Origin of the sequence: Flavobacterium sp. ZE23DGlu08, from assembly GCF_030505335.1 — a bacterium.
GTDB classification, from domain to species: Bacteria; Bacteroidota; Bacteroidia; order Flavobacteriales; family Flavobacteriaceae; genus Flavobacterium; species Flavobacterium algoritolerans.
Map to the genome: position 1 here is coordinate 3,805,410 of NZ_CP130045.1, position 57,671 is coordinate 3,863,080.

Annotated in this window: 51 protein-coding genes (3 of these 51 running past the window's edge); 26 read left to right on the forward strand and 25 right to left on the reverse strand. The window is 34.3% G+C overall.

The features are described 5' to 3' along the window. Positions 1-156 carry the 3' end of a 30S ribosomal protein S1 gene (gene rpsA, locus Q1W72_RS16640; protein WP_099715437.1) on the forward strand. 1,620 nt of this gene lie to the left of the window's left edge, so 156 of the gene's 1,776 nt are visible here — the last part of the coding sequence; its start codon lies off the left edge, out of view; its stop codon occupies positions 154-156. A 327-nt stretch (positions 157-483) separates the two neighbouring features. Further along, a complete protein-coding gene (locus Q1W72_RS16645) occupies positions 484-1,038 on the forward strand; it encodes a fasciclin domain-containing protein (RefSeq protein ID WP_099715439.1) in 555 nt (184 codons plus the stop codon). 126 nt (positions 1,039-1,164) lie between these two features. On the opposite strand, the gene pheT is transcribed toward Q1W72_RS16645, so the two are convergent. After that, positions 1,165-3,585, reverse strand: coding sequence for a phenylalanine--tRNA ligase subunit beta (gene pheT / locus Q1W72_RS16650; RefSeq protein WP_302136556.1), 2,421 nt, complete (start codon positions 3,583-3,585; stop codon positions 1,165-1,167). Between the two features lie 265 nt (positions 3,586-3,850). On the opposite strand from pheT, the gene Q1W72_RS16655 reads away from it, so the two are divergent. Together Q1W72_RS16655 and Q1W72_RS16660 are read left to right on the forward strand one after the other, a co-directional pair. Further along, complete coding sequence (locus Q1W72_RS16655; RefSeq protein WP_099715441.1) at positions 3,851-5,356, forward strand: aldehyde dehydrogenase family protein; 1,506 nt, start codon at positions 3,851-3,853, stop codon at positions 5,354-5,356. Between the two features lie 76 nt (positions 5,357-5,432). Continuing rightward, positions 5,433-5,807: a DUF779 domain-containing protein gene (locus Q1W72_RS16660; protein ID WP_302136558.1), complete on the forward strand. Its 375-nt coding sequence runs from the start codon at positions 5,433-5,435 to the stop codon at positions 5,805-5,807. Between the two features lies 1 nt (position 5,808). Here Q1W72_RS16660 and Q1W72_RS16665 read toward each other — a convergent pair whose 3' ends face one another. The 6 genes from Q1W72_RS16665 to recG form a co-directional block, all read right to left on the reverse strand. Beyond that, positions 5,809-6,732, reverse strand: a complete 924-nt coding sequence (locus Q1W72_RS16665; protein ID WP_282712903.1) for an AraC family transcriptional regulator — start codon at positions 6,730-6,732, stop codon at positions 5,809-5,811. A gap of 73 nt (positions 6,733-6,805) precedes the next feature. Beyond that, positions 6,806-7,669 carry a bestrophin family protein gene (locus Q1W72_RS16670; RefSeq protein ID WP_282712904.1) on the reverse strand — a complete coding sequence of 288 codons (864 nt, stop codon included), beginning with the start codon at positions 7,667-7,669 and terminating at the stop codon, positions 6,806-6,808. Between the two features lie 28 nt (positions 7,670-7,697). Next, on the reverse strand, positions 7,698-9,011 hold the full coding sequence (locus Q1W72_RS16675) for a TolC family protein (RefSeq protein WP_302136561.1): 1,314 nt from the start codon (positions 9,009-9,011) through the stop codon (positions 7,698-7,700). A gap of 87 nt (positions 9,012-9,098) precedes the next feature. After that, on the reverse strand, positions 9,099-12,194 hold the full coding sequence (locus Q1W72_RS16680; RefSeq protein WP_099715445.1) for an efflux RND transporter permease subunit: 3,096 nt from the start codon (positions 12,192-12,194) through the stop codon (positions 9,099-9,101). A gap of 68 nt (positions 12,195-12,262) precedes the next feature. Continuing rightward, positions 12,263-13,321 (reverse strand): efflux RND transporter periplasmic adaptor subunit, encoded by a 1,059-nt coding sequence (locus Q1W72_RS16685; protein ID WP_099715446.1) that lies wholly within the window; start codon positions 13,319-13,321, stop codon positions 12,263-12,265. 294 nt (positions 13,322-13,615) lie between these two features. Then, positions 13,616-15,721 carry an ATP-dependent DNA helicase RecG gene (recG, locus tag Q1W72_RS16690; RefSeq protein WP_099715447.1) on the reverse strand — a complete coding sequence of 702 codons (2,106 nt, stop codon included), beginning with the start codon at positions 15,719-15,721 and terminating at the stop codon, positions 13,616-13,618. A 206-nt stretch (positions 15,722-15,927) separates the two neighbouring features. Between recG and Q1W72_RS16695 the strand changes: the two genes are divergently transcribed. The 5 genes from Q1W72_RS16695 to Q1W72_RS16715 all read left to right on the forward strand — a co-directional run bounded on the left by Q1W72_RS16695 (position 15,928) and on the right by Q1W72_RS16715 (position 21,358). Further along, positions 15,928-16,875, forward strand: a complete 948-nt coding sequence (locus Q1W72_RS16695) for a hypothetical protein (protein ID WP_099715448.1) — start codon at positions 15,928-15,930, stop codon at positions 16,873-16,875. Positions 16,876-16,917: 42 nt separating this feature from the next. Continuing rightward, entirely contained in the window at positions 16,918-17,463 is a 546-nt protein-coding gene (locus Q1W72_RS16700; RefSeq protein WP_099715449.1) for a DUF1697 domain-containing protein, read from the forward strand. A 206-nt stretch (positions 17,464-17,669) separates the two neighbouring features. Beyond that, positions 17,670-18,095, forward strand: a complete 426-nt coding sequence (locus Q1W72_RS16705) for a hypothetical protein (protein ID WP_099715450.1) — start codon at positions 17,670-17,672, stop codon at positions 18,093-18,095. A 253-nt stretch (positions 18,096-18,348) separates the two neighbouring features. After that, positions 18,349-19,833: an aminopeptidase P N-terminal domain-containing protein gene (locus Q1W72_RS16710; RefSeq protein WP_099715451.1), complete on the forward strand. Its 1,485-nt coding sequence runs from the start codon at positions 18,349-18,351 to the stop codon at positions 19,831-19,833. Between the two features lie 304 nt (positions 19,834-20,137). Further along, entirely contained in the window at positions 20,138-21,358 is a 1,221-nt protein-coding gene (locus Q1W72_RS16715) for an ATP-binding protein (RefSeq protein ID WP_302136567.1), read from the forward strand. Positions 21,359-21,377: 19 nt separating this feature from the next. On the opposite strand, the gene Q1W72_RS16720 is transcribed toward Q1W72_RS16715, so the two are convergent. Further along, the gene (locus Q1W72_RS16720; protein WP_302136569.1) at positions 21,378-22,115 is read right to left on the reverse strand and encodes a diphthine--ammonia ligase; all 738 of its coding nucleotides are present in this window, start codon (positions 22,113-22,115) and stop codon (positions 21,378-21,380) included. Between the two features lie 99 nt (positions 22,116-22,214). On the opposite strand from Q1W72_RS16720, the gene Q1W72_RS16725 reads away from it, so the two are divergent. Continuing rightward, on the forward strand, positions 22,215-22,802 hold the full coding sequence (locus Q1W72_RS16725) for a transposase (protein WP_302136571.1): 588 nt from the start codon (positions 22,215-22,217) through the stop codon (positions 22,800-22,802). After that, a complete protein-coding gene (locus tag Q1W72_RS16730) occupies positions 22,799-24,862 on the forward strand; it encodes a M1 family metallopeptidase (protein WP_302136573.1) in 2,064 nt (687 codons plus the stop codon). Before Q1W72_RS16725 ends, Q1W72_RS16730 begins: the two co-directional genes overlap by 4 nt. An 8-nt stretch (positions 24,863-24,870) precedes the next feature. Here Q1W72_RS16730 and Q1W72_RS16735 read toward each other — a convergent pair whose 3' ends face one another. After that, the gene (locus tag Q1W72_RS16735; protein WP_302136575.1) at positions 24,871-25,392 is read right to left on the reverse strand and encodes a hypothetical protein; all 522 of its coding nucleotides are present in this window, start codon (positions 25,390-25,392) and stop codon (positions 24,871-24,873) included. A gap of 129 nt (positions 25,393-25,521) precedes the next feature. Between Q1W72_RS16735 and Q1W72_RS16740 the strand changes: the two genes are divergently transcribed. From Q1W72_RS16740 to Q1W72_RS16750, 3 genes are all read left to right on the forward strand, one after another. Next, positions 25,522-26,292, forward strand: a complete 771-nt coding sequence (locus Q1W72_RS16740; RefSeq protein ID WP_121342087.1) for a TSUP family transporter — start codon at positions 25,522-25,524, stop codon at positions 26,290-26,292. A 125-nt stretch (positions 26,293-26,417) separates the two neighbouring features. Beyond that, complete coding sequence (locus Q1W72_RS16745) at positions 26,418-28,757, forward strand: ATP-dependent helicase (protein ID WP_121342086.1); 2,340 nt, start codon at positions 26,418-26,420, stop codon at positions 28,755-28,757. A gap of 113 nt (positions 28,758-28,870) precedes the next feature. Continuing rightward, on the forward strand, positions 28,871-29,491 hold the full coding sequence (locus tag Q1W72_RS16750; protein WP_099715459.1) for an L-threonylcarbamoyladenylate synthase: 621 nt from the start codon (positions 28,871-28,873) through the stop codon (positions 29,489-29,491). 100 nt (positions 29,492-29,591) lie between these two features. On the opposite strand, the gene Q1W72_RS16755 is transcribed toward Q1W72_RS16750, so the two are convergent. The 3 genes from Q1W72_RS16755 to Q1W72_RS16765 are packed head-to-tail and all read right to left on the reverse strand — an operon-like array spanning position 29,592 to position 31,940. Next, positions 29,592-30,425, reverse strand: a complete 834-nt coding sequence (locus Q1W72_RS16755; protein ID WP_099715460.1) for an OmpA family protein — start codon at positions 30,423-30,425, stop codon at positions 29,592-29,594. Between the two features lie 50 nt (positions 30,426-30,475). Next, positions 30,476-31,477, reverse strand: a complete 1,002-nt coding sequence (locus Q1W72_RS16760) for a glycosyltransferase family 2 protein (protein ID WP_302136580.1) — start codon at positions 31,475-31,477, stop codon at positions 30,476-30,478. A gap of 13 nt (positions 31,478-31,490) precedes the next feature. Next, entirely contained in the window at positions 31,491-31,940 is a 450-nt protein-coding gene (locus Q1W72_RS16765; protein ID WP_302136582.1) for a type I restriction enzyme HsdR N-terminal domain-containing protein, read from the reverse strand. 92 nt (positions 31,941-32,032) lie between these two features. Here Q1W72_RS16765 and holA point away from each other — a divergent pair, with 92 nt between their 5' ends. The 3 genes from holA to ettA all read left to right on the forward strand — a co-directional run bounded on the left by holA (position 32,033) and on the right by ettA (position 35,069). After that, positions 32,033-33,037 (forward strand): DNA polymerase III subunit delta, encoded by a 1,005-nt coding sequence (holA, locus tag Q1W72_RS16770; RefSeq protein WP_121342084.1) that lies wholly within the window; start codon positions 32,033-32,035, stop codon positions 33,035-33,037. Between the two features lie 76 nt (positions 33,038-33,113). Further along, a complete protein-coding gene (locus tag Q1W72_RS16775; protein ID WP_091169561.1) occupies positions 33,114-33,296 on the forward strand; it encodes a CAL67264 family membrane protein in 183 nt (60 codons plus the stop codon). A gap of 78 nt (positions 33,297-33,374) precedes the next feature. Continuing rightward, positions 33,375-35,069, forward strand: coding sequence for an energy-dependent translational throttle protein EttA (gene ettA / locus Q1W72_RS16780; RefSeq protein ID WP_099715464.1), 1,695 nt, complete (start codon positions 33,375-33,377; stop codon positions 35,067-35,069). Between the two features lie 61 nt (positions 35,070-35,130). Here ettA and Q1W72_RS16785 read toward each other — a convergent pair whose 3' ends face one another. The 3 genes from Q1W72_RS16785 to Q1W72_RS16795 all read right to left on the reverse strand — a co-directional run bounded on the left by Q1W72_RS16785 (position 35,131) and on the right by Q1W72_RS16795 (position 37,991). After that, a complete protein-coding gene (locus tag Q1W72_RS16785; RefSeq protein WP_255409051.1) occupies positions 35,131-35,262 on the reverse strand; it encodes a hypothetical protein in 132 nt (43 codons plus the stop codon). 76 nt (positions 35,263-35,338) lie between these two features. Continuing rightward, positions 35,339-35,755, reverse strand: a complete 417-nt coding sequence (locus Q1W72_RS16790; protein WP_302136592.1) for a thiol-disulfide oxidoreductase DCC family protein — start codon at positions 35,753-35,755, stop codon at positions 35,339-35,341. A gap of 70 nt (positions 35,756-35,825) precedes the next feature. Next, positions 35,826-37,991, reverse strand: a complete 2,166-nt coding sequence (locus tag Q1W72_RS16795; RefSeq protein ID WP_302136594.1) for a DNA mismatch repair protein MutS — start codon at positions 37,989-37,991, stop codon at positions 35,826-35,828. 113 nt (positions 37,992-38,104) lie between these two features. Here Q1W72_RS16795 and ung point away from each other — a divergent pair, with 113 nt between their 5' ends. Further along, positions 38,105-38,776: a uracil-DNA glycosylase gene (gene ung / locus Q1W72_RS16800; protein WP_302136595.1), complete on the forward strand. Its 672-nt coding sequence runs from the start codon at positions 38,105-38,107 to the stop codon at positions 38,774-38,776. Positions 38,777-38,867: 91 nt separating this feature from the next. On the opposite strand, the gene Q1W72_RS16805 is transcribed toward ung, so the two are convergent. The 6 genes from Q1W72_RS16805 to Q1W72_RS16830 form a co-directional block, all read right to left on the reverse strand. Next, positions 38,868-39,242 carry a DUF4258 domain-containing protein gene (locus Q1W72_RS16805; protein ID WP_302136596.1) on the reverse strand — a complete coding sequence of 125 codons (375 nt, stop codon included), beginning with the start codon at positions 39,240-39,242 and terminating at the stop codon, positions 38,868-38,870. Positions 39,243-39,278: 36 nt separating this feature from the next. After that, positions 39,279-40,478 (reverse strand): alanine dehydrogenase, encoded by a 1,200-nt coding sequence (locus Q1W72_RS16810; protein ID WP_199074797.1) that lies wholly within the window; start codon positions 40,476-40,478, stop codon positions 39,279-39,281. A 94-nt stretch (positions 40,479-40,572) separates the two neighbouring features. After that, positions 40,573-41,046: a GNAT family N-acetyltransferase gene (locus Q1W72_RS16815; protein WP_099715470.1), complete on the reverse strand. Its 474-nt coding sequence runs from the start codon at positions 41,044-41,046 to the stop codon at positions 40,573-40,575. Between the two features lie 8 nt (positions 41,047-41,054). Beyond that, a complete protein-coding gene (gene tsaE, locus Q1W72_RS16820; protein WP_302136597.1) occupies positions 41,055-41,462 on the reverse strand; it encodes a tRNA (adenosine(37)-N6)-threonylcarbamoyltransferase complex ATPase subunit type 1 TsaE in 408 nt (135 codons plus the stop codon). Between the two features lie 72 nt (positions 41,463-41,534). Then, positions 41,535-43,088 (reverse strand): response regulator, encoded by a 1,554-nt coding sequence (locus Q1W72_RS16825; protein ID WP_121342078.1) that lies wholly within the window; start codon positions 43,086-43,088, stop codon positions 41,535-41,537. A gap of 110 nt (positions 43,089-43,198) precedes the next feature. After that, positions 43,199-43,336, reverse strand: a complete 138-nt coding sequence (locus tag Q1W72_RS16830; RefSeq protein ID WP_302136599.1) for a hypothetical protein — start codon at positions 43,334-43,336, stop codon at positions 43,199-43,201. Positions 43,337-43,560: 224 nt separating this feature from the next. Between Q1W72_RS16830 and Q1W72_RS16835 the strand changes: the two genes are divergently transcribed. From Q1W72_RS16835 to Q1W72_RS16850, 4 genes are all read left to right on the forward strand, one after another. Next, positions 43,561-45,489, forward strand: coding sequence for a hypothetical protein (locus Q1W72_RS16835; RefSeq protein WP_302136600.1), 1,929 nt, complete (start codon positions 43,561-43,563; stop codon positions 45,487-45,489). 144 nt (positions 45,490-45,633) lie between these two features. Next, positions 45,634-46,716, forward strand: a complete 1,083-nt coding sequence (locus Q1W72_RS16840) for an acyltransferase (RefSeq protein WP_302136602.1) — start codon at positions 45,634-45,636, stop codon at positions 46,714-46,716. Between the two features lie 91 nt (positions 46,717-46,807). Then, positions 46,808-47,347 (forward strand): GNAT family N-acetyltransferase, encoded by a 540-nt coding sequence (locus Q1W72_RS16845; RefSeq protein WP_302136604.1) that lies wholly within the window; start codon positions 46,808-46,810, stop codon positions 47,345-47,347. Between the two features lie 32 nt (positions 47,348-47,379). Beyond that, complete coding sequence (locus Q1W72_RS16850; protein ID WP_302136606.1) at positions 47,380-47,859, forward strand: GyrI-like domain-containing protein; 480 nt, start codon at positions 47,380-47,382, stop codon at positions 47,857-47,859. Between the two features lie 116 nt (positions 47,860-47,975). Here the strand turns inward: Q1W72_RS16850 and Q1W72_RS16855 are convergent, their stop codons facing one another. Genes Q1W72_RS16855 through Q1W72_RS16870 form a run of 4 tightly spaced genes read right to left on the reverse strand, consistent with a single transcriptional unit; the run spans position 47,976 to position 54,200 of the window. Then, positions 47,976-49,376 carry an efflux transporter outer membrane subunit gene (locus Q1W72_RS16855; RefSeq protein ID WP_302136608.1) on the reverse strand — a complete coding sequence of 467 codons (1,401 nt, stop codon included), beginning with the start codon at positions 49,374-49,376 and terminating at the stop codon, positions 47,976-47,978. Next, on the reverse strand, positions 49,366-52,536 hold the full coding sequence (locus Q1W72_RS16860) for an efflux RND transporter permease subunit (RefSeq protein WP_099715478.1): 3,171 nt from the start codon (positions 52,534-52,536) through the stop codon (positions 49,366-49,368). Before Q1W72_RS16860 ends, Q1W72_RS16855 begins: the two co-directional genes overlap by 11 nt. Before the next feature lie 33 nt (positions 52,537-52,569). Continuing rightward, positions 52,570-53,676: an efflux RND transporter periplasmic adaptor subunit gene (locus tag Q1W72_RS16865; protein WP_099715479.1), complete on the reverse strand. Its 1,107-nt coding sequence runs from the start codon at positions 53,674-53,676 to the stop codon at positions 52,570-52,572. A gap of 35 nt (positions 53,677-53,711) precedes the next feature. Beyond that, positions 53,712-54,200, reverse strand: a complete 489-nt coding sequence (locus Q1W72_RS16870) for a GbsR/MarR family transcriptional regulator (protein ID WP_099715480.1) — start codon at positions 54,198-54,200, stop codon at positions 53,712-53,714. Between the two features lie 242 nt (positions 54,201-54,442). Between Q1W72_RS16870 and Q1W72_RS16875 the strand changes: the two genes are divergently transcribed. Next, positions 54,443-55,237 (forward strand): DUF1080 domain-containing protein, encoded by a 795-nt coding sequence (locus tag Q1W72_RS16875; RefSeq protein WP_099715481.1) that lies wholly within the window; start codon positions 54,443-54,445, stop codon positions 55,235-55,237. A gap of 123 nt (positions 55,238-55,360) precedes the next feature. After that, the gene (locus Q1W72_RS16880; RefSeq protein WP_099716332.1) at positions 55,361-56,590 is read left to right on the forward strand and encodes an HD domain-containing protein; all 1,230 of its coding nucleotides are present in this window, start codon (positions 55,361-55,363) and stop codon (positions 56,588-56,590) included. A gap of 40 nt (positions 56,591-56,630) precedes the next feature. Continuing rightward, positions 56,631-57,671, forward strand: the 5' portion of a protein-coding gene (lpxD, locus tag Q1W72_RS16885; RefSeq protein ID WP_302136612.1) for a UDP-3-O-(3-hydroxymyristoyl)glucosamine N-acyltransferase. Its footprint extends 3 nt past the window's final position; the window shows 1,041 of its 1,044 coding nt (coding positions 1-1,041); its start codon is at positions 56,631-56,633; the stop codon falls past the right edge of the window. Next, positions 57,667-57,671, forward strand: the 5' portion of a protein-coding gene (locus tag Q1W72_RS16890) for a bifunctional UDP-3-O-[3-hydroxymyristoyl] N-acetylglucosamine deacetylase/3-hydroxyacyl-ACP dehydratase (RefSeq protein WP_099716333.1). It continues 1,384 nt past the right edge of the window; 5 of the gene's 1,389 nt are visible here — the first part of the coding sequence; the start codon lies at positions 57,667-57,669; its stop codon lies off the right edge, out of view. Before lpxD ends, Q1W72_RS16890 begins: the two co-directional genes overlap by 8 nt.

Sequence of the window (57,671 nt, forward strand, 5' to 3'; positions counted from 1 at the left end):
ACTGCTATCTTCCGTGAAGAAGAAGAGAAAAATGTGAAAGCAGTTTCTGAAAACACTTCATCTTCATCTACAAATGCACCAGCTGCAACTTTAGGTGATAACAATGATATGTTAGCTGCATTGAAAGCTAAAATGGAAAAATCAGAGAAAAAATAATTTCTTGAAATTTTTTGAATATAGAAAGCCCCGCAATTTGCGGGGCTTTTTTTTGTGCTTTATTTTTTAGGAGCAGTGCAGTTGAATTCGCAATCCACAATCCTCCCGCTGTACGCAGTATCTTTTTATTGTGCAGAAAACCTATTTTTAAAATCAACTTTTGTATAACACAATAAAAAGGATACTTGCTGCCATCGGGGCTAATTAGAACTAATGTCAATTTCATCTCATTCAGAAAAATTAAATTTTTAAAAATAATTTCATTTTTTAAAACCAAACACAATTAAACACCGTAAATGAAATTATATAACTTAAAAAATAGATTTTATGAAAACTAGAAAATTTTTATCCATTGCATTATTTACAGTAGTATTAGGAGCAACTTCATTCGCTCAAAAAACAGTTATGGTTGGTGGAGCTGCCATGTATCCATCTAAAAATATTGTTGAGAATGCTGTTAATTCAAAAGATCATACAACTTTAGTTGCAGCAGTAACAGCAGCCGGATTAGTTGAAACATTACAAAGTAAAGGACCATTCACCGTTTTTGCCCCAACAAATGCCGCGTTTGACAAATTGCCTGCTGGAACTGTAACCACATTATTAAAACCAGAAAACTTAAAAACATTGCAAACAATCCTTACATATCATGTTGTTGCAGGAAAAATGAACGCTTCGGATATAGCAAAAGCTATTAAAATGGGTAATGGAAAAGCTACAATGAAAACAGTAAGTGGTGGAACTTTGACAGCTTGGATGCAAGGAAAAGATTTATACATTACAGATGAGAATATGAATAAAGCTAAGGTAACAATTGCAGATGTTAATCAATCAAATGGTGTGATTCACGTGATTGACGCTGTTGTATTGCCTAAACAATAATTTTTGGATTAGAGGTTGATATTTTGTTAGTCTTAAGAGCCCTGCAACTTGCGGGGCTTTTTTGTATAAAAAAAATCCCAAATCTAAAATTTAGAATTGGGATTTTATAGTATGTAAAAAGAGCTATTATCGTAAGCTGGCTCCAAGTTCAGTTTCAAAATTATTTTGCAGTTTGCTCATAATTTTATCAATTTGCGTATCGGTCAGAGTTTTAGAACTGTCTTGAATAGTAAAACTTAGCGCGTATGATTTTTTGCCTTCAGGAAGATTTTTCCCTTCATACACATCAAATAAATTAATGTCTTTTAAGAGTGCTTTCTCTGTTTGGCGTGCAATATTGTAAATGCTGTCATAGGTTACGTTTTGATCAATTAGCAACGCTAAATCTCTACGAACTTCAGGGTATTTAGGAATCTCAGTATATTTTATCTTAGTTGAAATCAATTTCAAAATCAAAGCCCAGTTAAAATCTGCAAAAAATACTTCTTGTTTGATTCCGAAATGTTTTAATATTGATTTTTTAACTACTCCTAATTCTACCAGTATTTCGGTTCCAACGCTAATAGCAATCCCCTCAGAAAACACATCCGAAGTTACAGGTACATTTTGTGTTTTTTGAATGCCTAATCTGGAAAGGATTCCATTCACATATCCTTTGAATAAAAAGAAATCAGATGGTTTTTGAGCGCTAGTCCAATTTTCTTGATTTCTATTTCCGGAAAGGAATAAAGTCAAATGCTTTTTCTCTTCGTAACCGGCAAGATAGTTATGGTACGTTTTTCCAAATTCAAATAATTTCAAATCAGCATTTTTGCGATTGATATTATATGAGATTGCTTCTAGTCCGGAAAACAACAAAGATTGACGCATGGTAGCTAAATCTGCACTTAACGGATTTAACATTGTCACATTGTTTGCTGGATTCAAAACTTCTGAAAGTTCAACATAAGACGCAGTAGTCAATGAGTTTGCCATCATTTCATTAAATCCTTGAGAATTTAACTGCGTAGCAATCACATTTTGTATTTTGTAGTCTTCATTTCTTGGAGAATTAGAAACCGTGGCATTTAGTTTTTTAGAAAAATCAATGTTGTTGTATCCATATACTCTCAAAATTTCTTCAATAACATCTATTTCTCTCTGAACGTCAACGCGGTAAGAAGGAATAGTCAATCCTAATCCTGCATCTGAAACGCTGTTTACTTTAATGTCCAATGAAACTAATATTTTCTTAATAGTGTCTTTCGGTAATTCCTGTCCAATAATTTTAGCTACTTTACTGAAGTTTAAAAACACAGAAAAGTCTTCAATTTTCTTTGGGTACACATTAACAACATCTGATGTTATTTCTCCGCCGGCAACCTCTTGAATTAATAAAGCTGCACGTTTCAATGCGTATTCAGTAATAGTTGGGTCAATTCCTCTTTCAAAACGGAAAGAAGCATCAGTGTTTAATTGATGTCTTTTGGCAGTTTTACGAATGCTTACCGGATTGAAATAAGCACTTTCTAAAAATATAGAATTGGTGCTTTCTGAAACTCCAGATTTTTTTCCGCCAAAAACTCCTGCAATACACAAAGGTCCTTTCTCGTCACAAATCATTAAATCCTCTTCGTGTAAAGTTCTTTCAATATCGTCAAGTGTAGTAAATTTTGTTCCCGCAGGAAGTGTTTGAACTACTATTTTACCGTTAACTTTTGAAGCGTCAAAGGCGTGAAGCGGCTGACCTAATTCGTGCAAAACGTAATTAGTTACATCGACAATATTGTTTTTTGGATTCAATCCAATAGCTTTCAATCTGTTTTGCAACCAAGCTGGTGAAGGTTTTACTTCAATGCCTGAAATTGTCACTCCGCAATATCTTGGAGCTAGTTTAGGTTCTTTTACGTCAATATCAATTTTCAAAGTTCTTTTATCCACTCTGAAATTGCTCACTGATGGTGTAATCAATTCTACGTTTACACCGCTTTGCAACATTCCTGCTCTCAAATCACGTGCAGTCCCTAAATGACTCATTGCATCGGCACGATTGGGTGTTAAACCAATTTCGAAAACTTCGTCATTTTCAATTTTGAAAACCGTTGCAGCAGGAGTTCCAGGCATTAATGCATCGTCCAATATCATAATTCCATCATGGCTTTCACCAAGACCTAATTCATCTTCGGCACAAATCATTCCGTGGCTTTCCTGTCCGCGAATTTTTCCTTTTTTGATTGAAAAAGCAACACCTTCCTTATCGTATAATGTAGTTCCAATTGTGGCAACTGGTACTTTTTGTCCCGCAGCAACATTACTGGCGCCGCAAACAATCTGTACAGGAACGCCATTTCCTAAATCTACGGTAGTTATTTTTAATCTGTCGGCATCAGGATGTTGGATACAGGTAAGAACATGTCCCACAACAATGCCTTCTAATCCGCCTTTTACCGATTGGTATTTGTCAACAATCTCTACTTCCAGACCTAAATCGGTAAGTAGTGCTGCAGTTTCTTCGGATTTCCAGTCTATTTTAATGAATTGTTTTAACCAGTTGTAAGATATTTTCATCTGTCAATTTTAATGAGAATGCAAATATAAGGATTGCAGTTTGGAGAAAGAAACAATTTTTTTGGTTTTTTATAACTGATTTGGTGTATTAAGTAAGAATTTAAAATAAGAATTCAATACTATTAGTTGTAAATAAATATGAATTAAATAATAAATTTAGGTTAAAAAAACTAATATGAAAATTTAATGCTATTAGTTGAATGAATTGTGCTATTCTAAGAATAAGGATGAGGGTATATTTGATAAAACATAAAAAGATAACGACATGGATAACGTGGTAAAAAGACCTGATTTTAAGGCAACATATGATAATTATATAGGTGGCAAATTTGTTGCTCCAATAGGTGGGCAGTATTTTGACGTGGTTTCTCCGGTTGACGGGAAAGTATTTACAAGAGCTGCGCATTCCACTAAAGTAGATTTAGATTTAGCTGTTGATACTGCGTATGAAGCTTTCCAGACGTGGGGAAAAACATCTGTTACGGAACGCAGTAATTTATTGAATAAAATTGCTCAGGTTATGGAAGATAACCTAGAATATCTTGCAACTGTGGAAACTATTGACAACGGAAAAGCCATTCGTGAAACTTTAGCTGCCGATATGCCTTTGGCAATTGATCACTTCAGATATTTTGCAGGTGTAATTCGTGCTGAGGAAAGTTCCATCGCCGAATTGGATTCGCAAACTGTTTCCATCGCTTTAAGCGAACCTTTGGGCGTAATTGCTCAAATTATTCCTTGGAATTTTCCTATTTTAATGGCTGTTTGGAAACTGGCGCCAGCATTAGCGGCAGGAAATACCGTAGTTTTAAAACCAGCAGAAAGTACGCCAATCTCCATTATGGTTTTGATGGAATTGATTGGTGATATTTTGCCTCCAGGAGTTATAAATATTGTTAATGGTTTTGGTGCTGAACTTGGAAGAGCTTTGGTAACCAATAAAAAAGTGTCAAAGGCAGCTTTTACAGGTTCTACAACAACCGGTCGTTTAGTGATGCAATATGCTACTGAAAATATTATTCCGGTAACTTTAGAACTTGGAGGAAAATCCCCAAATATTTTCATGAAGTCCGTTGGTGATGCTGATGATGATTTCTTTGACAAAGCAATTGAAGGTGCGGTAATGTTTGCTTTGAATCAAGGAGAAATTTGTACTTGTCCGTCCAGATTATTAGTTCACGAAGATATTTATGATAAATTCATCGCGCGAGTAATTGAAAGAACAGCTGCAATCAAATTGGGAAATCCTTTAGACAGAACCACTATGATGGGAGCGCAGGCTTCTTTGGTTCAAAAAGAAAAAATTCTGACTTATATTAAATTAGGAAAAGAAGAAGGTGCGGAAGTTTTAATTGGAGGCGAAGAAAATCATTTGGAAGGAAATTTAGCCGGAGGTTATTATATCAAACCAACGCTTTTCAAAGGACACAATAAAATGCGTATTTTTCAAGAAGAGATTTTTGGACCGGTTTTAGCAGTTACCACTTTCAAAACTACTGAAGAAGCTATTGCTATTGCAAATGATACGATGTATGGTCTGGGAGCCGGACTTTGGACACGTGATGCACACGAAATTTATCAGGTTCCAAGAGCGATTCAAGCAGGTCGTGTTTGGATTAATCAGTATCATTCTTATCCTGCGGGAGCTCCTTTTGGAGGTTATAAACAATCGGGTATTGGTCGTGAAAACCATAAAATGATGCTTGGACACTATCGTCAGACAAAAAACATGCTGATTTCTTATGACAAAAAGAAATTAGGTTTCTTTTAGTTAATTACTGATTATTGGTTAATCATAAACCTGGCAGATTGTATAATTTGTCAGGTTTTATTTTAAATTAAAAAAAATGATAAAAAGAATTGATGCCACAGAAAAAGCAATAGAATTAATCAAGATCCTAAAGGAAAAACACGGTGATTTGATGTTCTATCAAGCAGGAGGATGTTGCGAGGGAACGCAGCCACAATGTTTTGAAAAAGGCGGATTTTATCAGCGAATGGGTGATGTATGTATTGGTACAATTGAAGAAACTGAATTTTGGGTTGATAAAGATTTATTCGAATATTGGAAACATGCTCATTTTACTTTGGATGTAATTGATGCGTTTGGAGTGGGAGGATTTTCCTTAGAAACGCCATTGAAAAAAACATTCAGAATTGAATATAGAATTTTTACTCCGGAAGAAGAATTATCGCTTGAACCAGTGACATTTATTAAATAATCTAGTTTACATACAGTAATTGATATTGTTTTGGTGTAATTCCTTCATGTTTTTTAAACAAACGAATGAAGTAATTACAATCTTCAAATCCTGATAAGTAACAAACCTCATTGATTTGTATCGAAGGATTTTTCAGCAACTGTTTGGCGCATTTCATTTTTTCGCTAATCACAAATTCTATGGGGCTCATGCCTAATTCTCTTTTGAAAAAACGATAGAAAGAAGTTGTACTCATACAGGCTTTCTCGCTCAGATGTTTCATGCTTATATTTTCCTTCAAATTCAATCGGATGAATTCTACGACTTGTGTAATAGGATTTTTTGGATCGGCAAATAAACCGTCATCTATTGCTTTTGCAGTTTGTGTCTGAATAATTCGAATTAATAATTCCTGCAAAGTCAAATCGGCTAAAGCATCTTTAGTAATTGACGTGCTCATGCATTCTTTAATCAATTTATTAATCGTCGTTGCCAATTCCACATTGTTATAAAAGAAATAATTTTGGTAATTCAATTGCCAGAATTGGTCTTTTCCTTCTTTTGGGTAGCGTTCGTTTAAAAACTGTAAGGTATCGGTAATTTTAGTTTGGTCTATCGCCAAAGCCAAACACTGTGTAGGATTGTTTTTTGAAGCTTCCGGAAAATCGATTTTCATTTCCACATTCGAAGGAATCACAACAGTTTCACCCGGTAAATAGACAAAACTTGGATCGTCAAAAAGATGCATTATTTTTTTGCCTCGCAACATACTTGTAACCACCAAATCATTAAATTTCAAAGGAACTAATGCTGAAGATTCATACGTTTCAAAAAGGTTCAGTTCACAATGGTTTAAAGAGTAAACGGTTCTGTTTTCAACTAATGTTTTTAACGATTTCTCGTTTGATAAATGCGGTGGATTTATAAAAGCGCGGTTACTATTCATAGTTTTAAACTTTAAAAAGGCAAAGCTTAAATTTAATGAAAATAATTAGAACCGGAACACTGTTTAACAAAATTTAAATTAATTCTTCCACATGTTTTTTGATGTTCTCCGCAATTTTATGAGTTGGTAAATCATTCTCATCGCTTCCAAAAGGATCTTCAATTTCCTCAGCAATTAGCTCTAAACTTGCCAAAACATAAAAAATAAATACCACAACAGGAACAACATAATAACCCAAACTAAAGGAATATCCAAAAGGCAGTGTCATGACATAAAAGAAGATGAATTTTTTAAGGAAAGCACTGTAGGAGTAGGGAATAGGCGTGTTTTTGATTCGTTCGCAAGCACCACAAATATCAGTAAATGATTTTACTTCTTCGTTTAAAATAATCAGTTGATCACCAGTTATTTTTTTGGAATCGTATAAATCATTAATCTTCTGAAATAACATTTTAGCTACTTGATTGGGTTTGTGCTTGTGATGATCTATTTCTAAATCGACATCTTCAAACAATTGTTTGCTGGTATCATTATCATTCAAATGTTTATGCAAAATGGAAGCATAACCGGGAATCATTTTTCGGAAGTATTTACGATCTTTTTCATCGTGCAATATTGCCGATAATTTAATGGCAAAATTACGACTGTTGTTTACTAAAGCACCCCACATTTTGCGTCCTTCCCACCAACGGTCATAGGCAGTATTGGTTCTGAAAACTAGCAATAATGAAATCACGAAACCAAGCATTCCGTGCATGATTGTGATATTCTTTACATAACTGTTGTCAGCTAATTTCCAATATTCAACCTCTAAATAACCGATAACTCCAGAATAAATTCCAATAGCGAGCATTATTGGCATTAGTGTTCTAAAAGTGTCCGCTTTGTGGAAACGAAAAATAAAAGTAAACCAGTCTTTTGTATTATATGAAACCATTTAAGATACTATTTTTAGCAAAAGTAAATTAAAAATTAAGATTTCCTGCTAATTCTCGAAGCGCAATTTCAGATAATTTTCCTTGAAATTGTGCATTGCTGTAACGCACTTTGGCATTCACATAATTCAATTGAGCGGTTCTGAATTCTAAAGTAGTTATCGTCCCAATTCTGAATTTGTCTAAAGTAATATTTAGATTTTGTTTCGCAATCGATTCATTTTTTTCTTCTAAAGCAATCAATTCTAAATTAGTTAAATACGTTTGATAGGAAGTAGCTAATTGTGAGTTTAAAGCTAAATTTTGCTGATCTATATTTAATTTAGAATTTTCAATTTGAATTTTGGCAATTTTTTCATTTCGGTGCTGTGCAAAACCATCAAATATATTTAAGGAAGCACTAAAACCATAGTTCAAACCTCTGGATTGTGCTTGTGCCACAAACCCAAGACTCGATTGACTTTCTGAAAAATTGTAGGCGGTATTTACTCGAACAGTAGGATAACGTGCCGCTTTAATTTGTTTTAATTCTAATTCAGCTACTCTTTTATTGATGATTTGGGCTTCTAATTGTGGGTTTTGTTTTTCAGCTAAAGCAGTAAGTTCCGGCAGTAATAATAATCCATCTACTTGAAGTTGATCAATTACTTTGAAATCAGTGGCAACATCTCTGGCCAATAGTTGGTTTAATAAAATCTTGCTATTAGCGTACAATTCTTTTTGTCTTAACAATGCAACCTGATCGGTATTCAAATCTACTTGAGCATTCAAAACTTCTAATTTAGAGGCTTTTCCAATGGTAAACCTGTTTTGTGCCAAAGTCAATCGCTGGTTTGAAATAACAATTGTAGAATCCAAAGCGGCCAATTGCTGCTGTTGTTGAACCAAATTATAATATGCAGCATTCACGTCGCTGATTCGTGTGATTACAGTCAGTTTTAGTTGTGCTTCACCTAATTTTTGCAATTCTTTCAACTGATCCAGTCTGGCAAACATTCGCATTCCATCAAAAATAGTCCAATCCAATCCGACACCATACGTTAAACTATTGTTTTTAGCATTGTCTAATTCGGTTTCTGTTCCGTCCTGACGCGTTTGTGAACTATTCTGAATGCTGTTGTTATCCACAACAGTTGCAGTAACTGTGGGCAACATTCCTGCATTTCCAATGGCTACATTTGTTTTTTCAATGGTTAAATTGTTGGTGGCAATTTTTATTTCGTAATTGTTTTCCAATGCAATTTTTACTGCGCTTTCCAATGTCAAAACTTCTTGCGCATTGGTTTTAACTACACAAAATAAGAGTAGTATAAAGCTCTGAAATAGTATTTTAGTATGTGTCATAATTATATTTTTTAGCCACGAATCAATGAGTTTTATATGAAAATTAGATAAATCTATTTAATTCGCGTCATCAGCGTTCCATTCAAATTATTTAACTTCTTTTTCATATTCTTCAATATGATCAAACTCAGGATAATGTTTTCTGGCTTTAGACCACATTAAATACATTGCAGGAATAACGAATAACGTTAAAACCAAAGAGAAAATAGTTCCTCCAACAATTACAACTCCCATCCCAATTCTACTGGTTGAAGCTGCTCCAAGTGACATAGCAATTGGTAATGCTCCTAATGAAATAGCCAAACTTGTCATTAAAATAGGTCGTAATCTCGCTTCCGAAGCTTCTAAAATAGCTTCCATTTTTGGTTTCCCTTGTTCTCGAAGCTGATTCGCAAATTCGACAATTAAGATTCCGTTCTTGGTTACCAAACCAATAAGCATTACAGTTCCAATTTGGCTGAAAATATTCCAAGTCTGGTCAAACAACCATAATGAGAATAGTGCTCCTGCAACTGCCATTGGAACGGTTAAAATAATAATAAAAGGATCAATAAAGCTTTCAAATTGTGCCGCTAAAATCAAAAATATTAATACCAAAGCCAATCCGAATGCAAAAGCAGTATTCGAACTACTTTCAACAAAATCTCTGGATTCTCCACCTAAATCTGTGGTAAAGGTATCGTCAAGAACTTTAGCTTTAATTTCGTTCATCGCATCAATTCCATCGCTGATACTCTTGCCTGGAGCGAGACCTGCAGAAACAGTAGCGGCCATGTAACGATTGTTGTGGTACAATTGTGGCGGATTACTTTTTTCTTCAATAGTTACCACATTGTCCATTTGGATTAATTGTCCCAAATTATTTTTGACATACATTGATGTCAAATCCAATGGTTTCGAACGGTCTTTTTGGTCAAATTGTCCAATAACCTGATACTGTTTTCCATTTCTCATGAAATAACCAAAACGTTGTCCGCTTAAGGAAAGCTGTAAGGTTTGCGCAATATCAATAACTGAAATTCCTAAACTTTCGGCTTTTTCTCTGTCAATGGTTACATTAACTTCTGGTTTGTTGAATTTTAAATTGACATCACTAACCGCAAAAGTTGGGTTCTTAGCTACTTCATCCATAAAAACAGGAATTTTTTCTTCTAGTTTTTTAAAGTTTGGCGCTTGAATGATGTATTGAATCGGCAATCCACCGCGTCTGTTTACGGCAATTGTTGGTTGCTCAATTACGGACGTTTTTGCATCTGGATATTGTTTGGTCCATTTGGTTAATTTCTCTGCAATTTCTTTTTGAGAATCTTTTCTTTCATCAGGTTGAACCAATGATACCCGAATAAAACCACTATTTACGGATGAAGATCCAAAACCAGGAGACGTAATAACTAAGGCTACTTTTTTACCGGGAATCGAGTCATCCACTAATTGAGATACTTCCTGCATAAAGCGATCTGTATATTCATAAGAAGAACCTTCGGGTGTAGACATACGCAATACAAAACCACTACGGTCATCATAAGGTGCGGTTTCTTTTTGCAAAAGGTTGAAAAACAAATAAATTAATCCAAAACAAGCAATCAAAATAGGGAAACTCAACCATTTTTTCTTCATAAAACGGTCTAATGCACTGGCGTAACCACTGTTTAGTTTTTGGAAATAAGGTTCTGTACGAATGTAGAATTTTGATTTTTTTTGTTCGCCGCCTTTCATTAAATAGGCGTTTAACATTGGTGTTAATGTCAACGATACAAAAGCTGAAATTAATACCGCAGCACCTATGACGACGCCAAATTCCCTAAACAATCGCCCGACAAATCCTTCGAGGAAAATCACAGGAAGAAATACCGCTGCTAAGGTTATCGAAATCGAAATTACCGCAAAGAATATTTCGTTAGATCCTTTGATAGCAGCCTCGATAGGCGTCATTCCTTCTTCTACTTTTTTGAAAATATTCTCGGTGACTACAATTCCATCATCGACCACCAATCCTGTTGCCAAAACGATAGCCAATAAAGTCAATACATTAATGGAAAACCCGAAAAGCCACATGATAAAGAAAGTAGCAATCAACGAAACTGGAATATCAATCAATGGTCTAAAGGCAATCGCCCAATCCCTAAAGAATAAATAGATAATCAAAATCACCAGAATTATTGAAATTCCCAATGTTTCAGCAACTTCGATAACTGATTTTTTTACAAAAATAGTATTGTCAATGGCAATATTAAGTTTAATATCTTTTGGTAAATCCTTTTTTAAACGTTCGAATTCTTTGTAGAAAGCAGTAGAAATATCCAAATAATTAGCTCCTGGAAGTGGTACGATAGCAACACCAACTAAGGGCGTACCTGATTGCGTCATTTTGGTTTCCGTATTTTCTGGTCCAAGACTTGCTAATCCCACATCGCTAAAACGAACTACTTTTTCCCCTTCGGTACGAATAATAATATTGTTAAATTCTTCAGCTGTAGAAAGGTTTCCCACTGTTTTTACCGTCAATTCGGTATTGTCTCCAGTTAGTTTTCCAGAAGGCAATTCTACATTTTGTTTGTTCAATGCATCTCTCACTTCAGAAACGGTGCAACCATAAGCAGCTAGTTTTATGGGATCAATCCACAGACGCATTGCGTATCTTTTTTGTCCCCAAATTTGGACACCACTCACACCGGGAATCGTTTCTAGACGTTGTGAAATTACATTTTCGGCGTAATCGCTTAATTCTAATGCGTTTCTCGTATCACTTTGAACTGTCATTGAAATAATTGCCTCACCATTGGCATCAGCCTTAGAAACTACAGGCGGAGAGTCGATATCTTGTGGAAGGTTTCTAACGGCTTGAGAAACTTTATCTCGCACATCATTTGCGGCTTCTTCCAGATCTTTGTCCAGATTAAACTCGATGGTGATGTTACTGCTTCCTTGCGCACTCGAAGAAGTGACATTTCTAATCCCATCAATGGAATTGATTGCTTTTTCTAACGGTTCTGTAATTTGTGACTCAATAATATCAGCATTTGCGCCGGCATATCGAGTACTGATGGAAACTTGTGCAGGATCAATCGATGGAAATTCTCGAACGCCCAGGAAGGTGTAGCCAATGATTCCAAACAATACGATGGATAAATTGATTACTATTGTAAATACGGGTCTTCTAATACTTGTTGTAGATAAACTCATTTAGATTTTAGATTTTTGATTGCTGATTTTAGATTGTAGATGGCTCTGAAGGAATCTAATATCTCAATCTATTTAATTTTAACGGTCACCGGAGTTTCATTTTTTAGAGACATAACACCACTGGTAATAATGGTATCACCTGCTTTCAAACCCGAAAGTACTAAAATAGAAGCATCCGTTCTTGTGGCAGTTTCTATCATCACTTCTTTGGCTTGACCATTGCTGGAGATGAAAACTTTTTTACCGTTTTGCACCGGAATAATAGCTTCTGTAGGTACAACGATGGCATCTTTTATGATGTCCAAAGGCAATTCGACATCAGCAAATGTTCCCGGTAATAATTTTCCGTTTTTATTTTCGGCAATCGCACGAACTTGTAATGTTCTGGTCGCTACGGCAACTTCTGGTTCAATAGCATATACTTTAGCGGTATATTTTTCAGTAGAACCCGAAACGGTAAAAGTGATATAGGTATTCGTTTTTACTTGACTGGCGTATTTTTCAGGGATTGAAAAAGTGATCTTTAATTTTCCTGTATTTACTAGTTTCGCTACCAAAATTGTAGGTGTAATGTAGGTTCCCGGCGAAATAGAACGCAATCCGATTCTTCCTGAGAATGGTGCTCTAACCGATGTTTTTGCAATTTGTGCTTTTATCAACTGACTTTGTGCTTGTGCAGATTTTAAATCGGCTCTGGCCAAATCATATTCTTCCTGACTGATGGCTTCTTTTTGTAATAACAATTTAGCTCTTCTTTCGTTTTCCGAAGCCAATCCTTCTCTGGTTGACGTTTGTCTCAATTGTGCTCTTAATTCTAAATCATTTACTTTAAAAAGTAGCTGTCCTTTGCTTACATTACTTCCTTCCTGAAAATAAATAGCCTCTACAATTCCAGAAACTTCACTGCGAATTTCTACTTGTTCATTGGCTTCAATTGAACCTGAAAGGGATAAGTTATTGTCAAAAGTTTGTGGGATTGCCACAATTCCGTTAACGCTCATGGATTTGCCTTTTCCTTTTTGATCTTTCGAATCGGCATTTTTATTTTTGTTTTCTGTGATTCGGTAGCCAATAAATCCAATGATTCCAATGGTCAACAAGGCATAAACTAGGTATTTGATTTTCATAGGTATAGAGTAATGTAGGATTAGGTTTCAGTAATTTTAGTTAAAAACAAATTTAGGTTTTAGAAATGGCAATTATGATCTTGTTAATTTTTATTTAACGTTTGTACATACAAATATTAACATTTAGAAAATACAAGATTTACAAATGAATGCAAGCAATAACAACCTCTAATTAGTAGAGACTGCTAAAAATGAAAATGGTTTAATCAAGAATTGAAAAAAGAAACCTTTTTTAAGAAAATAAATTTAGTAGCTTAATTTTAAACAGATAAAAAATGCACATCACGTATTGAATTAACTAATATAATTCCAGATGTTTTTCTTTTTGGTCATTTCGATAAAAACAGCTCTCAAAGCAGTATGCTCCGGTTTTTGCATTCCCGCATCTTCCTTAAGTAATTTTAAAGCATAATTTCTGGCTAATGCCAAAGTATCTCTGTCTCGAACCAAATCGGCAATTTGAAGATTAAGTACGCCACTTTGTTGGGTTCCCATTAAATCTCCCGGACCGCGAAGCTTCAAATCAACTTCGGCAATTTCGAAACCATCGTTCGTTTGCACCATTGTTTCCATTCGGGTTTTACTATCGGAACTTAATTTATGGCTCGTCATCAGGATGCAATAACTTTGTTCCGCGCCACGACCCACGCGACCGCGAAGCTGATGCAGTTGCGATAATCCAAAACGTTCCGCACTTTCAATAATCATCACACTGGCGTTCGGAACATTCACGCCAACTTCAATTACGGTTGTAGCTACCATAATATTGGTTTTTCCTTCTGAAAAGCGTTTCATTTCGGCATCTTTATCCGCCGGTTTCATCTTTCCGTGAAGTATGGAAATTGAATATTGCGGCAACGGAAAATCTCTGGAAATACTTTCGTAACCGTCCATCAAATCCTTGAAATCCATTTTCTCCGATTCTTGGATTAACGGATACACAATATAGATTTGGCGTCCCAAAGCGATTTCGTCCCGAAGGAATTTCCAAACCTTTAATCTGTTGCTGTCAAAACGGTGTACGGTCTGAATTGGTTTTCGTCCTGGAGGCAATTCATCAATCACTGAAATGTCTAAATCGCCATACAAACTCATCGCCAAAGTTCTGGGAATAGGCGTTGCAGTCATCACCAAAACGTGTGGCGGAATCACATTTTTCTTCCACAATTTAGAGCGTTGTTCTACGCCAAAACGGTGTTGTTCATCAATTACAGCCAGTCCTAAATTCTTGAATTTTACTTTATCTTCCAGTAAAGCATGCGTTCCGATGAGAATGTGTAACGTTCCGTTTTCCAGTTCTTCATGGATAATTCTGCGTTGTGCTATTTTGGTGGAACCCGTTAGGATTCTGATATTTATATTTAACGTTTCTGCTAATTCGGATAAACCAACAAAATGCTGATTCGCCAAAATTTCCGTTGGTGCCATTAAGCACGCTTGAAAACCATTATCAAGCGCCAAAAGCATGCTCATAAAAGCAACAATTGTTTTTCCGGAACCTACATCGCCTTGCAGCAAACGGTTCATTTGGGCGTTGCTTCCCATGTCGGTTCGTATTTCTTTGATAACTCTTTTTTGGGCATTTGTCAATTGAAAAGGCAAATGATTCTGATAAAAATCATTGAAATATTCGCCCACTGTACTGAACGGATGCCCTTTTATTTTATGTTTCCTAATCAGATTTTTAGTAATTAATTGCAACTGAATAAAGAACAATTCTTCGAATATTAATCGGAATTTGGCTTTCGCCAAAACGTCTGCGCTTTTTGGAAAATGAATGTTGAATAAAGCTGCTTTTTTAGGAATCAGCTTCAATTCGTTGATTAAATAATCCGGTAAGGTTTCCGTAAACAATGCTTGCGTTTCAAGAAACAATTGTTGCATCAGTTTATTAATCACTCGGTTTGAAATCCCACGATTGGTCAAGGTTTCTGTCGAAGGATAAACCGGTTGCATCGCCGAACGCAGACTTTGTTCATGTTCGCTCATCAATTCAATTTCCGGATGCGCCATATTGAACGCATTCCCAAAAGACGTACATTTTCCGAAAATCACACAGATTTCATTCAGCTTCAAACTCTCTCGAATCCATTTGTGACCCTGAAACCAAACGAGTTCCATTTGACCTGTATCATCCACAAAAGTAGCGACTAATCGTTTTTGGTTTCGTCCAAATTCTACTGTTTTTATGTTGATGATTTTACCGATAATCTGAACTTCGGCAATGTTGTTTTGCAGTTCGTTAATCTTGTAATACCGTGTTCTGTCAATGTATCTGTTTGGAAAAAAATTAACCAAATCCACGTACTTATAAATCCCCAATTCCTTACGCAGCAATTCGCCCCGATTGGGACCAACGCCTTTGAGGTATTCAATGGGAGTGAGTAGGAGGTTGCTCATTTAGTTTTTTTTGGACACGGATGAAACGGATTTGCTTCTCTCGACTTCGCTCGAGATGGCAAAACGCAGATTAAAACGGATTTTAATTCGATGGAGCGAAGATAGTTTTTTGTTTGGAAATTTGGAAATGGGAATGTTTGGAAATATCGTAGGAAAATATGTATATTTGAAAAAAAAAAGAATAAAAATAAAAATTCTAAAATCATATGAAATATAAAATTCAATACTTGTTACTACTTTTAACTATTGTAGGAATAAATTTCAATTTAAATGCCCAATCGCCAAAAATAACTATTGAAAGAACTGTTAATTCTGATAATAGTATTGTTTTGAGTTATAAAAAGGAAGAACCGGGTAGTTATTTTATTTATTTAAATTTTTCAAATGTTACAAATAGCTACGTTTCGAATTATAAAACCGTTATCGATGGTCATTCAGGCAATTTACTTACACTTAAGCCATCAAATAACAAGCAATCAGTAGGTTATGCATTACAGTATTATGTAATATTTGGTAAACCTAATCCAAAAGTCGACAGCTTGTTTCATTATGTTTTACCTTTTAAGAAAGGGAAAAAACATAATATTATTGAAGCTTCAAATTTAGGTGAAAAATATTTTGACCAAGTAAAACCTAAAAATTGGAAATCTTATGTAATCAATTCTACAACGCCAGATACAATTTGTAGTATGAGAAAAGGAATTGTCGTTAAAATTGATAATCAATATCAAAATTCTTCACGAGATATGATTTATACGAGCAAAAGAAATTCTATAACTGTAGAACATTCAGATGGAACAATAGCGATGTACAATGGATTTAAAAAAAATCTAATATTTGTAAAATTAGGTCAAACTGTCTATCCACAAACTGAATTAGGAGTAATAGATGAGTTTAATTCAAATGTTTACAGAGCAGATATTTCTATAGCTTTTTTATCTGATAAAAGTTTCAACTCTATTACTATGCAATCTTTGCAGAATTACAAAAGCAAGTATGAATTTGTAACTCCATATTTTGTAACTGAAAAGGGTGTAGAAAAATTAGTTTCCAATACAGAATATACGTCTGTTTGTAATGAAATAGTATTTTCAGAGGAATTAAGTCGATCCGAAAAGAAAAAATATCTTAAAAATCCAGCTTTATTTAAATAAAAACAAAAACATACTACCTTCGCAAAATAAAAAGCTTAAAAAATGACAACTCATCTCGCATTGCTTCGTGGTATTAATGTTTCCGGTCACAACATGATAAAAATGGAGGCGCTAAAAACGACTTTGGAAGCCATTGGTTTTCAAAATGTGCTAACATATATTCAATCGGGAAATGTTTTTGTGGAAACGGAGGAAGAAAGCCCTGCGAAGGTTGGTTTTCTAATCAAGCAGGAAATTTTCAAGGTTTTTGGTCATGAAGTGCCTATTGTGGTAATTGCCAAAGAAGACTTGGAAGCGTGTTTCAAGAACAATCCTTTTTTGAAGGAAAAAGATATTGATATTAAAAAGTTATACGTGGCTTTTATTTCTACGACCTTGCAAAGTACCAGTATCAATGATTTGAAAATTAGCCAATTCAAACCGGATGAAGCCAGTATTGACGGTAGCAGAATTTTTATTAAATATGCTGTTGGAGCCGGAAAGACTCGATTTGATCAAAAATACATTGAAAAAAAATTAAATGTTACCGCAACAATCCGCAATTGGAATACGGTGACGCAGCTACTGAAACTCTACGAGGGGAGATAAATAAGGACTTCACAAGTAATAAAATAAGCCACAGATTCTCCGATTTTTTTAAATCAGTTAATCTGTGGCTATTTATTTATAGGCAACCGAGAACCTATAAATAGTATCGTTTTATGCATTTTTTTTACTTTAGAAAAAAATAATTATAATTTGACGCAACCTTTTGCGAGAAGTAGCATCTAAAGAATATCTGTAAAATCTGATACATGAAAAAACAAATCATTCTTGTTGCTTTCCTTGCTATTTTCAGCTCCTGTTCAAAGGACGAAGCTGAAGCAATTGTTACTACGGATTTTTACGGAAAATGGACTTTGGTTGCGATGACAGGTTCTTTCCAAAATTCTGGAACTACAGGTGCAGCAATGGAATGGCAAGAATATTATTTGTTCAACACCAACGGAACTTTTACAAAATCCAGAGAAAGAAATGGGGTAACAACAACACTTTCCGGAACCTACACGACTACCAATCAATCAGACGGAATATTTTTTGAATTAACATATCCCAATGACAGCGAAATTATAGGAAGCTGTTACGGAAATCAAAAAGAAGGATTGTATTTAACGGACAATAATTCCTTATCCAGCACTTGGAGTTATTGCGATGGTCCCAGATTAAAGTATAAAAAGTAAATTATAAGTGCTTATTAAAAAACATTTTTCATAAAATTTAGTTTTGGTTAATTTTAGAATGATGAAGCACTTTTGCTAAAGAGTACTCAGAAGTTGAAAAACTTTTGGTGCTCTTTTTCTATTTTTAAACGAATAAAAGAAAGGGACTTTCAATAAAAATAGTAATTGGTACGCACAAAAAAATTATATTTACCTATTAATTCATTCATCCAAAACCTCGCTTTATTTTGCAAAACTCTAATATTTTAATGCTATGAATTTAAAACTTTCTTTTGTTTTTTCAGTTCTTTTTGTTTGTGCAGCAATAGCACAAAATGGAAATCCAAACGATTATTTATCGGCTCAATTCCATAAAGAGCGTAGAGAAGCCTTGCGTGCCAAAATGCCTAAGAATAGTGTGGCGGTATTTTTTGGTAATCCTATTAGGAACCGAGCCAATGATGTGGATTTTATCTACCATCAAGATCCTGATTTTTATTATTTAACAGGTTATAAAGAGCCGAATTCAGTTCTGGTAATTTTTTCGAACAATCAAACCAATAAAGATGGAAAGTCATTCAATGAATTGTTGTACGTTCAGGAAAAAAATCCAAGAGCGGAGCAATGGACAGGAGTGCGTTTAGGAACGGAAGGTGCCAAAAAAGAGTTGGGTTTTGAAAATGCTTTCAATGGAGCAGCGTTTTTAAATTCGGGGATTGATTATGCCAGTTTTGACACTGTTTTCTTTAAGGAATTTGAAGAAGATACCCGAAATTCGAAAAATGAAAAAGCCGATTTATACAAGTTAATTGGCGCCTTTAAATCCCAAATTGGCTACAATGAAAAAGTGAAATCTCAAATGGATTCAAATGTGCAAAACGAAATTAATACTAAAAAAAGCATCACTTCAAAAAAGGCCACTATAAATACCAAATCGATTTTGACGTATATGGCGAGTTTGCGTGAGAAAAAATCCAAAGAAGAGTTGGTTTTGTTGACAAAAGCCGTTCGAATTTCGGCTATGGGACAACGCGAAATTATGAAAGCGATGCATCCAGGAATGTCTGAAACTGAAATACAGGGAATTCACGAATTTGTTTATAAAAAGTACGGCAGCGAGTTTGAAGGTTATCCGTCAATCGTAGGCGCTGGAAACAACGGTTGTGTGTTGCATTATATTGAAAACAGCAAAATGAAAGTCGAAAATGATTTGGTTTTGATGGATTTAGGTGCTGAATATCATGGCTATACTGCCGATGTAACCCGAACGATTCCTGCTAACGGAAAATTTTCTACTGAGCAAAAGCTAATTTATGATTTAGTATATGATGCTCAAGAAGCGGGAATTGCTGCTGCTAAAATTGGAAATAATTTTAATGCACCAGATGCTGCGGCACGCAAAATAATCAGTGCCGGTTTAGTGAAACTAGGAATTGTTAAAACGGAACAAGAATCCCGTAAATATTTTCCGCACGGAACTTCGCATCACATTGGGTTAGATGTTCACGATCCGGGCTTGTACAATGCTTTTGAAGCAGATATGGTCGTTACTGTAGAACCGGGAATTTACATTCCTATCGGTAGTGATTGTGATAAAAAATGGTGGGGAATTGCGGTGCGAATTGAAGATGATATTTTGATTACTACAAATGGACCCGTAAATTTATCTGGAGAAGCGCCAAGAAAATCAAATGAAATTGAAGCACTTATGAATGAAAAAAGTGTTTTGGATACCTTCTTTGTACCAAGTTTAGATTAATTAATTTTCAAGTAATTAGATTAATTTCTTGTTGCTTTTTACTATTTAATAGCGATAGATTTGAATACGTAAGGAACCGTTCTAAGTTAATAATCACAAATTAACTTCGAACGGTTCTTTCTTTTTGTATTAAAATTTATATAAAAAGAATGCTTATCGAAAGTAAAGCTTAAGAAAATAAATACTTTTGCAAACGTTTTACTATTTGTATATTAATGATGAGCGAATAAGTGCTACTAAAAAATATTTAAGATAGTATTACACAAAGCATTCCAAAAATAAAGCATAAAAAAATACCACAAAAATGATTGTACCAGAAAAGTATATCCAAGAAGAAGAAAGAATTAAATTATTGGAATCCTATTCTATTCTAGATACCCTTCCAGAAGCAGACTATGATAATTTGACCTTGATAGCATCGCAAATATGTGGAACTCCAATAGCTCTTATCACTTTTGTTGATGAAGAACGCCAATGGTTTAAATCGCATGCAGGATTAGATATTTCAGAAACTCCAAGAGATTATTCTTTTTGTGCGTATGCAATCAATGACCCCAAAAATGTTTTCATTATTCCGGATGCAAGAAATGATATTCGTTTTCATGATAATCCAATAGTTGCCGGCCAACCCAACGTGATTTTTTATGCCGGTGTACCTTTGACAAATGAAGATGGATTGCCACTTGGAACCATATGTGTAATTGATCACAAGCCAAAAATTTTGACTCCTGCTCAAATTGGTTCGTTAAAAGCACTTTCTGAACAGACGATGAAATTATTGGAACTGAGGTTGAATAAATTGCAATTAGAAAAAACAATGGAAGCCTTGGGAAAAAAGAATCTGGAACTGGAACGATTTGCTTACATCGCGGCGCATGATTTAAAATCTCCTTTGGCTAATATATCTGGGCTGACTGATTTTTTTATTGATAATTACAACGAAACAATTGATGAGGATGGAAAGGAAATTATTAATTTAATTAAAAGTTCTTCGGCTAAGTTAAGAGAGATGATTGACAGCTTGTTAGCGTACAGCAAGTCAAATGTGATAGAGAAAGAAAACAATAGTGAAGTAGAAATTGCTGTTTTAGAAAAAGAACTTTCGAACCTTTTTATTTTCAAAAACAACTGTTCTATTACTTTCAAATCGAATGTAAGCTCTGTGTACACCAATAAAACTGCGATTGAGCAAATATTGATTAATCTCGTTACAAATGCTATAAAGTATAACGATAAAGAAAATATTGAGATTGAAATTGAAATAATTGAAGAAAATGACTTTTATAAAATTGCCGTTAGCGATAACGGACCGGGAATTTTAAAAGAATATCATAAAGTTATTTTTGAAATATTTGAAGTAGTTTCAACAGTAGATCGATACGGTGTAAAAGGAAACGGAATAGGCTTAGCTACGGTAAAAAAGATAGTGGAAGCTTTAGACGGAACTATCGATATTGAGTCTGAAATGGGAAAAGGATCAAAATTTAAATTCACATTAGGTCGCGAAAAAGAATTAGTAGTCTAGGTTTTTCTATTTAGAGAAACTATTTTGATACTAAATCACAATACCAAAATCCAAAATCAAATGCATCAGGAGCACTGGTATCACAAGCGGTATCAGAGGAATCTTCCTTTTCTGGTTTTTCATATTTTCGGTACACGATTTCTCCAATTTCAAAATCAATTGGTTTCGAAAAAATAGGACCATCAAATGTGAAGGTATGGAATTCGCCGTTTTCACCACAAACATCAACATTTTTAGGCAAATCGTTTATGAAATCCTGGTCAATCACACGACCAACAAAGCTTTTATCCAAGAATCGTTCGTTGACACAAACCACAATTGTTTTAAATCCTAAACTGATAAATTCTTGAATGAGTTCGTGAGTTGGGATTTTCCAAAGCGGAAAAACACCTTGAAAACCTATTTCGGCTAATTTGTCTTCGCGGTATTTACGCAAATCTTCGAGAAAAATATCCCCAAAAATAGAATGGGTTACGCCTTGTTTTTTTAGTGTAGCCAATGTTTCGCGCATCGCATTTTCGTAAACTTCCATGGTGGGCATTTCGGGAATTTGCATGATTTCAAGCGGTAATCCAATGCTTTCAGCTTGTTGTTGCAATAATTCAACTCTAACACCATGCATAGAAATACGTTGGTATTGTTGGTTTACGCTGGTCAGCAAACAGGCAATTTCAATTTCAGGATTTTGTAGTGTTTTATATAAGGCCAGCGCAGAATCTTTTCCGCTGCTCCAATTAAATAAGGCTTTCGTTTTCAATGTAATTTTCTTGTAATTTTCTGGAGGTAAACTTACAAAATTAGTCGGATTAGTTTGGTAAACCTTTGTAACTTTGGGAATCTTAGCTAATCATTTTAAATGCCATTATTTAAAAATAGATATCAAACCGAATCAAATCGATTAAAAAATTGGGACTATTCCAGTGAAGCTATCTATTTCATTACGTTAGTTGCCCAAAACAGAGAATGTATTTTTGGTGCGATTGATGACAATAAAATGATATTAAACGACAACGGGAAAATAATTGAAACGGAATTATTGAAATCAATTACAATTAGGGAACGTTGGTTTTTCCATAATTGGGTTATTATGCCCAATCATATTCATTTGTTAGTTGAAATTATTTCATCATCCGAAGTAGAGACGCACTGCAGTGCGTCTCTACCTTGTGCTTCTCTACAATTGGAATCGGAATCCCATTCGGAATCAAAACCACAAAAATTATCACGAAAGCCCAATTCCATTTCATCGTTTGTTGCGATTTTTAAATCGGTTACAACCAAACAAATAAATGTAATTATGAATTACGATGCCAATACCATTTGGCAATCAAATTATCATGATCATATTGTCCGAAATTATAATTCATTCGATACCATATATCATTACATAAAAAATAATCCAAAAAATTGGAATACAGATTCCATAAATTCAAGTTCAGAATGAAATACTTATTCTTTTTTATTTCCACGTTCTCATTTGCCCAACAAACCCAATTTGTTGATTTTAAATCGGTTTTGGGAAAAATTACCATAAATCCGATTGAAAAAATAGTTTCAGGAGATGTCGATTATGATTTTGATGTTTTGAAATCCATAGACACGATTAAAATTGATGCTCAAAATATGGAATTTTCGGATTTAAAACTCAACGGAAAATCCATTAAATTTCTCAATACACAAAAACAATTACAAATCATTTTTCCGTTTAAAAAAGGGAAAAATAACTTGACTTTTCAATATTTGGCAAAGCCAAGGCAGACTATGTATTTCATTGGTTCAGAAGCAAATGACAATATACAAATTTGGACACAGGGACAGGGAAAATATACTAGTCATTGGTTTCCGAGTTTTGATGATGTGAATGAAAAAGTAATTTTCAATTTGAATATTGTATACAATAAAGACTATCAGGTAATTTCAAATGGAGTGTTGAAATTTAAGTCAGGACTTGATGGACTTTCGGTTTGGCAATACCAAATGCAAAAACCGATGAGTTCTTATTTATTGATGCTCGCCATCGGAAAATTTGAAAAAAACATTCAAAAATCAAAGTCCGGAATTCCTTTAGAAATGTACTTGGAAGCAAAAGACGCAACTAAATTTGAATCAACATACCGCGATTCAAAAAGAATGTTTGATTTTTTAGAAAAGGAAATAGGAGTGAAGTTTCCTTGGGGAATTTACAAACAAGCGCCTGTTCGGGATTTCTTGTATGCCGGAATGGAGAATACATCGGCAACGCTTTTCAACACCCGTTATGTGGTCGATTCAACAGGTTTTGAGGACAGAAGTTACACAAATGTCAATGCGCATGAATTAGCACATCAATGGTTTGGAAATTTAGTCACCGCCGAAAGTGGAAAACACCATTGGTTGCAGGAAGGTTTTGCTACGTATTATGCATTGCTAGCCGAAAAGGAAATCTATGGAGAAGATTATTTTTATTCGAAATTATACGAATCCGCGCAACAATTGAAATTTGCTTCCCGAACAGATACGATTCCCGTTTTGAATGCCAAAGCCAGTTCGTTGACTTTCTATCAAAAAGGCGCTTGGGCACTTTTTGTTTTGCACAAAGAAATAGGCGATAAAGCGTTTAAAAAAGCGGTAAAAAACTATTTGAAAAAACATGCGTTTCAGAGTGTAAATACGGAAGATTTCTTTGCAGAAATCAAAAAAGTATCGGATTATGATTTGGATAATTTCAGTAAAGTATGGCTTGAAAAAACTGTTTTTAATACATTGCAAGCCAATAGTTTATTGCTTAAAAATAAATCAATTCAAGTGTTGTTTGAAGTGGATAAATTAAAGAACCAACCGTTATCAGAGAAAAAAGAATTTTTTGAAAAAACACTCCAATCTGATGTGCATTTTTCGGTAAAAGAAGCAATTGTAAACCAATTGAAAAATGAAAAATGGGAAGATGTAACGAGCCTTTTTATTTTAGCTTTAGAAACTAAAAACATACAATTGCGTCAAACGGTTGCAGCATCATTAAATGAAATTCCGGAAAGTTTTAGAGTCCAATATGAAACTTTATTAGAGGACAAATCCTATCAAACACAAGAAATGGCGCTGTATAATTTATGGAATAATTTTCCGGAGCAACGCATTCAATATTTAGATAAATCAAAAACCTGGATGGGTTTTAATGATTACAATTTAAGGACATTGTGGCTGACACTCGCTTTATCAACACCCAATTATGTTGAAGAAAAGATTGCCTTGGTAAATGAATTAATACAGTATTCGTCAATTAATTACGAAGCAAATACCAGACAAAATGCTTTGGAAAAATTGCTTTCTTTCAAAATAATAAATGATGTTGTTTTGGAGAATTTGGTCAACGCAACCACACATCACATGTGGCAATTCTCGAAATTTGGAAGAGATAACATTAGAAAATTATTAAAAAATCCGGAAATGAGAGTTTCATTGGAAAGAATTATTCCGAATTTAAATGAAGCCGAGCAATTTCAGTTGAACCGATTGTTGAAAGAATAATTAAATATCTACCACAATTGACCCACTTCATTTTTGATGTATGCCAATGCTGCATTACTTGGTGATTGCTTTTCCATCAAATCGCTTAAAACTACTTCACGCAATTTATCGGCATTGTCCACACGATCACTCATATTCGCTTTTCGAATCATTTGTATTGTAGTATTTTTTGCAGTGACAATGATAGTCCAACATTCATCTGACATATAGATTTGTTGGGTTAAATTGTGCTCAAATTCTTGTTCGATTTGTGAAATTATCAGATTTTCGTAATCGTTTTTATCGTTAGAGATTGGCGCAATCCGAATCAATAATTTAGTTGGATTGATGCGTTCCATGTATAATGACATGCGCTCATACGCTTGTAAACGCAGGGGTAAAGCATTTTTTTGTGCTTCTTTGTTGAGTAAATAACGCCGTCTTCCTTCTTCATTTTTGGTATGTAAATCAAAAAAATAATAGGCAACAAGACCCGTAACTATTGCCGGTAACGTATAACTTAGTAATTCTATAATTTTTGTAGTATCCATGCTTTGATAAAATTTATAAAAGCAAAAATATACTTTTTTGACTATAAATCAATTCCATTTTAATAGCAATACATCAATACGAATAGTATTTTTGCCAATCACTACGGGAATATTAAAAATAATAGTTAAATGGAAACCTACATATTAGTTTTACTTTGTTTGGCTGCTTTCGCTGCAGGATTTATAGATGCCATTGTTGGTGGCGGCGGTTTGATACAAACACCTATGGGTTTGATTTTATTGCCTAATCTTCCAGTTTCAACCGTAATTGGAACCTTGAAAGTTCCTGCATTCAGTGGAACTTCGTTTGCTGCATATCAGTATCTTAAAAAAGTGGATATGAACTGGAAATTGCTGGCTATCATGATGCTTTTGGCATTTCCTTCGGCATTTTTAGGCTCTACTTTGTTGACATATGTTAGCAATGATTTCATGAAACCATTATTGTTGGTCGTTCTTTCTTTTTTAGTGATTTACACGTACGCCAAGAAAAATTTTGGACAACATATTGAAAAGAATCATTCTTCGAGAACCCAAATATGGAATGCGATTGGAATCAGTTTTGTAGTTGGTTTATATGATGGATTTATTGGCCCGGGAACAGGAAGTTTTTTGGTTGTAGCTTTTATAGCCATTATGGGATTTGATTTTTTGCATGCTTCCGCAAATGCCAAAATGGTGAATCTGTCGACTAACTTTGGTTCTATTTGCCTTTTCATTTTAAAAGGTAAAATAATTTGGGCAGTTGCATTGCCTATGGCTGCAAGTAATGCTCTTGGCGGTTGGATTGGTGCTAAATTAGCCATTAATAAAGGAAACAGTTTTATTCGGATTTTCTTTTTGGTAGTTGTTGTTGGTACTCTAATTCGTTTTGCGTACGATGTGTTTTTTAAAGATTAGCAACTTTGATAATGACTTTATAGCAAGTGAATTTTTGGTTAAATCAGAACTCATTATGATTGTAATTTAAACCTGTTTTCTAAATCTTAAATTCTTATTTTTGCATAATAAATTTAAATTTCTCCATGCATAAATATATCGATCAACTCAACGAAGCCCAACGTGAACCTGTTCTTCAAAAAGACGGGCCAATGATTATCATTGCTGGTGCGGGCTCTGGGAAAACGCGTGTGTTGACTATTAGAATTGCTTATTTGATGAATCAGGGCGTTGATGCCTTTAATATTTTATCGCTTACGTTTACCAACAAAGCGGCACGGGAAATGAAAACCCGAATCTCCCAAATTGTTGGAGCAAGTGAGGCCAAAAATCTTTGGATGGGAACATTTCACTCGGTTTTCGCCAGAATTTTACGTTCCGAAGCCGATCATTTGGGATATCCTTCGAATTTTACGATTTATGATTCCCAAGATTCATTGCGTTGTATTTCCGGGATTATCAAAGAAATGCAATTGGACAGGGATGTGTATAAACCAAAACAGGTTTTAAGCAGAATTTCCAGTTATAAAAACAGCTTGATTACGGTAAAAGCCTATTTCAATAATCCCGAATTACAAGAAGCCGATGCAATGGCTAAAAAGCCAAGATTAGGAGAAATTTATCAAAATTATGTTGATAAATGCTTTAAATCCGGCGCGATGGATTTTGATGATTTATTATTGAAAACCAATGAATTATTGACTCGCTTTCCGGAAGTTTTAGCCAAATATCAAAACCGTTTCCGTTATATATTGGTAGATGAGTACCAAGATACGAATCACTCTCAATATTTGATTGTTCGTGCTTTATCGGATAAATTCCAAAATATTTGTGTGGTGGGTGATGATGCACAAAGTATTTATGCGTTTCGTGGTGCGAATATCAACAACATTTTGAATTTCCAGAAAGATTATGAAGGTGTGAAAACCTTCAGATTGGAGCAAAATTACCGTTCGACAAAAAATATAGTGGAAGCCGCAAATACTATTATCGATAAGAATAAAGTAAAGCTGGATAAAATAGTTTGGACTGCCAATGATTTTGGTCCAAAAATAAAAGTGCACCGCAGCATGACTGATGCAGAAGAAGGGCGTTTTGTTGCCAGTACTATTTTCGAACAAAAGATGCAAAACCAGCTTAGTAACGGCTCTTTTGCAATTTTATATCGTACCAATGCACAATCCCGTGCGATGGAAGATGCCCTTAGAAAAAGAGATATTCCGTATCGAATTTATGGTGGTTTGTCTTTTTATCAAAGGAAAGAAATCAAGGATGTATTGTGTTACTTGCGATTGGTTATCAATCCAAAAGATGAAGAAGCTTTGGTTCGCGTAATCAATTATCCGGCTCGAGGAATTGGAGATACAACTGTTGAAAAGCTTACGATTGCAGCAAATCACTACAAACGTTCCATCTGGGAAGTGATGCAGAATATTGATAAGATTGACTTAAAACTGAATTCGGGAACCAAACAAAAACTGCAGGATTTTGTGACGATGATTCAAAGTTTTCAGGTTATTGATCAAAATCAAGATGCATTTTATATCACCGATCACGTTGCGAAAAAAACGGGATTGGTTCAAGAATTAAAGAAAGATGCCACTCCGGAAGGAATGGCCAAAATTCAAAATATTGAGGAATTATTAAACGGTATCAAGGATTTCACCGAAGGGCAAAAAGAAATTGATGGGGCTCGTGGCGCCTTGTCTGAGTTTATGGAAGATGTGGCTTTGGCAACAGATTTAGATAAAGATACCAGTGATGAAGATCGTGTGGCTTTGATGACGATTCACTTGGCAAAAGGATTGGAATTTCCTCATGTTTTCGTAGTAGGAATGGAAGAAGATTTGTTTCCGAGTGCGATGAGTATGAGTACAAGAAGTGAACTCGAAGAAGAACGTCGTTTGTTCTATGTGGCTTTGACTCGTGCGGAGCATCAAGCCTATTTGACGTATGCACAATCGCGTTATCGTTGGGGAAAATTGACTGATAGCGAACCTTCCCGATTTATTGAGGAAATTGATGCACAGTATTTAGAATATCTAACTCCGGCTGAATCAAATTATAGGTATAAACCAATGATTGACAGTGATATTTTTGGAGATGTGGATAAATCCAAATTACGTCTGGCAAAACCAGCCAACGGAACTCCACCAGTCAAATATAATAATGATAATGAACCCAAATCGGATATAAATATTCGCAAGTTGAAACCTGTATCCAATACTGCAACTTCAAGCGGTAGTGCGAATTTGTTTGATAATAAATTGGTTGCCGGAAATATTGTAATGCACGAACGTTTTGGTAAAGGTGAAGTTTTAAACCTTGAAGGAGTGGGAGCAGATAAAAAAGCCGAAATCAAATTTGAGGTTGGTGGAATAAAGAAATTATTGTTACGCTTTGCAAAACTGGATATTATTGGATAGCACCAAGTGGTCAGTTTTTCAGTGTTCAGTGACAGTTTGAGTAAATCTAAAATCAGATGACTGAAGTTTTAAATCAGGAAATCAAAAATCGTTAATCAAAAATCTTAAATCTGATGGCTCAATTTATAAAAATATACGAAGATAAACCTAACGAAGCGGCAATTGCCAAAGTAGTTAAGGTTTTAAAAGATGGAGGATTGGTAATTTATCCAACGGATACTGTTTATGGTTTGGGTTGTGATATTACCAATACCAAAGCTTTGGAACGCATTGCAAAGATTAAAGGAATAAAGCTGGATAAAGCTAATTTTTCCTTTATCTGTCACGATTTGAGTAATATATCCGATTATGTAAGGCAAATTGACACACCTACTTTTAAACTATTAAAAAGAGCTTTGCCAGGACCTTACACGTTTATTTTACCCGGAAATAATAATTTACCAAAGGAGTTCAAAAAGAAAACTACTGTTGGAATCAGGGTTCCTGATAATGCGATAGCTATAGAAATTGTGAAGCAGTTAGGGAATCCAATTGTTTCTACTTCTATTCACGATGATGATGATGTGATTGAATATACGACTGATCCGGAACTTATTTTTGAGAAATGGCAAAACCTAGTCGATATGGTTGTTGATGGCGGTTATGGTGATAATATGGGATCAACAATTATTGATTTATCGGGAGATGAACCTATTGTAGTGAGAGAAGGTAAAGGAAGTTTGGATATTCTTTAATTAGTATTCAGTCCCTAAGAGTCGGGATTAGTGTTCCGTAAAAACCATAAAAAAACGTCCCGATATTCGGGACGTTTTTTAGTTCAAATATAATCTGAAATTATGGTCTTTGTTTTTTCATCTCTTTTTCAATCATGTCATAAAACTGATCGATTTTAGGTAAAACAACAATACGTGTTCTTCTGTTACGAGCTCTGTTTTCAGCTGAATCATTTGCTACTAAAGGAATGTATGAACTTCTTCCTGCTGCAATCAATTGTTCTGGTTTAACACCTAATTGAGTTGTTAATACACGAATGATAGAAGTAGAACGTTTCACACTTAAATCCCAGTTGTCTAATAAAATACCCGAACCATTATAAGGAACATTATCAGTATGACCTTCAACCATACATTCAAAATCCGGTTTATCATTTACTACTTTAGCCACTTTAGCTAAAACACCTTTTGCTTTATCAGTTACATCGTAGCTTCCTGTTTTAAACAACAATTTGTCAGCAATAGATATAAATACAACTCCTTTTTCAACATTTATTTCGATATCTGGATCAGAGATTCCTACAGCGCTTTTCAAACTAGTAACTACAGCAAGTGTTACACTGTCTTTCTTAGTCAAAGCATCTTGCATTCTGCTGATTTTTAAATCTTTCTCTTTGATAGATTCTAAAGCTTTTTCAATATTTTCAGCTCCTTTTGTAGACAAGATAGTCATGTCTTTAGAAGTGCTTATTAATCCTTGGTTTTGCTCTTTTAAAAGAGATGCAGTAGCTGAAAGTGCTGCTTTTTCTTCTAAACAAGCATTCAATTTTACTGTTGCAGTATTTAATAAGTCTTGAGTTTCTTTATTTCTAGCTTCTAAATCAGTGTATTTCTTTTTAGAAACACATGAAGTCAATAGCGCTAAAACAGATAAGGCAATTACTATTTTTTTCATAAATGGTATTAATTTAATTAAATGTTAAAGACAAATTTACTTTTTTATATTTATTTTGTTCTAAATAAATCGTTAAAAACGACGATTTTCTTAATAAAATAGATGTAAACGATACTTTTTGTGTTGTAGTATCTTTGTTCTTGAAATTTAGTTCTTTTTTTATAATGATCTAAAAAAAGTTTGTAAAAAGAAAAATGTGCTTTTAAAATGGCAATAAAATGATTGAATTTTCCTTTCATAAGAAATTGTATTCCAGCAATTCCATCCAGAACCATTCGACCTAAAAGAATTGAATACAATTTATTTTTAGGAAGGTTTTTTGTCAGCATCAATAAGGAATTTCTGAAATTCAAAAACGTTTTCTTTGGGTTTCCCTGCTGTAAAGTTGCTCCTCCTACATGATACACAACCGATTCTGAAATGTATTTTATTTTATATCCTTTATTGAAGGCACGCCAACATAAATCGATTTCTTCCTGATGTGCAAAAAAAACATCATCAAAACCATTTAGTTCTTTATAAACGGCGCTTCTAATAAAAAAACAAGCTCCTGTTGCCCAAAATATTTCGCAGTTGTCATCGTATTGTCCGTTGTCTTTTTCTAAAGTATCAAAAATACGACCGCGACAATACGGATATCCATATTGATCTATAAAACCACCGGCAGCACCAGCATATTCAAAGTATTCCTTATTTTTGAAATCCAATATTTTAGGCTGAATTATAGCAGTATTTGGCTCATTCTCGAAAGTTTTAAGAATGGGTTGCAACCAATTTTCGGTTACTTCAATATCCGAGTTTATCAAGGCATATATATCAGCCTCAATATGTTTTAAAGCTTGATTGTATCCATCTGCAAATCCTAAATTAGTGTCGTTTTTTACAATTTTAACCGAAGGAAAAAAAGCTTTCACATAGGTAACAGAATCATCTGTAGAAGCATTATCCGCAACATATACGGTGGCTTCTGGAGAATATTTCAACACCGAAGGTAAAAATTTTTCTAACAATGAAATTCCATTCCAATTCAGGATGACAACAGCTATTTTCATTTAGATTACTTGATTATATATTTTTATACATTGGCAACTCGGGGAGGAATTGATATTTTTCATTTTCAAAATCCATTTGGCAAAAGTAATGATTCAAACCATTGGTTACCATCAAAAATTGTGCATTCATAGTCATGTTATAACGGGCGATTTGATCAAAACTCGCTTGTGCAATTTTTACTTCAGGGGCTTTACATTCGATTAAAATGAAAATGGAACCATCAGAATTGAAAACCACAACATCGTATCTTTTGCGCAAGCCATTGACTTTTAAAACTTTCTCTACGTTAATCAATGATTTTGGGTATTTTTTTTCTTCCAATAAAAATTGGACTACATGCTGACGAACCCATTCTTCGGGAGTAAGAATGATAAATTTTTTCCTGATTTCATCAAAAATGGAGACTTTATTTTCGCTATTTTTGAAACGAAAATTATAAAGCTGAAAATTGAGTTTTTGCATGAAGCAAAAATAGTTATTTAGTTTAAAGTTTAAGATTTAAAGTTTCACACGATGCTATAAATTTTAAACGTTAAACTTTAAACCAAAAATAAATGGACGAGGTTATAAAAATTGTAAATGATATAAAAAGCGGTAACATCAAACCAATTTATTTTTTGATGGGTGAAGAACCGTATTATATTGATAAACTTTCGGATTATATTGAAGAAAAAGTCTTATCCGAAGAGGAAAAAGGCTTCAATCAAACCGTTTTATACGGAAGAGACGTTTCTATAGAAGATATTATTTCCACAGCAAAACGTTATCCTATGATGGCAGAGCGTCAAGTAGTCATCGTAAAAGAAGCACAGGATTTAATCAGAACCATAGATAAACTGGAAAGCTACGCTGAAAACCCAATGGCAACAACGGTTTTAGTTTTTTGTTATAAATACAAAACGTTGGATAAGCGCAAAAAAGTAACTAAGTTGTTAGCGAAAAACGGTATTGTCTACGAAAGTAAAAAACTATATGAAAACCAAGTAGGAGAGTGGATCAAACGTGTTTTATCAGGTAAAAAATATTCGATTGAGCCTAAAGCAAATGCCATGCTGGTAGAATTTCTTGGAACAGATTTGAGTAAAATAAACAATGAACTGGAAAAATTACAAATCATTTTGCCGGTTGGAAGTACCATCACTCCCAAGCATATTGAGGAAAATATAGGGTTCAGTAAAGATTTTAATGTGTTTGAATTGCGAAAAGCACTTGGTGAACGCAACCAGCTAAAAGCCTATACGATTGCAGAAAATTTTGCACAAAATCCAAAAGACAATCCAATGGTGGTAACTACAAGTTTGGTTTTTGGATTTTTTATCCAATTACTGAAATACCACGGTTTGAAGGACAGAAATCCCAAAAATGTGTCGGCTGTATTAGGCGTAAATCCATTCTTTTTGAAAGAATATGATGTGGCTTTGAAAAACTATCCGATGAAAAAAGTAAGTCAAATTGTTGGTGCTTTAAGAGATATTGATGTAAAAAGTAAAGGTGTTGGCGCTAATGCAATGTCACAATCCGATTTGTTACGAGAAATGCTTTATAAAATATTTAATTAAAGGACAAAAATTTCCGATATTTGCACTCCCGTTCCGAGACTTCGGAATCGGTTTATTAAAAACAAATACCACAATTATGGGAATGAATAAAAACACTATTTTAGGTTGGGCTACTTTGATAATGATTGTAATGGGTTTATTGCTTATTGCATTAGGCGCTTTTAGATATGATGATGTAGCAGGCTGGGGATTTGCAGCTGTAGGTGTTGGTTTTTTGGCTAATGCTTGGGTGTTTAGTTCGCTTAAAGGCAGACTGTAGTAGTTGTTTTAAATGTAGATTCGAGACCGAAAGTGAAAATTGATAATGTAATTTTAAATTTTAAATTAAAAAATAAAGATGGCAGACGATAAAAAAGTGATATTCTCAATGTCAAAATTGAGTAAAACGTATCAAGGAGCAGATAAACCAGTACTTAAAAACATCTATTTGAGTTTCTTTTACGGAGCTAAAATTGGTATTTTAGGTTTAAATGGTTCCGGAAAATCTTCCTTATTAAAAATTATTGCGGGTGTTGATAAAAACTATCAAGGCGATGTGGTTTTTGCACCCGGTTATACGGTAGGTTATTTAGAACAAGAACCTATTTTAGACGACAGTAAAACGGTTATTGAAATTGTAAGAGAAGGTGTTGCTGAAACAATGGCTGTTCTAGACGAATTCAATAAAATCAATGATAGTTTTGGTTTGCCTGAAGTCTATGAAAATGCCGAAAAAATGGAGCAATTGATGGATCGTCAAGCGCTTTTGCAAGATAAAATTGATGCATTGGGTGCTTGGGAAATTGATACCAAACTAGAAATTGCCATGGATGCTTTGCGTACTCCGGAAGGTGATACACCAATCAAGAATTTATCTGGTGGTGAGCGTCGTCGTGTAGCTTTATGTCGTTTGTTGTTGCAACAACCTGACGTATTACTTCTGGATGAGCCTACGAATCACTTGGATGCAGAGAGTGTACTTTGGTTAGAACAACATTTAGCACAATACGCCGGAACTGTAATTGCAGTAACGCACGATAGGTATTTCTTGGATAATGTTGCCGGTTGGATTTTGGAATTAGACAGAGGTGAAGGAATTCCTTGGAAAGGGAATTATTCTTCTTGGTTAGACCAAAAATCAAGCCGTATGGCACTAGAAGAAAAAGTAGCTTCGAAACGCAGAAAAAACTTAGAACGTGAGTTGGACTGGGTTCGTCAAGGTGCCAAAGGACGTCAAACGAAACAAAAAGCGCGTTTGCAGAACTACGATAAATTATTGAATGAAGACCAAAAACAATTGGATGAAAATTTGGAAATTTATATTCCAAATGGTCCACGTTTAGGAACGAATGTAATTGAAGCCAAAAATGTAGCTAAAGCTTTTGGAGATAAATTACTGTATGATAATTTAAATTTCACGTTACCACAAGCAGGAATTGTTGGGATTATTGGACCAAATGGTGCTGGTAAATCAACCATTTTCAAAATGATCATGGGTGAAGAGAAACCAGATTCAGGAGAGTTCTTAATTGGGGATACTGTAAAAATCGCTTATGTAGATCAAGCGCACTCCAACATAGATCCTAATAAATCAATTTGGGAAAACTTCGCTGACGGTCAGGAATTGATTATGATGGGCGGAAAACAAGTAAATTCAAGAGCTTATTTATCACGATTTAATTTTGGTGGTGGAGAACAAAACAAGAAAGTTTCGATGCTTTCGGGTGGAGAACGTAACCGTTTGCACCTTGCGATGACTTTGAAAGAAGAAGGAAACGTACTTTTACTGGATGAGCCAACGAATGATTTGGATATTAACACGCTTCGTGCATTAGAAGAAGGTTTGGAGAGTTTTGCAGGTTGTGCGGTAGTTATTTCTCACGACAGATGGTTCTTAGACAGAATTTGTACCCACATTCTAGCTTTCGAAGGAAACTCTGAAGTATATTATTTTGAAGGTGGTTTCTCTGATTATGAGGAAAACAAGAAAAAACGTTTAGGTGGTGATTTAACTCCAAAACGATTGAAATACAGAAAGTTAATTAGAAGCTAATTCATTCTAATTGTCTTAATAATAGAAGAGGATGTCCACTGGGCATCCTCTTTTATTTGTGCTATTTTTTTATTTTTTTGTCGGAATTCATCATAATTAAAACTGCGGCAACCAGTCCTATGATTACTAAACCAAATACGACAATCATTATAAAGGAACCGTTATCCCAAGAAAAAAGTGTAGTGTCTTTCATGATTAATTAAATTTAAGATTGTCCAAATATATTATTCTTGCAAAATAAAAGGTATGATAATTATCATATTGGTCATTTATTCTAAAAACTTAGCTTGGAGCTCTTTTGTGGGAATCAGGCAAGTTTCCTTTTTTCCATACCATTTGTAACGATTCTTAGCAATATAATCGTAAATATGGTTATTTAGTGAAGTGGGTAATATTGAAAATAAAGTACCAAAATAAAATACTCCACCTAAATCTTTTGCAATCTCTAAAGCTGCTTCGGATTTATAATAGTAGGCAAAACCGGGCTGATACAGAATAATACTATCCGTTTTTTGTGTATCAATTCCCAAGTGTTTAATGATTTTTTGACCTAAATCAGATTGTAAGGCAACGAACCTGAAAACATCTTTTGAATCATGCTTAATGATTCTTTGCACTGCCGAATCACACAGATTGCAAACGCCATCAAAGAGGATAATTTTTTTGTTTTTAGGAATATTGAGCATAATTTATAATTTAAAATTAAACATTTAAAATTATTAACGGAGTTGAAATTTATTTTCGTCTGAACACTCCTTACTTTTTCCCCGCTTCAACAAATTCAAGTGCTTCCAGACTTACTTTTGAAGTAAATACACCATAGTTTACCGTTGCTTTGTTTTTTTCAATAGAATCAATCGTTCCCACCGCTTTTCCGTCAAACATTCGCACGCGATCACCTACTTTTAGGATAGGTTTTGGTTTCTCAATCACCACTTTTAATTTCTTCTCTTTCTTTTCTTTTCTGATTTCTTCAACCTGAACGGTCACTTCTTGAATGACTTCTTTTTTCTTTTCAATCAGTGCTTTTGCCTCTTTGGTTGTAGCTTTTTTGCGTTTTGAATTTTCGATTTCAATGATTTTCAAAAATTCTCCAAGGAGTTCTTTCTTGTTCTTATTATTGAAATATTTCTCCGAAATGTCTTCAATTTTTTGACCAATGTAAATCGTTTTCTGGTTGCTGTCATACAATTCCTGATAGCTTTCCAGTTTTTGCTTGATTTTTACATTGATATTCTCCATTTTTTTGCCTTCTTCACGCGCTTTGGTTTCTTCTTCTTTCAGCGTTTGAGAAGTTTTTTCCATTTTGGAACGTTCTTTCTGAAGGGTTGCAATGGTTTTGTCGAAACGTACTTTTCCAACTTCAATTTTCTTTTTGGCACGATTGATTAAGCTGAAAGGAATTCCGTTTTTTAAAGCCACTTCAAAAGTGAATGAACTTCCGGCTTGTCCCAAAGCTAATTTATACATGGGTTCCAATGATTTTTCATCAAAAAGCATGTTGGCATTGGTGGCAAAAGGCAATTCGTTAGCCAGAATTTTTAGGTTTGAATAATGGGTTGTAATAATCCCAAAAGCTTCCCGATGGTAGAATTCCTCCAAGAAAATTTCGGCTAAAGCACCTCCTAATTCAGGGTCAGAACCCGTACCAAATTCATCAATAAGGAACATTGTTTTTCTATTGCACTTCTTTAGGAAGTAGTTCATGTTCTTTAATCGGTAACTGTATGTACTTAGATGATTTTCAATAGATTGGTTGTCTCCAATATCTGTTAAAATTCTATCAAACAAAAAAGTTTCACTGCGTTCATGTACTGGAATCAGCATCCCGGATTGTAACATTAATTGCAGCAATCCAACAGTTTTTAACGAAATGGTTTTTCCTCCGGCATTAGGACCAGAAATCACAATAATTCTGTTTTCCTGACCTAATTCAATGGTTTGCGGATGTGTAATTTCGTTTTTCTGTTTGTTATTCAAATACAGAATAGGATGGTAGGCATCTCTAAAATAAAGACGGCGTTCTTCTGTAATTGTTGGTAAAATCCCATTGATTTTATTTGCATATTTTGCTTTGGCGGCAATTACATCAATATCACTAAGGAAATCCTGGTATTTGATTAACAGCGGTAAAAAAGGACGAATCTGATTCGATAACTGTTTTAAAATTCGGGTGATTTCTTCTTTTTCTTCGTATTCAAGATTACTCAGTTCTCGAGAATATTGTAAAGTAGCTTCGGGTTCAATATAGGCGATACTTCCTGTTTTTGAACTGCCCAGAATCGATCCTTTTACTTTACGGCGATACATCGCTAAAACAGCCAAAACACGTCTGTTTTGCACAAAACTTTCTTTGATGTCGTCAAGATATCCCAGCGCATTGTATTGGGTCATTGCTGATCCAAAACTTTGGTTGACTTTCCCGCGAACTGCATTCATACTTCTGCGGATGTTCAATAAATCCGAGGAGGCATTGTCTTTTATTTCGCCATATTTATCGACTACTTCATCGACCATCGTGATAATTTCTTTAGTCAGTTCGACTTGGTTTGCTCTTGCGTTTAAATTTGGATAATAATCCTCAAATTTTCTCAAAAAACTCAACAGGAAATTTACCGTTGAAGAAATGGTAGCGATTTTTCTAAAACTGCCCACTTCCAAGAAACTGTCTTCAATGGCCAGGAATTTTATCTCATGCGTGATGGCGTCAAAACCATGATTGGGAATGGCATTGTTATTTTGGAAAGACGAAACATATTCAGATGTTTGCATTAAAGCCTGCATCAACGTTTCCTTGTCTTTAAAAGGAGTTATTTCTAGTGCTTTTTGTTTTCCAATGTCAGTATTACAAATTGTCGAAATGGTTTCGAGAACAGTTGGAAATTGTAAATCTTGTAATGTTTTTTCGGTGATGGATATCATTTTATGATCTAAGTTGTAAAGGTTCAAAGTTACAAAGATTCAAAGTGAAATGCATTAATTTTTTTAGCGGACTTTGCGAAAAAGTTTGCGAACTTTACGGCAAAATAAATTACATGCAAATCAATCTAAATCCCTCTTGGCAAACCATTTTATCGGATGAAATCAAGAAACCCTATTTTCAGGATTTAATGGAAACTGTTGCGGAGGAATACAAAAATCATACCTGTTACCCTCCCAAAGAATTGATTTTTGCTGCGTTTAACTATTGCAGTTTCAAAGATGTTAAAGTGGTAATCATTGGTCAAGATCCGTATCATGGGAAAGGTGAAGCGAATGGTTTGTGTTTCTCTGTAAATGATGGCGTTCGAATTCCTCCCTCGTTGCGTAATATTTATCGCGAAATGAGTGATGATTTGGAGACTATTTTTATGCCGACTTCAGGAAATTTAGAAGCTTGGGCAAAGCAGGGCGTTTTATTGTTGAATGCATCGCTGACGGTTAGAGAAGACAATGCGAATAGTCATAAACACTTGAAATGGAATCTTTTTACTGATGCTGTCATCCAAAAAATTTCGGAAGAAAAAGAGCATGTTGTTTTCTTGCTTTGGGGAAATTTTGCGCACAAAAAAGGACTAAAAATCGACCGAAACAAACATTTGGTTTTAGAGTCCGGGCATCCTTCGCCAATGAGTGCCAATCAAGGGAAATGGTTTGGGAATAAACATTTCAGTAAAACGAATGACTATTTAAAACAAAACGGATTAGAACCTATAAAGTGGTTGTAGTTTTTTAAGATTATCTTTTTCTAAATATCTTAACGGTTTTATTTTAAAGTACTGTTTCCTAAACTTTACTTTTGTTGGTATAAAAGAGAAATTATTTTTTTATAATATCTTCTAAGACAGCTTTATCAGCGTAATTAATCACTTTCAAAGTAACCTCTTGGTTTTTGATTGTTTTCCCTTCGATGATATACAGCTTTCCTTTTTTAAGTTCGATATTACTATTGTCAAAATCTACATCACCATATTGCAATGTATTTTTTATATCGGAAGTATCAATCCATTTTTCAGCCAAAATCTGAGATGCTTTATCCGAATAATGGAAGGGTTTGTTTCTTAAATCATTCAAGACTCTTGCATTTGGAAAATAGTTACAACGGGTGTCTTTACCACTGAAAACTAACGCTACAAAAAACAATCCGATAACTAAACCTACTAAATAATAAGCAAAACGATGTATAAACTTCATGAATTAAATTTTTGGCAAAGGTAGAAGAAAGTTTTCTTAAAAAACAATTAAATTAATGTCGTTGTTTGGCAAATCGAACCAATCGCCAATGGCACTATTTGTGAGGATTCCGTGGTACATATAAACACCATTTTTCAATCCTTTATCACAACGAATAGCGCTTTCGATACCGCCATCTGCAGCGATTTGCATCAAATAAGGCGTTATGATGTTGCTAATGGACAACGATGCTGTTTTAGAATATCTAGAAGGTATATTTGGTACGCAATAATGCAAGACATTGTTTTTGATGAACGTAGGTTTCTCGTGGGAAGTCACTTCTGAAGTTTCAAAACAACCGCCGGTATCAATGCTTACATCTACAATTACAGCACCGCTTTTCATGTGCTCCACCATGGTTTCCGTAACAATCACGGGACAACGTTCTTTTCCTCGCATGGCGCCAATAGCGACATCACATCGTCTTAATGCTTTCAGTAAAGATTTTGGTTGTATGGTAGAAGTAAAAATACGCTGATTCAAATTGTTCTGCAAACGGCGTAATTTGGTAATAGAATTATCAAAAACTTTGACATTGGCACCTAAACCAATAGCTGTTTTAGCGGCAAATTCTCCAACAGTTCCTGCGCCAAGAATTACAACATCGGTAGGAGGAACGCCTGTAATATTCCCGAATAAAAGTCCTTTTCCGAATTCATTGGTAATCATCAACTCGGCAGCAATTAGAATCGATGCAATTCCGGCAATTTCGCTTAACGCTTTCACTGCAGGATAGGTGCCATCTTCATCTTTTATGTATTCAAAAGCCAGTGCGGTAATTTTCTTTTTGGTCAAAGCCTCAAAATAGACTTTCTTTCGTGTTTTCAGTTGAATTGCTGAGAGCAGAATCGTTTGAGGATTCATCATTTCAATTTCTGCAAGCGTTGCTGGTTCTACTTTCAAGATCATCGGACAACTAAAAACTTTCTTCGTATCACTGGTAACTTCGGCACCGGCATCACAATATTCTTTATCTGTATAACTGGAATTTAATCCAGCGCCAGCCTCAATCATCACCCGATGGCCATGATAGGTCAGCGAGTTTACAGCGTCTGGAGTAAGACAGATACGGCGTTCCTGATAACTGGTTTCCTTTGGGATTCCTATAAAAAGCTCGCTTTTTTTTCTTGCTACCTCAAGTTTTTCTTCTTGGGGTAATAGCTGTTGTTTTGTGAATGGCGTTATAGTAATTGACATTGATGTTGTTAAATTAAGGGTACAATTTACGTAAAAACTTTTAAAAAAAGTGCACTATTTACGGGGATAAATACTGGTAAACTTACATCTGAAATTAGTGCATGATTCTTTCCATTTTTATATCGGCTCTTTCATAAACGCCACCTTCCAAAGGTACTTCTACAAAACCAAATTTTTCATACAAATGAATAGCCGGCAGTAATCTCCTGTTCGAATATAAAATCAGCTTTTCAATTCCTTTTGCTTCAGCAACGGCAAGGCAATGCAGCATCAGTTTTTTTCCAACGCCTAAGCCCTGAACGCCATCTGTTACTGCCATTTTGCTCAATTCATAGGTCGTGCTATCAATTTTCATTAAGGAAACTGTACCTACGATAGCATCATTGTATTTAGCATAAAAAATCATTCCGCCTTTGTCTATAATTTGACCTTGCGGATCCGAAAGTACAATTTCGTCTTTGGGTTCTACCTTGAAATATTTTTTCAACCATTCCAGGTTTAAGGTTTTTATAGGTTCTTTTAGTGCGGTTGAAAAAGGAATGATTTCTACTGTATTGTCTAAACTCATAATTACTTTTAACTTAAGGTTAAAGAACGCTTTCCGTCAGGAAGCAATGAAATAGTTATAACCGAATGTGTTTCAGGAATCAAATTTGGAATCTTCTCTGCCCATTCTATAAAACACCAATTCCCGGAATACAAGTAATCATCAACACCCATATCCAAAGCTTCTGTTTCATAATTTAATCTATAAAAATCAAAATGATAAACCAGCTGATTGTCATCGGCTTCATATTCATTAACTAAAGAAAAAGTTGGACTGCTCGTCGCGCCGGTTACACCAAGTGTTTTGCACAATTGCTTGATCAAAGTGGTTTTCCCAACGCCCATTTCACCATGAAACAGAATCACTTTTTTTGGGTTTTCGACTATAATTTTTTGTGCCACTTCTTCGAGTTGGTCGATAGAAAAAATGATATTCATTCTTTTAAAATTGTTTAAAATTTAAAGTTTAAGGTTCTACCAAAAAACTGAAAACTGAGACTGACTACTTTTTTATTTCGGATTAAAAACTAAAAACGGAATAATCATTTCTTCCAATGAAATTCCACCATGCTGATACGTATTTTTGTAATAACTTACATAATGATTGTAGTTGTTGACATACGCCAAAAACAAATCATTTTTTGCAAAAATATAAGAACTGCTCATATTTATGGTAGGCAAACCTACATTTTTTGGTTCTTTTACCGCATAAACATCTTTGTGTTCGTAAGTCAAACTACGTCCGGTCTTGTAACGTAAATTCAAACTGGTGTTTTTGTCACCCACCACTTTCGAAGGATTTTTTACGTTAATCGTTCCGTGATCGGTAGTTAAAATCAATTTGAAACCCATTTTTTGAGCTTGTTGAATGATTTCCAAAAGCGGGGAATTTTTAAACCAACTCAACGTAAGCGAACGATACGCTTTATCATCAGAGGCCAGTTCTTTTACCACATCCATCTCTGTTTTGGCATGCGAAAGCATATCCACAAAGTTGTAAACTATGGTAACCAAATCATTATCTTTTAAGGCTTTAAAGCTTTCGGCTAATTTTTTTCCGCCTGCAAGACTGGTTATTTTAAAATAATCTTCCTTGATATTCAAACCCAATCGTTTCAATTGTGCTGTCAAAAATTCGGCTTCAAAAAGATTTTTCCCACCTTCTTCCGGGTCATTTTTCCAGTATTGAGGGAACTGTTTTTCCATTTCCAATGGTGTCAAACCTGAGAAAATTGCGTTTCTCGCATATTGCGTCGCCGTAGGAAGAATAGAGTAGTAGGGCACTTCTTTTTCCAGTTTATAGTAATTTCCTACTACGCTTTCAAAGGCTTTCCATTGGTCATAACGCAGGTTGTCAATCACTACAAACAAAATAGGCTTGTCTTTTTTCTTAAGTTCTGGAAGTACTAATTCTTTGAATAACGTGTGCGATTGAACCGGTTTATCCGCTTTTGGTGCAAACCAATCCTCATAATTGCGCTCAATGAATTTTCCAAATTGTGAATTGGCTTCTGTTTTTTGGGATTCCAAAATTTCAACCATACCCTGATCGTCGATATTCTCTAATTCAAGTTCCCAAAAAATCAATTTCTTATACAACTCAATCCAGTCTTCATAGGAATTTACCATCGCCATTTCCATGGTAATTTTTCTAAATTCTTTCTGATAATCCAGCGTTGTTTTTTGCGAAATCAATCGGGAATGATCCAGATTTTTCTTCAAGCTCAACAAAATCTGGTTCGGATTCACGGGTTTGATCAAATAATCGGCAATTTTAGAACCTATGGCTTCCTCCATAATGTATTCTTCCTCGCTTTTAGTAATCATAATCATGGGAACCGAAGATTTTTTCTCCTTCATTTCTGATAAGGTTTCCAAGCCGCTCATTCCGGGCATATTTTCATCTAAGAAAACAATATCAAAATTGTTTTCCTCAAAAATTGTAATCGCGTCAAGCCCATTGTTACAAGTCGTTACCTCGTAATTTTTCTTTTCCAGAAATAAGATATGTGGTTTCAAAAGGTCGATTTCATCATCTACCCAAAGTATTTTTATTTTATCCATAATTGTATAAACAAGTGTTCTAAAGTACTATTTAAAGTGCCAAATTACATTTTTTTGCAACGGCTACCTGCTAATATTATGATAATTTTTTAACATACTTACGCTACATTTTATAAAACTGCAATTCGCATTCGTTCTGTATTAGGTTTGTTCTTGGGCGTGACCCATCCTGCGTAAACTCCGTCCGGGTCGGGCTGTACGCTGTATCTTTCCTTTTTAAAGAAAAAAGGAAAGGATGCCGCTTCCATCCCTCACGCACTTGCGAGAATGATTGGGGCTTATTACTATATTTTGATTGGAAAAGTTCTCAGAAAACAAAACTAGATTGTATTATTTGTAATGAATTTATTATATATTTGAAAATAACAAAAATCTGATGTTATCAGCTAAATTAGGGTAGATTTGGATGATTCATGCCTATTAATAAGTTAGCAATTAATTGCTCTAAAATCCTACTAATAACCATTTTTTTATGAATTCAGAACAAAAACAAAGAGTAGTTTTTTATTCAAAAGAAGATATGTCAGCTTCAAATAACTTAAAAAGGGCAGAAGAACTTCTTGATAATTATACTTCAAATGAAACCTTTTCAATAAATGACTTATTAGAAATTTATAATATAAAATTGTACTTCGAAAACGACTTATATTTTCTTAACTGGACAGAAGAAGTTAAATCAAAATATAACAGAATAATTGAAGTTAATTGGAAGTTTTTAAAAGAAAGACTAATTAAAATTGAAGACAGTGATATCGAAAGTATCATAAATGATTTGGTATATGATTTTAAAAAAGATTTTTGGAATTTACTTAACCAATTAAGTTCATTTAAGAAAATAAGTAATTCAAAATTTGAAGAGATATTAAATAACTTCAACCATCATATTAATTACATTCTACTGCAAAAAGGGATAGTAGAAAATTTCGATAAGCAAATAAGAAATTTTTTAATTGTTTATGACAAGACGGCTGAAATATTATTGTCAAAATTAGAAGAAAAACACCGTTTAAAAGAAACTCCTAAATTTATCTTTCCTAAAAGTCTAACTTTAATAGACAAAGAGAATATAATAAATGCATATCTTGAAAACAAAGAGGCAAATCTAAATTATGTAAGGTTAATAGAAAATTGTAAAGACTCAAATGAACTTAAACTTTCTGCAAAAACACGATTAAAAGCAAAGAAAAAATCAAAAGAATTAAACAGCCAAATCATTGAAAACGGTACTACTTGGAGTATTAAAGTTCAGGTGTCGTTATGCAAGGATCAATTAGAGCCTGTTAAATTTATTAATAATGAGAGAGGATTAGAAGCTATTTATAGTGAAAGTTTTTTAGACTATTTGGAATATGATGTTCCATTATTTCTTGTTTTTAAAAAACTCTTTGGATATGTCGATGATAGAAATCTCATATCATTAGTAAATAAAAATATTGAATTGGATGTTTTAGAAACAATATTCATGAAATCTAAAAATGCCTATGAAACTGGGGAAGTATTTACAAAAAAAGATTTTTTATCTAGTTTACAATTAATAATTTTTGAAGAATATTTAAAGCGTAAAAATAACTCAATAGAGAATCTAATCAGCTCTTTTATTGAATATTTGAATGATTATATTGCTCCAAATAAATTAATTTTTAACATTCAAAATTCAGAAATTAGTTATGTTGAAAAAATAAGAAATCTTGCTCCTGAATATGATTTCCTTTTAAAACAGTATCAAACATTTGTAGATGAAGGAGAAATTGATATTGAGTTAGTTCAAATAAATTCAACACCCATTAGATTTAGTGAAATCCATAGTCAATCCGATAAAAAATACATTTATATTCAAGACAATCTTGTTTTAAGATTAAAGTATTTGTTTTATTCAAATCAAAGTCACTTGCATTACGTTGAACCTTATAACAGCAAATACAATAATTTGTATGATTTGTTAATTAACGAGAATGTAAAAATTGATGCTTTTAAAAACTATCAACAAGATGAAATTAGCAAACTAATCAATGAAGGTTATTTAAAAATTGATGAGCAAGAAAATGTTATAATAAATACACAAATCTTAATTTATATAGTTGGGGAGTTACATAGAAACGAAGTAGTAAGCTATTGGAACTATGATGAAATCATTAGGAATGAATTAGATAAAATGATTGAAAATAAATTAGTTAAGATGGAAAACACATTGTTAACTATAAAAGAAAAAAACTATTTCAATTATTTTCTAAACAAGAAAGAATTTACAAATGGCTTAGATTTACGAAACAAGTATTTGCACGGAACTAATTCGTTCTCTGAAATTGAGCATAAAAGCGATTACTATACTTTATTAAAAATAATTATATTAACTCTTTTTAAAATTGAAGATGACATTTTAATCAATAAAAATATTCTTTGATAGCGCGAGCATCCAGTTGTGATCGCAAACAAAATTGGATGGAATTACTATAAAAAATGTATCAATCGGAACGACTAAAAAACTAGAAATATCCTACTATTTAAAGCGATAAACAGAATTGAGTAAAAATAAGAATAATATTTTATGACCCAAATTGACACCACCATTTTAAAACCAAAACAACATTTTGAAATCCTTGATGGGTTAAGAGGAATAGCAGCTTTGTCCATTGTACTTTTTCATTTTATGGAAATCGTTTATCAACCCAGCAAAAATTTCATTGCGCATGGTTTTCTTGCGGTTGACTTTTTCTTTTGTTTATCCGGATTTGTGATTGCTTATGCCTATCATCAGGAGCGTATTGAAAAGATGGGAATTGCAGCGTTTTTTAAAACAAGGCTCATCCGATTGCATCCTTTGGTTGTTTTTGGTTCGGTTCTGGGTTTGTTGGCTTTTCTTTTTGATCCTTTTAGCAGTCATCCTGAAACCTACGAAACGGGTAAATTGATTCTGATATTTCTGGCTTCCGTATTCCTTGTTCCTTTTCCAGTAATGCCAGACCGATATTTCAACTTGTTTGGTTTAAATGCTCCAGCTTGGTCTTTGTTTTGGGAATATGTTGCCAACATTCTGTATGCACTTTTTCTGTACAAATTGAGCCGTCGTTCGCTGTTTTTGTTAACTATTTTGGCTGGGGCAGGACTCTGTTTTGTCAGTTACCGTACGGGAGGTTCCTTGCTAGGTGGATGGAATGGAGAAACCTTTTGGGATGGCGCTGCCCGTATTTCGTATTCTTTTTTAGTTGGGATGTTGATTTTTCGTTCCAATTGGATTATTAAATCAAAAATCGGTTTCATCAGTCTATCTGTATTACTAATGTTGGCCTTTTTAATACCTTTTACGGAATGGAACTGGTTTACTGAACCTTTGGTGGTCTTGTTCTATTTTCCGTTATTGATTGCATTGGGAGCCGGAGCTACGCTAACGGAAGGATTTAGAAAACTGTGCATCTTCTCCGGAAAAATATCGTATCCTTTATACATGACGCATTATGCAGTGATGTGGCTATTCGCAAACTATTATACAACGTACAAACCAGAAACGACTGAGCTATTTTTTATCATCTCAATAGGAACACTATTGTTGGTTGGCTTCGCTTATTTAACAATGGTTTTTTATGATATTCCAATCCGAAAGTATTTAACGGATAGGACAAAGAAGGTTTAATTTAAAAATGATTCTTTTATTCGGTCTTAAAGAAATAAGCAAGTAGAATATCAAGAGACTTTTGAAAACGATACAATTATTAAAACAAAAAATGAATACTATAATTCTTAAAACGGAACGATTAATACTAAGACCAATCACACTATTGGATTTGGATTATATTCACGTGTTGCATTCTTTGAAAGAAACGGATGAGTTCAATACGTTAGGAATTCCGGCAGCTATTGAAGAAACAAAACTACTTTTAGAAAAGTGGATTTTTGAAAACAATAAAGACCTTACGACCCATTTTACTTTTGCGGTCGAATTAAAAACCGGAAACCAAATTATAGGATTAATTGGAATCAATTTGGGCAAAGTGAAATATAAAAATGCCGAAGTTTGGTTTAAATTCCACAAAGACCATTGGAACAAAGGCTACGCTACAGAATCTTTAAAAGAAATACTCCGTTTTGGATTTGAGGAACTGAATTTGCATCGGATTGAAGCGGGCTGCGCGGTAGGAAATATTGGTTCCATTAGTGTTTTAGAAAAAACAGGAATGACAAGAGAAGCCCACACTCGAAAATTGTTGCCCTTGCCATCCGGCTGGTCCGATAATTACGGCTACGCTATTTTAGCAACTGATTAGCCATTTGTCCAATCTAAAAAAGCAATTTTTATATGAATCCCAGAATTGAAACGCTACCGGAAACAAAATTAATTGGCAAACGAATCACACTTTCGCTTTCCAATAATAAAACTGCGGAACTTTGGAAAAGTTTCATGCCAAGACGAAAAGAAATTAAAAATAATATTGGTACCGATTTGTATTCTATGCAAAAATACGATGCGTCGTATTTTAATACTTTTAACCCCAATACTGAATTCGAAAAATGGGCAGCCGTTGCTGTAACTGATTTTAATGAAATTCCAGAAGCCATGGAACCGATTACTTTGGCTGGAGGATTGTATGCGGTTTTTTTTCACAAAGGAGATGTATCGACCGCTTCAAACACATTTCAGTATATTTTTGGAAGCTGGTTGCCCAACTCTGGATACGTTTTGGATGACAGATTCCATTTTGAATTATTAGGGGAAAAATACAAGAATAACGATCCCAGTTCCGAAGAGGAAATTTGGATTCCAATCCAACTGAAATAATTTTCGAAATCAATTATCAAAAAGACAAATGGTATAAATGACAAAACCACTGCCGGTACAAAAAGCAGTGGTTTTGAAACAAACAGGAATCAATAATAATTAGTCAAGCAATCTCATTATTGCCAGCCACCACCAAGGGCTCTGTACAATTGAATTATTGCTTTATATTGTTGGAATTTATTGTCTATCAAACTTAGTTCCGCATTCAAAGCATTGTCTTTTACAGTCAAAACTTCTAAATAATTGGCTAAACCGTACGTCAACAATTCATCCGAATAATCAGTGGCTTTGTTCAAGGCATCGACTTGTTTTTCTCTAACGGTGAGTTTATATGTTTCATTATTGTATTGTGCCAATGCATCCGAAACTTCTTTTCCAGCAGTTAATAACGACTGCTCAAACTGAAGATAGGCTTTTTCCTGATTGGCTTTTGCAATTTCGAACCTCGTTTTAATTTGTCTTTGATTGAAAATAGGTTGCGTTAATCCCGTAACTACATTTGCAAAAATCGAATTGGCACTAAACCATTCTTTTAAATCAATACTCTGAAGTCCGCCTGTTGCAGTAAGTTTTAATGTTGGATAAAAATTACTTTTGGCAACATTAGTCTGTTCAAAATTTGAAATCAAGTTGTATTCAGCTGCAATCACGTCAGGTCTGTTTCTCAACAATGTCGCAGGAACGCCAAGTGTAATCGTTGGTTGTATGGATTGTGACTCAAATGTGCTTCTTTCGATTTTAGCGGAACCTTCACCCATAAGAATACTAATGGTATTTTCAAGAATGATAATGCTGTTTTTTAAATCGGCAATGATAATTTCAGTAGCATATTTTTGTGCTTCAGTTTGCTTCACGCCAACTTCTGTTACATTTCCTGCTTTTTTTAATGCAACAATAGTTTCAACACTTTGGTTTCTGTTAACCAATGTTTTCTCTGCTAATTTTATTTGTGCATCAACCGAAAGCAATTGATAATACGTAGCTGCAATGTTAGCAATCAATTGCGTTTTCACGGCTTGATTGGCAGCTGTTGTTTGTAGATAAGCAGCATTTACAGCACGCTTATTACTTCTTATTTTTCCCCAAATATCAGCTTCCCAAGAAAGACTTCCTGTAAATTGATATTGATCGGTACTTCTGTCTTGCAGCAATGCTCCAAACTGACTGTTCTTAGAAAGTTCTTGATGCGTCCAATCGGCACCTGCAGAAAGAGTAGGGAAGTATCCCGCTTTTCCTTGTTTCATGGTTGCTTCTGCCGCTGCAATATTTTGCATGGCAATTTTGATATCAAGGTTGTTTTCTAATCCTTTTTTGATGTATCCCTGCAAAATCGGATCTGTGAAAACATTGTTCCAAGCTACATTCGCAAGTGAAATGGTGTCGGTGGAAACCACTTCATTTCGATACAAATTTTCCGTTTTTAATTCCGGTCGTTTGTAATCTTTGGCAACAAAGCAAGACTGCATCAGTATTGCTGTAACTCCCAAGAGTGTGATTCTGTATATATTATTTTTCATTTTTTTCATCTAAAAGTGTAACATCTGATTCCTGATTTTCTACAGGAAGTGGTTTTGTAGAAATTTTTTCCTGTAGGGTTTGGAAAACGATAAACAATACCGGAATAACAAATACCCCAAAAATGGTTCCGATTAACATTCCGCCAATTGCTCCAGTTCCAATAGCATTGTTTCCAACAGCTCCAGCTCCTTTGGCTAACATTAAAGGCAATAATCCGAAGATAAATGCAAATGATGTCATCAAAATAGGACGTAAACGGGCAACAGCACCATGAATAGCAGCTTGCGTAATACTCATTCCTTTTTTCCTGGAATCTACAGAAAACTCGACTATCAAAATGGCATTTTTAGCAAGCAATCCGATAAGCATAATAAGTGTTATTTGTAAGTAAATGTTGTTACTCACATTGAATAAATAAGCAAATAGATAAGCTCCCGCTAAACCAATAGGCAATGAAATTAATACGGCAAAAGGCAACATATAACTTTCATATTGAGCAGCTAACAAGAAATATACAAAAACCAAGCACAATAAGAAAATATACAATGTCTGACCACCTGCACTAATTTCCTCACGAGTCATTCCTGAATACTCGTAACCATATCCAACAGGTAAGCTTTGACTTGCCACTTCTTCAACGGCTTTAATCGCATCACCAGAACTGAAACCTTCATTTGGTGCACCAGTGATTTTTACCGATGTAAATAAATTGAAACGTTCAATTGCCTGTGGGCCAAATACTTTTACTAAAGTCACAAATTGTGAAATAGGAGCCATCTGACCGGTATTATTTCTAACCAATACTTTATTTAATGATTCAGGATTACTTCTAAACTCTGGATCAGATTGGTAAACTACTCGATATTGTTTTCCAAATTTGTTAAAATTCGAGGCATAAACTCCACCATAATAGCCTTGCATGGTTCCTAAAATATCAGTTACTGTTAACCCTGATTTTTTTATGGCAGCAACATTCAAATCAATTCGGTATTGCGGGTAATTTGGAGAAAAAGAAGTAGCAGCATATTTGATTTCGGGACGGCTGTTTAAAGCGGCCAAAAATTTATTATTTACTTCACTTAACTCTTGGATAGAACCTCCTTTTTGATCTTGCAATTGAAATTCAAAACCATTGGTGAAACCAAAACCAACAAGAGTAGGACGAGCAAAATAAAGTACTTTCGCATCTTTAATTGCAGCTGTACGCTTAAATAATTCAGCTACAACAGCTGTTATTTCCTGATTGGCATCTTTACGTTCTGCCCAGGTTTTCAATTTTACAATGACCATTCCGTAGTTACTACCAGTACCACTTATCAAACTACGACCTGAAATACGAAGCACTTCTTTTATTTCAGGAATGTCTTTTACTTTATTTTCAATTTGCAACAATACTTCCTCTGTTCTTTCTAATGAAGTTCCGGGTGGAAGTGAAACATCCGAAAGAATGGCACCTGTATCTTCACCAGGAACAAATGCCTTTGGTGTAATATTTAATAACAAGATAAAAATCCCTGCAAAAACCGCAATTCCTAAAAAGGCTAACCATTTGCGTTTTATAAAAAACTCAACTGATCTTTTGTATTTGGCGGTTGTTGTTTCAAATCCAGCATTAAATGCAGTGTAAAAACGCTCCATAAAACCCTTTTTCTTGGAACTTTTATCGTGTTCTTTTAAGAAAATAGCACATAATGCAGGAGAAAGCGTTAAGGCGTTAATAGCTGATAATACAATTGAAACGGCTAAAGTTAATCCAAACTGTTTGTAGAAAACTCCTGCAGAACCACTGATAAATGATACAGGAATAAATACCGCCGACATAACAAGTGTAATGGAAATAATAGCACTACTTATATCTTGCATGGCACTGTGAGCCGCTTTTTTTGGATCGTGTTCTCCAGCTTCCATTTTGGCATGGACGGCTTCGACCACTACAATCGCATCATCAACCACAATTCCGACGGCAAGTACTAAGGCAAAAAGCGTTAATAAGTTAATGGTAAAGCCAAATAGACTTAGGAAAAAGAAAGTTCCCACAATAGCCACAGGTACAGAAATTGCAGGTATAAGAGTTGATCTCCAATCTTGTAAGAAGATAAAAACTACAATAAATACTAATAAAAAGGCTTCTATTAAGGTATGAATCACTTTTGTGATAGATTCATCTAAGAAGTCATTTGCATTAATTAATGTCGCGTATTTTACCCCTTTAGGGAAATTTACTTCTGCTTGATCCAATACTTTTAAGGATCCTTCAATTACTTCTTGTGCATTAGATCCTGCAGTTTGTGCAATAGCAATTGCAATAGATTTGTTCCCGTTTGTATAGGCATTACTGGCATAATTTACAGCTCCCAATTCAATTTTTGCAACATCACCTAGCTTAAGGATTTCTCCATTTTCGGTTGAACGAACAATAATTTCTTCAAACTCTTTTGCATTTTGTAAACGCCCTTTGTATTTTAATGTATATTGAAACGATTGGTCGCCACTTTCACCCAATTGACCCGGAGCTGCTTCAATATTTTGCTCAGCTAATAACGTTGTAATATCCGAAGGAACCAGTCCATAAGCTCCCATTACATCTGGCTTAAGCCAAATACGCATAGAGTAGTCTTTTTGACCAAAAATCATTGCTTCTCCAACTCCGGCTACACGTTTTATTTTTGGTAAAATATTGATGTTAGCATAATTTTGAAGAAAAACATCGTCATAATCAGGGTTTTCACTGTACAGTGATAAAATCAAAATATTATCACTTTGTCTCTTTGAAGTTGTAACACCGGCTCTTGTAACTTCTTGAGGCAATAAAGGTGTAGCACGTGATACACGATTTTGTACATTCACAGCTGCTAAATCAGGATTTGTACCTAATTTAAAGTATATATTAATGGAAGCAGAACCATCATTATTTGATGTAGAAGTCATATAAGTCATGTCTTCAACACCGTTGATTTGTTCTTCTAATGGAATTACTACCGAGTTCATTACAACTTCGGCACTTGCTCCTTGATAATTTGCTGATACAGTTACCGTAGGTGGCGCTATTTCTGGATATTGAGATACTGGAAGTGAGGTTAATCCTAAAACTCCCAAAATTACGATGATAATAGATACCACCGTTGACAATACCGGTCTGTCAATGAATTTTGAAAACATATTTTGTTATTTATTCAATAGTTAGTTTGTCAATTATTTTTTTGTTGGATTGATTATCGTATTAAAATCAACTACTTCAGGTTTAATAAGGGTTCCTTCAGTTACAATCCCAACTCCTTCAATAAGTATTTTATCGTTAATATTTAATCCGCTATCAACTACAAAAAATTTGCCTCCAGGAATTGCACGCACTTCAATTGGAACAGCTTTCACTTTGTTATCTTTATCCACAACAAGTGCCACACGCTTGTCTTGTAATTCTAATGAAGCATTTTGTGGGATAATAATAACATCTTCTAAATCTGTTGGGATTTGAATAGTTCCACTTCCTCCAGAACGCAATAATTTATTCCCGTTTGGAAAACTTGCCCTTACATTAAAGGAACCTGTTGCTGCATTGGCTTGTCCGCTAAAGGTTTCAATTTTACCCTTTTGTTCATATTGCATACCATTGCTCAAAACTAAGTTTACAGCTTTCATTTTGTTTATTTTTTCTTGAAAAGACTTTCCTTGAGCATGCATCATGATGTCCAATTGTTCTTTTTCATTTACTGAAAAATAGGCATAAATGGTACTCACATCTGAAATGCGAGTTAAAGGCTCGACTGTTTGACTGCTGACATAACTTCCCAGTCTTAAAGGTAAAGTTCCCACAATTCCATTAACCGGACTTTTTATGGTAGCATAATTAATTCTGGCAACGATACTTTGATAAGTACTTTTAGCGCTAGCTAAATTTGCTTTTGCAGTTTCTAATTGAACATCACTGATTATTTTTCTTTCTACCAAAGGGATTAAACGATTTACTTCCACTTGAGCAGCAGCAACTTTTGCTTTTGCAGCTCCAGCTTCTTGGGTTGCCGTTTGTGTCTCTAATTTAAAAAGCAATTGACCTTTTTTAACTTCTTGACCTTCTTGGACATATATTTTTTCAATATATCCATCTACTTTTGCGCGAATGTCAATATCTGTAACACCTTCTAAACTAGCAGGATATTCAGCTAATAAAGTGGTATTAGATGTTCCTATTTCGACAACTTTATAGGGCATTACAGGAGGAGCTGTTGGAGCGGTTTCTTTTTTACAGGAGAGCAAGCTTATTGATAACAAAATTGCACTTATAAAATATTTCTTTTTCATACGGGACTATTTTCTAAAATTGATTAATTATTATTTTAACTGTTATTTCTTTCTATTTCTTTGAATTTTTCGATTGTCTTAATTAAAAGTTCCTCTACTTCGCAAACGTGTGCCTTGTAGGCCTTGACATTTTCCATATTGCATCGTTCTTCAGTACACGAAATAGTTTGCTCTCTGTAAGAGATTAATTTGTCTATTATCTTTTTTTCAAAATCCAGGATTTTGATATAATTTGTTAATCTTTCACTGAATTGGGAAGGCTTAAAATATTTTTTTCGATCACCACATAAAGTGTAGTAATTTATTTTATCCATTTTTAGAAGCAGATTCAAGTTGGTTGAAATAGAGCTTTTACTGGCCCCAAGTTTTTCTACTATCTCTTCAAATGTTAACCCGGTTTTGCAACCATCAATTATTAGTAATCCTAAAATTCTGGAACCTAGTGGCGGTAAATTGTATAATAACTCAAAATGAATTCCGAACATCTCGATAAGTTCTTCTCTCTCTTTTTGTATTGCAGCCATGATTTTTTTTGCAAAATTAAAGTTAGTTCGTAATTTACCGAACTAAACGAACTTAAAATTATGTTAATTTTTTAAGAAAACGATTTCTTTGGAATTGTCAGCCTTTGGAATAAAAATCTAAAGTTTAACCATCAATTAGTTATATTTAAATTAAAAGTTAGTTCGTGAAAAAAAAATGCTTAATATTGAAAAGAGAACAATTATGCTATATTTATATTTTTTTAAACCAAATGAATTTAACTATGAAATCTAAAAACTTCAAGAACTCTTTTTTAATGATTGCCTTATTTTCTGCAACGGCAGCTATGGCGCAACACAAATATGTGAATACTCCACCTGAGGTTTCCCCAATGCCAATGAAACCCGAAATGACGGAAATTTGGGAACCGGAAGTAAAAGTAATAACGCCAGCTAAAACTCTTGGAAGTGCGCCTTCGGATGCGATTATTTTATTTGACGGTAAAAACTTAGACCAATGGGTAAGTCAAAAAGATGCAAGCAAACCTGCTGGATGGAAAATTGTTGACAAAGATTATATGGAAGTTGTTCCGGGTTCTGGAGCGATTCAAACTAAAATGGCTTTTGGTGATTGCCAGTTGCACTTGGAGTGGAGCGCACCGGATGTTGTTTTAGATGGAGGACAGGCTAGAGGAAATAGTGGTGTCTTTTTCCAAAACAGATACGAATTGCAAATATTGGATTCCTACAATAACAGAACATACAATAATGGTCAAGCCGGAAGTATTTATAAAGACCATCCACCATTGGTAAACGCTGTAAAAACGCCATTGGAATGGAATATTTATGATGTAATCTACACTGCACCAAGATTCAAAGCTGATGGCAAGATTGATGCTCCGGCGAGAATTACCGTATTTTTGAATGGTGTTTTGGTACAAAATAACACTACAATAAATGGGTTGACTCTTTATATTGGTTTGCATAATTATCCTTCATCTCATGGTGATGATGTTATTTCGCTTCAAGATCATGATTCTAAAAATCAATTCAGAAATATTTGGATTAGAAAACTTTAAAAAATTATACTAACGGAGCGCTTCAAACGCTCCGTTTTTTTTGGCTCCAAATCACAATTAGGAACAACTCTGTTTTGAAATCTAATTTACTTATATTTGTTGACCTTAAAAACAAACTTAATAGTGAGTCAAATCAATAAGCTTAAAATATTCAATGATCCCATTTATGGGTTTATTACCATTCCAAATGCCTTAATCTACGATTTAGTTCAGCATCCTTATTTTCAACGTTTGCGTCGAATTTCTCAAATGGGATTATCGTATTTAGTATATCCTGGCGCAAATCACACCCGTTTTCATCATGCTTTAGGTTGTATGCATTTGATGCAAAAAGCGGTAGATGTATTGCGTTTTAAAGGCGTTTTAATATCTCCCGAAGAAGAAAACGCATTATATATTGCTATTTTGTTGCATGATATAGGTCACGGACCGTTTTCACATGCTATGGAAAAAAGCATTGTTGAAGATGTACATCACGAAGAAATCTCTTTGCTATTTATGAACCAATTGAATGTAGAATTTAACGGTCAGTTAAGTTTGGCAATTCAGGTTTTTAAAGGGGAATACAACAGAAAATTTATGTTACAGTTGATTTCCAGTCAATTGGACATGGATCGAATGGATTATTTGAAACGCGATAGCTTTTATTCTGGAGTGGCAGAAGGAAATGTCAACTCGGAACGATTGATTCAAATGATGAATGTCGTGGACGATTATTTGGTAATTGAAGAAAAAGGAATTTACTCTGTAGAGAAATTTTTGATGTCCAGACGATTGATGTATTGGCAGGCGTATTTACACAAAACCAGTTTGGTAGCAGAGTTAATTTTGATGAAAATCTTAAAACGCGCCAAAGAATTGACTTTAAAAGGAGTGCAATTACCATGCAGCGAGCCTTTATTGTTTTTTATGCAAAACAAAGTAACCATAGATACTTTTGATGCTGAAACCTTGGATTTATTTGCTCAATTAGATGATTTTGATATTATTGGCGCATTAAAAGCTTGGCAAAAACAAGATGATTTTATATTATCATCTTTAAGCAAAATGATTGTCAATCGGGATTTATTAAAAATAAAACTAACTAGTGAAAAAGTAGCGATTGAAGAATTGCATCCACTAAAGGAGCGTTTTGCATTGGAAAATAATATTTCATTATTAGAAACCAATTATTTTATTTTTAAAGGCAAAATAAAAAATCAAGCGTATAGTAAAGAAGCCGAACCGATACGAATTTTGAAAAAAGACAGCACAATTGAGGACGTTATAGAATCTTCTGACCAGCTGAATTTAAAATCGTTATCTAAATTAGTGACTAAATATTATATCTGTTTCCCAAAACAACTGCTATAAAAAGGTCATTTAAAATCTATTTTTTTATATTTTTGTCGCAATGAAATTTACAGCAGAACAAATAGCGGGGATTTTAGAAGGTGAAGTTGTTGGGAATCCCATGGCGGAAGTTTTTAGATTGTCAAAAATCGAAGAAGGTAGTGAGGGATCGCTAACTTTTTTATCAAATCCTAAATATCTTAATTATATATATTCTACAAAAGCCTCAGTAACAATTGTTAATGACACTTTTGTGCCTGAATCACCTTTAACCACTACACTAATAAAAGTGGAAGATGCGTATGCCGCATTTTCTAAATTATTAGAGTTTTACAATCAGGTGAAATTGAATAAAAATGGAATTGAGCAACCTTCTTTCCTTTCAGAAAGTGTAAAATACGGAGATAAGTTATATCTTGGTAGCTTTAGTTATGTGGGTGAGAATGTAGTTTTGGGTGAAAATGTAAAAATATATCCTAATTGTTTCGTGGGGGATAATGTGGTAATAGGGGATAATGTAATATTGTTCGCTGGCGCAAAAATATATTCGGAGACTGTAATTGGGAATAATTGTACCATTCATTCCGGTGCTATAATAGGCGCTGATGGTTTTGGTTTTGCTCCCAATCCAGACGGAACCTACACTAAGATTCCGCAGATAGGTAATGTAATTATTGAAGATAATGTAGATATAGGCTCATGTACTACAATAGACAGAGCTACAATGGGGTCAACAATTATTAGAAAAGGAGTAAAGCTTGACAATCAAATTCAGATTGCCCATAATGTAGAAATTGGTGAAAACACCGTAATTGCTGCTCAAACAGGAGTTGCTGGTTCTACAAAAATTGGAAAAAGTGGAATGATTGGCGGACAAGTTGGAATCTCTGGACATTTAACCATTGGTAATAATGTTCGAATCCAAGCGCAATCAGGTGTGGGACGTAATATAAAAGATGATGAAATCTTGCAAGGAAGCCCTACATTTGGATACAATGATTTTAGTAAATCATATGTTCATTTTAAGAATTTGCCTAAAATTGTTGCAGAAATAGAAGAATTAAAAAAACAAATATTAAACCAAAAAAATGGAAACAATGGT

Excerpts from the sequence above, each read along its gene's own strand:
- Q1W72_RS16645 (WP_099715439.1), top strand. The coding sequence starts at position 484 with ATGAAAACTAGAAAATTTTTATCCATTGCATTATTTACAGTAGTATTA.
- pheT (WP_302136556.1), bottom strand. The coding sequence starts at position 3,585 with ATGAAAATATCTTACAACTGGTTAAAACAATTCATTAAAATAGACTGG.
- Q1W72_RS16655 (WP_099715441.1), top strand. The coding sequence starts at position 3,851 with ATGGATAACGTGGTAAAAAGACCTGATTTTAAGGCAACATATGATAAT.
- Q1W72_RS16660 (WP_302136558.1), top strand. The coding sequence starts at position 5,433 with ATGATAAAAAGAATTGATGCCACAGAAAAAGCAATAGAATTAATCAAG.
- Q1W72_RS16665 (WP_282712903.1), bottom strand. The coding sequence starts at position 6,732 with ATGAATAGTAACCGCGCTTTTATAAATCCACCGCATTTATCAAACGAG.
- Q1W72_RS16670 (WP_282712904.1), bottom strand. The coding sequence starts at position 7,669 with ATGGTTTCATATAATACAAAAGACTGGTTTACTTTTATTTTTCGTTTC.
- Q1W72_RS16675 (WP_302136561.1), bottom strand. The coding sequence starts at position 9,011 with ATGACACATACTAAAATACTATTTCAGAGCTTTATACTACTCTTATTT.
- Q1W72_RS16680 (WP_099715445.1), bottom strand. The coding sequence starts at position 12,194 with ATGAGTTTATCTACAACAAGTATTAGAAGACCCGTATTTACAATAGTA.
- Q1W72_RS16685 (WP_099715446.1), bottom strand. The coding sequence starts at position 13,321 with ATGAAAATCAAATACCTAGTTTATGCCTTGTTGACCATTGGAATCATT.
- recG (WP_099715447.1), bottom strand. The coding sequence starts at position 15,721 with ATGAGCAACCTCCTACTCACTCCCATTGAATACCTCAAAGGCGTTGGT.
- Q1W72_RS16695 (WP_099715448.1), top strand. The coding sequence starts at position 15,928 with ATGAAATATAAAATTCAATACTTGTTACTACTTTTAACTATTGTAGGA.
- Q1W72_RS16700 (WP_099715449.1), top strand. The coding sequence starts at position 16,918 with ATGACAACTCATCTCGCATTGCTTCGTGGTATTAATGTTTCCGGTCAC.
- Q1W72_RS16705 (WP_099715450.1), top strand. The coding sequence starts at position 17,670 with ATGAAAAAACAAATCATTCTTGTTGCTTTCCTTGCTATTTTCAGCTCC.
- Q1W72_RS16710 (WP_099715451.1), top strand. The coding sequence starts at position 18,349 with ATGAATTTAAAACTTTCTTTTGTTTTTTCAGTTCTTTTTGTTTGTGCA.
- Q1W72_RS16715 (WP_302136567.1), top strand. The coding sequence starts at position 20,138 with ATGATTGTACCAGAAAAGTATATCCAAGAAGAAGAAAGAATTAAATTA.
- Q1W72_RS16725 (WP_302136571.1), top strand. The coding sequence starts at position 22,215 with ATGCCATTATTTAAAAATAGATATCAAACCGAATCAAATCGATTAAAA.
- Q1W72_RS16730 (WP_302136573.1), top strand. The coding sequence starts at position 22,799 with ATGAAATACTTATTCTTTTTTATTTCCACGTTCTCATTTGCCCAACAA.
- Q1W72_RS16735 (WP_302136575.1), bottom strand. The coding sequence starts at position 25,392 with ATGGATACTACAAAAATTATAGAATTACTAAGTTATACGTTACCGGCA.
- Q1W72_RS16740 (WP_121342087.1), top strand. The coding sequence starts at position 25,522 with ATGGAAACCTACATATTAGTTTTACTTTGTTTGGCTGCTTTCGCTGCA.
- Q1W72_RS16745 (WP_121342086.1), top strand. The coding sequence starts at position 26,418 with ATGCATAAATATATCGATCAACTCAACGAAGCCCAACGTGAACCTGTT.
- Q1W72_RS16750 (WP_099715459.1), top strand. The coding sequence starts at position 28,871 with ATGGCTCAATTTATAAAAATATACGAAGATAAACCTAACGAAGCGGCA.
- Q1W72_RS16755 (WP_099715460.1), bottom strand. The coding sequence starts at position 30,425 with ATGAAAAAAATAGTAATTGCCTTATCTGTTTTAGCGCTATTGACTTCA.
- Q1W72_RS16760 (WP_302136580.1), bottom strand. The coding sequence starts at position 31,477 with ATGAAAATAGCTGTTGTCATCCTGAATTGGAATGGAATTTCATTGTTA.
- Q1W72_RS16765 (WP_302136582.1), bottom strand. The coding sequence starts at position 31,940 with ATGCAAAAACTCAATTTTCAGCTTTATAATTTTCGTTTCAAAAATAGC.
- holA (WP_121342084.1), top strand. The coding sequence starts at position 32,033 with ATGGACGAGGTTATAAAAATTGTAAATGATATAAAAAGCGGTAACATC.
- Q1W72_RS16775 (WP_091169561.1), top strand. The coding sequence starts at position 33,114 with ATGGGAATGAATAAAAACACTATTTTAGGTTGGGCTACTTTGATAATG.
- ettA (WP_099715464.1), top strand. The coding sequence starts at position 33,375 with ATGGCAGACGATAAAAAAGTGATATTCTCAATGTCAAAATTGAGTAAA.
- Q1W72_RS16785 (WP_255409051.1), bottom strand. The coding sequence starts at position 35,262 with ATGAAAGACACTACACTTTTTTCTTGGGATAACGGTTCCTTTATAATG.
- Q1W72_RS16790 (WP_302136592.1), bottom strand. The coding sequence starts at position 35,755 with ATGCTCAATATTCCTAAAAACAAAAAAATTATCCTCTTTGATGGCGTT.
- Q1W72_RS16795 (WP_302136594.1), bottom strand. The coding sequence starts at position 37,991 with ATGATATCCATCACCGAAAAAACATTACAAGATTTACAATTTCCAACT.
- ung (WP_302136595.1), top strand. The coding sequence starts at position 38,105 with ATGCAAATCAATCTAAATCCCTCTTGGCAAACCATTTTATCGGATGAA.
- Q1W72_RS16805 (WP_302136596.1), bottom strand. The coding sequence starts at position 39,242 with ATGAAGTTTATACATCGTTTTGCTTATTATTTAGTAGGTTTAGTTATC.
- Q1W72_RS16810 (WP_199074797.1), bottom strand. The coding sequence starts at position 40,478 with ATGTCAATTACTATAACGCCATTCACAAAACAACAGCTATTACCCCAA.
- Q1W72_RS16815 (WP_099715470.1), bottom strand. The coding sequence starts at position 41,046 with ATGAGTTTAGACAATACAGTAGAAATCATTCCTTTTTCAACCGCACTA.
- tsaE (WP_302136597.1), bottom strand. The coding sequence starts at position 41,462 with ATGAATATCATTTTTTCTATCGACCAACTCGAAGAAGTGGCACAAAAA.
- Q1W72_RS16825 (WP_121342078.1), bottom strand. The coding sequence starts at position 43,088 with ATGGATAAAATAAAAATACTTTGGGTAGATGATGAAATCGACCTTTTG.
- Q1W72_RS16830 (WP_302136599.1), bottom strand. The coding sequence starts at position 43,336 with ATGGAAGCGGCATCCTTTCCTTTTTTCTTTAAAAAGGAAAGATACAGC.
- Q1W72_RS16835 (WP_302136600.1), top strand. The coding sequence starts at position 43,561 with ATGAATTCAGAACAAAAACAAAGAGTAGTTTTTTATTCAAAAGAAGAT.
- Q1W72_RS16840 (WP_302136602.1), top strand. The coding sequence starts at position 45,634 with ATGACCCAAATTGACACCACCATTTTAAAACCAAAACAACATTTTGAA.
- Q1W72_RS16845 (WP_302136604.1), top strand. The coding sequence starts at position 46,808 with ATGAATACTATAATTCTTAAAACGGAACGATTAATACTAAGACCAATC.
- Q1W72_RS16850 (WP_302136606.1), top strand. The coding sequence starts at position 47,380 with ATGAATCCCAGAATTGAAACGCTACCGGAAACAAAATTAATTGGCAAA.
- Q1W72_RS16855 (WP_302136608.1), bottom strand. The coding sequence starts at position 49,376 with ATGAAAAATAATATATACAGAATCACACTCTTGGGAGTTACAGCAATA.
- Q1W72_RS16860 (WP_099715478.1), bottom strand. The coding sequence starts at position 52,536 with ATGTTTTCAAAATTCATTGACAGACCGGTATTGTCAACGGTGGTATCT.
- Q1W72_RS16865 (WP_099715479.1), bottom strand. The coding sequence starts at position 53,676 with ATGAAAAAGAAATATTTTATAAGTGCAATTTTGTTATCAATAAGCTTG.
- Q1W72_RS16870 (WP_099715480.1), bottom strand. The coding sequence starts at position 54,200 with ATGGCTGCAATACAAAAAGAGAGAGAAGAACTTATCGAGATGTTCGGA.
- Q1W72_RS16875 (WP_099715481.1), top strand. The coding sequence starts at position 54,443 with ATGAAATCTAAAAACTTCAAGAACTCTTTTTTAATGATTGCCTTATTT.